Genomic DNA, 57,004 nt, shown 5'->3' on the forward strand with positions numbered 1-57,004 from the left:
CCATGAAGGGTTCAAGGTCGCCGGTAGCGCTGAGTCGGTAGGCGACCACACGACGTCTAGTGTCGTGCAATCAATCTTCATGGTGATCCTGATAGACGCCATCGCTGCACTGTTCTTCATGGAGATGGGCTGGTGAGCGCGGTGAAGCAAGACACCGACAACGGTGTGCGACACGCTATTGAAGTGCGCGGCCTGGACAACAGGTTTGGAACCCAGCAGGTCCATCAGGACCTAGACCTGGACGTGCGGCGCGGGGAAATCCTTGGCGTGGTGGGAGGGTCAGGCACCGGGAAATCCGTGCTCTTGCGTAGCGTCGTCGGGCTGCAGAAGCCGCATTCGGGCGTGGTCCGTATCGGGGGGCGCGACCTACTGCGAGCCCAATGGCTTGCGCGCGCGCGTATGGAGCGAAGGTTCGGCATTCTGTTCCAGAAGGGCGCGTTGTATTCATCGCTGACCGTCTTGGAGAACGTCGCTCTTCCTTTGATCGAGCATGTCGGTCTGGCGCGGCCTCTTGCCGAGCGTTTGGCAAGAAGCAAGCTGGGCTTGGTGGGGTTGCCTGCCGGAGCGGGAGACAAGTATCCGGCCTCGTTGTCCGGAGGCATGGTGAAACGAGCAGCACTGGCGAGAGCCTTGGCGCTTGATGCGAACATCCTGTTTCTTGACGAACCCACCGCAGGACTGGATCCAATCGGGGCTGCATCTTTCGACCAATTGATTCTGACCCTGCGCAATGCACTGGGCCTCACGGTGTTTCTGGTAACCCACGACCTCGATACGCTGTACACCATATGCGACCGTGTCGCGGTCCTGGCGAACCAGAAGGTACTCATCAACGACGGCATCGAGGCAGTCGAGCGCTTCAAGCACCCGTGGATACAGGAATACTTTCACGGCCCCCGTGGCCGTGCGGCCGCACAGGCCACTGGTGCTTCCAGCCAAGAGACGCAGCCATGAAACCCCTCCGCATCTGCATCATTCTTCCGTCGCGCACGCATTGGGCTGGGCGCACGCAATATTTAAACTCTGAGAACGAGGTGGTCTGATCATGGAACCACGTGCCCATCATGTATTCATTGGTCTGTTCGTCGTGCTGCTCGGTGCGATTGGTATTGGCTTCGCGCTTTGGCTCAGCGACACACGTTCCGACCACGATTACCAGTATTACCGGATTATGTTCGATGAGCCAGTGACCGGGCTTACGCCCGGCAGCCAGGTTCAGTACAGCGGAATCACGATTGGCGAAGTCGTTGCACTTTCTCTTTCACCGCGAGACCCAAGGCGGGCGATAGCGCGCGTACGCATCAATGCCACCATCCCGGTCCGGCAGGATACCCGCGCTGAATTGGTCATCACGGGAATTACCGGCAACGCGGTGATCGAGTTGAGCGACGGTGGGCCAAACGTGCCATTGCTGGATCGGAGAGAGGACGAGGAACCGTTGATCCTCGCACCACGTTCGGCGATGGCATCCCTGGTCTCCGGTGAGGGGAACAGCATGACGACACTCAACGGCATCTTGCTGCGCACGCAGGAGTTACTGTCGAAGGAGAATTTGGCTCTTGTGCACCGCAGTCTGGTGAATCTTGAACAGACCACGGGCGCGGTCGCTGACCAGAGGGCCGAGATCGCGACGTTAATCAGCAATCTGACCGAAGCAAGCAGAGAATCGACAGCTGCCGTGCGCCAAGCAAATAGCACTCTTCGCGATGCCAACCTGCTACTAAATAACGATGGTAAGCAAATCATGGTGAACACGCGTGATGCAACGGCATCCCTCGAACGCGCCGCTTTCAGGGTTGAGACGCTACTGCAAAACAATCAGGAATCGCTGAACCAGGGCTTGGCCGCCACAGGTCCTGCCATGCACGAACTCCAGCAGGCGCTGGCCAATCTAAACACCGTGCTGCGCCGACTGGATCGCAATCCGGCGCAATACCTGCTCGGTGGAGAGAACATTGAGGAAACCAAGCCGTGAACACTTCCGCCAGGATGATTCCCGTCGCTGCCGTGACTATGACGCTAGTACTCGGCTTGTCCGCGTGCAGTGTGCTTCCCAAAGCAGCTCCAATGGTCACCTACAAATTGCCCGACTATCACATCGCCCAGGCGGAGAGTACGCCGCGCGCCGTTCCGGGACCCGGGGCGCTGCGCGTCTACGCCCCTGAGAGTAGTCGCGTCCTGGATTCGGAGCGGCTGTTCATTGCGCAGCCCGATGGTCGCTTGTCGGCTTGGCAAGGAGTGCGTTGGGCCGACCCCGCACCGGTGCTGCTGCGTGACCGAATCGTCGAAGCCTTCATGCGCGATGGGCGGTCGACTTCCGTGATTACCGATAGCACCCCAATGAGCGCCGATATGGAGTTGCGCAGTACGCTGCGGGCGTTCCAGCTCGAATACCGCGGCACTGAAGCGATCGCCGCGGTTCGGCTCGATGTGCAACTGGTCGATCCGGCCAAACGGACTGCTATTGCCAGTAGACGCTTCGAAGCAATCCAAGCCACAGGCAGCAAGCGAGAGGCCGATGTGGTGAGCGCGTTCGGTGTCGCCACGGATATATTGGCCGGGCAGATCGTTGAATGGGCAGTTCAGGTCGGGGCAGCGCGTTTGCGAGTTGCACCGGAATTGGCAAGCAACCATGCACCCACAGCGTCGTCGATAAGCACAGACTAGTCGTCTTAACGGAGCACAGAAGCTAGGGCCAAAACGCTGCTCGACACCTTAACTCGGTACGACAGCCTACGGCCCCGATCCAATCCCAGGACCTCTTTGCCGTCCAACCTCCCATGACACACCGCCGCCGCGTACAGTCGCGGCGATCTGCTGCCCCAGTCGTGGCTCGATTATCGGCCGCCAAGGCACCAGACTGAATCCCATGCCGTCATCGAGCAGCGCATAGCGACCGCTGGCGAGCATGACCGAGCGCCGGTAGATGCCGGCTACGCGCTGCCCGTCTGTGACGTGCCGATGCTCCAATCCGCTATCGGCGGCAATGTGCTGGGCGGCCTGCGCCAGCTCCCGATTGCGCAGCGTTTCCAGCAGATTCCGGGAGAGAATCAGCCGCTGCCCGCGCCGCTGGGCCAGCCCCTGTTCTTCGAGGAAGTCGGCGCGCTGCTGCAAGGCTTGCCTAGCATCGCCGCCAAAGCCCAGGTCGCCCAGTCCCTTGCCGCCGCCGATCAACTGCTGATCCAGCCAGGTCGCGCCGATGACGCGGGCCTGCCGTTCAATCGGCAGATGCGATTTCAGTTCGACCGCCACGCCGCCCAGCCGCTGCGCGTCGTACTGGCGGCCACGCTCGGCCAAGTCGTCCGGCACCTTCCATAACCCCTCGGCCACGCGCTCCACGATGCCGGCCCGCCGTAGGGCTTCCAGCCGGCGGATATGGGCCGCCACAGCCTCTTGCGGGTCGCGGCCGGGCTTGGCTCGGCCTTGCTCGATCGCCAGGTGGTGATCGGTGCGGTACAGGCCATTGCTCGCCAGCGTGGCGATGTTCTTGTCGGCCGCCCGCACCTCGGCGGAACCGCGTACCTCCACCACCGCGCCGATGGGATAGTTCGCCAGCTCGTCGCGGGCGTCCAACGCGACGTAGTGGGCTTTGCCGTCCAACCCGTCGATGACCAGATAGCCGCGGTCGTGCAGCTCGTCGGCCAGACCCTTAGCAGCCACGCGACCGACGATAGTGCGGCCGTCGTCGCCCGGCTCGAACACCGCCAGCTCGCGAGGCTTGCCGCTCATGGCCCGCTGCATCGTTCGGATGATGTCGCCACGCTCGCCCAGGGCACGCAAGGTCTTCTCCGCGTCCGCATGGACGGCCCAGGTGCCGGGCTGCACCTCGTCGGCCAGGCCCAGGCGCTGCAAGTGTTGCAGGCGGCCGATCAGCAGCAGGCGCTGGCGTTGCAGCCGGGGTTCGTTGAAGCGTTCGATCTGCACCCGGCCATCCTCGCCGGCCTCGCGCTGCAACGTGCGGTCGAGGCTCGTCCACCGCTCTTGCTCCACCTCGCGCTGCAAGGTCTGCTGGATCTCCAGTTCGGTGCGCGGCCCCAGCCATTCCGTCGCCAGCTCGGCGGCGCGATGGCGGAAGCCGTGGGCGATGTAGTCGCCCGCGATGATGAGGTCTTTGCCGGTATCGTCGCGTCCGCGCACGATCAGGTGCGTGTGCGGGTTGTCGGTGTTCCAGTGATCGACCGCCACCCAATCCAGCCGCGTCCCCAGGTCGGCCTCCATCCGGTTCATCAGGTGCCGGGTGTAGGTGCGCAGGTCGTCCAGCTCCGCACTGTCTTCAGGTGAGACGATGAAGCGGAAATGATGTCGGTCGTCCTGGCAGCGTTCCTTGAAGGCATCGAGGTCGGCTTCGTCGGTCTGCGGCCCGTAGGCACGGCCCGGCTCGCCGTTCCGGCCGGCACCGTCGCGCTCGATGTAGCGCAGGTGCTTGGCGAGCGACTGCGGACTGGCGTTGCGCTGGTTGACCAGCAGCGTCTTGATGGTCACGCGCCGTGACATAGGGGTCAGCTTTGCGCCTGCGAAGCGCGCCGCCGTATGGCCGCGTCCAAGCCGTGAGCCGGGCCGCTGGCCGGCGTGCTGGCCGCTCCCGCCAGCGGTAGGACGGCGCACCGCCGACTTGCCGCCGCTGGCCTTGCCAGCCTGCTTGAGCACCTTGGAAACGAAGCTCTGGCCCTGGCCTTTGCCTCGGTTCTTCGGCGCGCCAGGGCGCACCCAGAAATCATGGTCGCCGCGGTCGGTCATGGCTGTGCTCCCTGCAAGCTCCGGCGTGTCCGAGCGTGCGAAGCACGCGGACATGCCTGCATCGGCGCGTGCCTCGCGCCCCACGCGGCACGGCGGCGAAGCCGCGCCGTGCCGCGCCACCCCCACGTGCAGACTGGCTTTGCGGGCGGCAGAGTGCCGAACCCTTTTGTCTTGCCTTCCGCCTTTGCCCCTCGCTCCCGCTCCGGGCATCGGCGGCCCGGCGGCGCTGCTGCACGAGCAGCCAGCCCGCCGGCGAACACGCCAATGGCCGCAGGCCAGGCGCGTTCGAGGCAAGACGCCTGCACGTTGGGCGGCTGCGCCGAAGGCAGCGCGAAGTGCGGTGCGAATGCACCCGCACTGCACGCGCGACGACACGGCGACGAACAGTAGAACGACATGCCCGATGGCACGATGAGAGGCGCGGCAAAGTGCAGCGAATCGGCGGCCATCATGGACGTGTCTCCAGCCAGATCGGATGCGCAACGCCGATCACGGCGAACGCGCTGACCGGCCCGAAATAGCGGCTGTCGAACGACGCCGGGTTGGTCGCGCTCAACAGGAACAGTTCGCCCGGTTGGAGACGGCGGCAAAGCTGCAAGGATGGCAGCGGCCGGCCCAGCCGGTCGGCAGGCAGGGCGGCGGCCACCGGCACGCCGTCGATGCGAACCTGGCCGGCGACGATGCAAACGTGTTGTGGCGCGACTGCGCCCACACGTTTGAGCAGCGGAACGCGGGTCGGCAGGTAGCCGCGCTGCGCAGCCAGCATGGCGGCCCTGTCGGGCAGCGGCATCAGCACGATGCTGTCCACGGACAGCGGACGTGGCCGCGAGGCGGTGCGCGGGTCGAACGGTTCGATGCGATACCAACCGACCGCCACGCTGTCGGACGGGTTGTAGGCCATTCGCGGCAGGGGCTGCACGAACGCCGCCCAGGCCAGCGCAGCGAGGCCGACGGTGGCGAAGCCTGCCAGCACGAGGCGAGCGCGCAGGCGCGAGCGAGGATGCGGCACGGGGCCGGTCGTGGAAATCGTGGTCATGGCAATGCCCTCCCGGCCAGCCAGGCGGCGTGCCGTTCTGCGGTGTATGTGGGTAGCGCCGAGCGCGCTGCGAGCCGGTTCGCGAGCGTGCGCCAGTACGCGGGCGATGTGTCTGCGGCTGCGATGCCCAGCGCCTCGATGCCGTCGATGCGTTCCAGCACGGCGCGCACGTTGGCATCGCCTTCGGCGTGCAGCAGCAGACGCGCGCCCGGCTGCACGCCGGGGATGCGCTGCACGGCGTCCAGCGGCGTGGCGGTCTGCATCACCATGAGCTGCCAGCGGATCGTGCCGTAGTCGTTGGCCTGCCAACGGATGCGGCACAGAACCGCGTTCGGCAGGAACACGGCGCAGCGCCGCCAGCGGTCGAGCTGGAGCGTGCGCGCCGGTTCGCCGAAGCGCAGGTAGAGCTTGAAGCGCGGTTCGATGTAGGCCAGCGCCACGCGCGTCAGCGGCACGTTGCCGGCCTGGCCGGCGAGTGTCGAAGGCGCCGGCGGCGGCGCAGCCGTGGGCGCACTTGCTTTGGGGGTGTGGGCGGTCGAAGCGGATGCGTTCACGGCGTGCCCTCCGGGGGAAACTCCCGCTCCAGCAGGTCGCGCAGCAGTTCGGCTACGGTCACGCCTCGCGTGAAGGCCGACACCTTGATGCGCGCCCGCATGGCGGGCGTGATGTCGAGCGTCAGTCGAGCGGTGTAGAGGTCGCCTTTCTGCACGGCATCTGCGTCGCCCTGGCGAATCCACGCTTCGGCGTGCGGATTCGCTGGGGGACGCGCACCGATGCCGACGCGCTTGCTGCGTGGTGGTGGCTTCCCAGTCATGTCGGCCACCGCAGCAGTTCGTCGGTGAGCGCGGCGATCTCGCGGGCAGCGGCTGTTCGGCCAGCGATTGCCGTGCCTCCCTGCCGATGATGGTGGTGCTGACGCGCCGGTTGATGACGAAGGCCGCGCGCAGCGCTGGCCGGAACACCTGTGCTTCGCGGATCAGTGCGACCATCTCGGCAGAAGCCCATACGTCGTAGGGGCTGGGCTGCACGGGGATCAGCACGCGCTCGGCCGCCAGCAGCGCGGAACGCGCGAGGGCGGCGATGCGCGGCGGGCCGTCGATGATGATGTGATCGGCCCGCCTGGCGAGTTCTGGCGCTTCCTGATGCAGCGTTTCGCGGGCAAGGCCCACGGCGCTGAACAGACGGGGCAGGCCCTGCTGGCTACGCCGCTGCGTCCAGTCGAGCGATGACCCCTGCGGGTCGGCATCCAGCAGGATGACATGCAGGCCGCGCATCGCCAGTTCGCCGGCGATGTGCGTGGCGAGCGTGGTCTTGCCGACGCCGCCTTTCTGGTTGAGAAACGCGAAGATCATGGCGCGGCCCTCCGAGCTGGAAAGCCGGCCTGGCCGTGCCGTTTCGTGGTTGTCCACCGAAACGGCGCGCTTCTACTAAAAGTTATGTATTTCTTGTTAGGTAAGTTAGAGGGAACGCAAACCCGCGCCGTTGTTGGCTTTCCGGCGTTTTCGTACTCCTGATAGCACGAGGGTCGTACTCCTGATAGCACGATACCCGGTACTCCTGATAGCACGAGGCCGTCCACAGGTTCTCCCGCAGTTATCCCCGTGCCGCGTGCGGCACGGGCCGGAAGGTCAGCAGCTCGGTGTTGTCGTCCGGCATCCGCTCGATGCCGAGGACGTAGCCGGGCAACGACTGCCGCGCCACCAGGGCGCGCACGTCGTAGGCGAAGTCCGAGAAGCGGGCCGCGCTGCCGGATTTGCGGTACAGGTGTCGGAAGTCGAATTGCCAGCCGTGCTCCTGCCGCCCGCCATGCTTGCGCACCAGGCGGTACAGCCAGCGTTCGATACCGCCCTTCAAGCGGAAATAGGCCGGGTCGATGGTCAGCACCAGGGCGGCGTCGAGCACGCCGGCATAGAACCAGTCCGGCAAGATCAGCTCGATGCCCAGCGGGGTGCCGCTGGCGTCGGCGAGTTCCTTCCACTCGTTGATCCACGAGAAGCGATGCAAGCGCCTTCCCGTGGTTTCGCGGATGGACGTGGCCACCGTGGTCGATTGCAGCCGGTCGAGGGCGGCCTTCAGGCGCTGGTAGTCGTTGAGGGACGTGCCGCGCCCGATGAAGCGCAAAATCTCGTAAGGCGTGGCGCGTATCCAGCGCGACGGGCGCAGGCCCGCGTCGCGCGCCTCCACGATCTGCGAGGCGGCCCATATCAGCACGTCGGCATCCCATATCGTTGCGATGCCGTGCTCCTGCGTGCCTTCCACGCGAATGGTGACGTTCCCGCTGCGGAAGTCGATCGGCGCCGTGCGCCGCGACTTGGCAAGCGAGAAGAACGGAAAGGCCATCAAGTCCTGGGAATCGCGTGGCGCCATGTCGCCCGGCAGCGCGCGGAACAGATCGAGCTGTTCGCGCTGCGGCAAGGCTTGCCCTGGCGGGCTGGACATGGCGAAGGCCACCCACGCGCCGACGATCAGCGGCCATCACGGTAGTCGCCCGCGTGGCGCTCGGCGTATTCGGGATCGGACGTGGCCTCGTAGCTGCGCTGGTCGGCCCAGGCATCGAGGTCGGACACCGCGTACATGACGCGGCGGCCGAACTTGCGGAACTTGGGGCCGCCGCCGATCACCCGCTGCTTCTCCAGCGTGCGCGGCGACAGCCGCAGGTAGTCGGCGGCTTCGTCGTTTGTCAGGTAGCGTTGAGGCTGCGAGGTCGCAGTGACGGCAGCGGCGGCAGGCCGCGAGGGAGCAGGTCGCATGGGATGTACCTCCATCAAGCCCGGCCACACCACGCGGCCGGATAGAGGCACTCTCAAGAAAGCAAGGCTTCTTGCTAAGGGACGATTCGCACGGGTCGAGAAACGTCCCCCCTAATGCGACGGGAACATTGGAAGCTGCGCTAGTCGGCGGTAGCCGCCGTGCATCAGCTCATCGCCGCGGCGTACCAGCCGCCGTACGCGGGCACGCAATGCACTGTCTTTGTGCCAGTCGGCCGCGACGGCATCCGCGCCGAACAGACCTTCGCCCACCTCGCGCAAGGAGGCTCCCGCGAGGGTCGCGTCGAGCGCTTGCAAGGTATGCAGTTCCAGCAGCGCGGCGGGCGTGGGGCGGGAGCGGGCTGTTGCCACAGGCGTGGCCACGGTTGCGGCAGATAGCGCATCCAGCTTCGCAGCGAGCGTGCGGTAGCGCGCACAGGGCGTGGCGCAGGCGCGTGTGGCGTAGAGATAGGCCGAACCATCTTCCAGGTCGGGTGCGAGTGCCAGCCGAACGCAGCAGCCTGGCCAATGCGATACGAGCACCAGGCGCTTGCCGTCGTGGGTCAGTTGCTTGCGCCCAGGAATGCGCCAGAACTCGAAGGTATGCGCATCGGGTGGTGGGTCGGCGTCGGGGTATAGCTGCACCACGGCATCGTGATCGGGGAACCAAGCAGGATGTGCGTCGCGCGCATCCAGGCCGGGATCTTCCAGCAGGCGCAGGCCCCAGGCCTGCGCCGCATCAGGCTTGCGACGCCGGCGTAGCCAGTCGCGCCGGTAGCTTGGATTCCTGCGCAAATACTCCCAAGCCAGCGCTGGGCCATCGAGGTGCAGCGTGTAGAGATACGCGGCCGTGGGATACCAGTGTTGGCTGCTGCGGTCAGTCATGGCGAAACCTCCCTGTTTCTGGGAACGTCGCCACAATTCCGCTGTGCGGGAGCTATCGAATCGCCATCAAGTGGTCATCAAACTCGGGTTACGCTTTAACTGCTGGTGTCAAGACAGATTCGCTCCAGTGCATTGCCGAAATCGTCTAAATGCGACGACTGCACCGCCCGGAAATGGGGTGCAGCATTGAACACCGTGCCGAATCTCGCGCCTGGCATCATGACTGTTTTGGTCAGGAGCGCACCACCCTGGTGCAAGCATGCGGATCAAGACTTGCCAGGTCTTGGCTAAGACCGAAATAGTCACAATGCGATACTTTTTGCCTGGTCGCGCTGGAATGCGTCAATCGGTGATCGAACCGTTTTCCTGAGCCAGTCGAACGTATTCCGACAGCGGCCGCGTCGGCTGGAAATACCGATCTCGTATCACGGGCTGCTTGAGCGGCCCGACGATGGACGCCAGATCGGACAGCTTCACCGTCGCCAGGGCAGGCATCCCGATCCCGAGGTCGATCAGGCCGTAGGCCGTATCGCCATCGGTCGGATCGAGCGCGGCCAATAGCCAGGTCGCATGTGCGTCCGGTGTGAACAGGCGCACCACGGGCAGCGGGTCACATTCCTGGCCTGCGGCGCGGGTGAGGCCGTGGGCCAGTAGGTGCACCCGGTCTTCCTCGGTGACAAGCGTGGTCAAGGCCGCGCCCCTTCCACGAACACACGCAATCGCCGAGGCGCATCTGTGCCTGCGGACGGATGCACGTATGCGCAAGCGCACGAAGCCGCAAAAGCGGAGAGGCACGAAGGCGTATTGGTGGAAGTCAGGAAAGACACGGATGCGGTTCCCTGGGTCTGAGGAAATCCGCAGATGCGGATCTCCGTAAAAGCACGGAAAAGGAAAACATCACCACCAAATGAACACTATAGATTGTAGTCCTATAGGGCGCAATGGGCTGTCATCTTGGTTTTTTGGGGAAACCATAGGTGGCAGCGAAGAACTCATTGGCAGCGGCGATTCGGACGGTAAGGAAGGCGCGTGGTTTGAGCCAGGAAGCGTTCTCCAACGTGTCCAGTCGCACCTACATGAGCACGCTGGAGCGCGACCTGAAAAGCCCAACCATCCAGAAGCTGGCCGATCTGTGCGAGGTCATGGAAGTGCATCCGCTCACGCTGCTCACATTGGCTTATGCCGGTGACAGCACCCGCGAAGCTGATGAATTGCTGGCACAGGTGCGCCAGGAACTCAGGGCGATATTGGAAGAGCCCGACACGCCTTAGCGCGTTGGCGTGTGGTACTGAATTGCAGCAAGCGGAGCGCGCAGCGCCGCAGGCGCGAAGGCGTGAGGGATTGAAGCCGGATGGCCGTGACGGCTTGCCGGCACGGGGCGAAGCCCGAAAGCCCGGCGGCGCTTACAGCGCCGACACGCCACACACCGCTCGTTGACACGGATTGCGAGCCACAAGGCACGCATGCAGGCCCGCCGTGACGGGCGTATCCAGCACGCGGCAGCAGCAGAAATCCTGCGCGTGCGGTGCTGCGATCAGCAGCATCGCGCCCCGCCGCAGTGGGCGGGACGCGGTAAGCGGCTGTCAGGCCGCCTTCGGCTTGTTGCGCGACCAGATCAGGTCGTGCGTGCCGTCCTCGTTCTCGATCAGGCGGGCATAGACCGTCGCCGGGAACGAAGGGTCGTCGATGGATACGGACAGGTATTCCCGCCCGGCCTCGCTGGTCTTCTTCCACGCTGCGCCGACTTCGTGGCCAGCCGCTTGCAGGTGGAAGTCGGGGGCGTTCTCGGTGTCGCCCTTGTCGTTGGGAACCAGCTTGACCTTGACGTTGAGCGTCAGGGTGCGAAGCGTGCCGGTGAAGCCGTCTTTCTCTGCGGTGAAGGTGCCGATGTTAGCCATGATGTTTCTCCTTTCGGGTTGAACAAGGTCGCGCCAGTGCGTCCTTGTTGTGATCCGGCCGGCGGGGGATGGGCTGGTCGCACCGCACAGCGGTCGCAACAACGTGGAGAACCTGGAAGCGAAAAGAATTTGTCCCGCGAGGAATGCGCGCAGCGCAGGGGAAATTGTTTTCGCTGCAAGGTTGCGGCCATCAAGCACAAGGCGCAGCCGCGCCACCGCCAGGATTCACAACAAGACAAGGACGCACAGGCCGCCCGCTCCCGAATGGAGACGTGGCCAACTCGGCATCCCCGCGTGACGGCTGCACCGGCTTGCGCCCTGACGCGGGCCAGGTCAATGCCCCGACGACAAGGCCAGAGCGCCCCTGCCGCAGCTCACGGCCACATACTGAGGCGTGGTGTGGAAGCTCCATAGAAGCGAGGCTGGGCGGCGTGTCGGTGAACCGTCTTTCGTGACGTACAGACAACGAACCGCCAGCGTCGGGGACGGCACGCTTTCGTGCAACCTGCCGCAGCAAGCCGGGGCGTAGCCACACCAGCCCCGCCCATTGCGGCGGGGCTCGGTCGAATCGTTGGCGGCGCGATGCGCCGCCACACTTGCTGGCTTCGTGGATTTCGCGCACGAGCGCCCTTGTGCGTGGCCCCATCGCCGCCTGTCCGAAGGCGGCGATGGGGCGTTTTGGCTTTGAGCAGTGAAACCGGGCGCGGCCACCGCCGCGCCCGGAGTTTTCGACCACCGGCCCCAAGGCGGCACGGCTTGGGGCCGGTGCGGCTCGTTATTCCTTGGTTTCGATGATCCACCACACGGCGCGCGGCAAGGCGCGGCCCGTGAGGGGATGCAGATCGGTCAGGTCGGCGCGGGCCGTCCAGCCACGCGGCGGACGGTAGCCGCGCACGTCGCCGTCGCCGTGCCAGCGGCGGGCGCGCACCGTGCCGGAGGCATAGGTCGCAGCTATGCGGGGGCGGTTTGCGGGTTGGTGGGTCATGGCAGGCATCCTCAACATGAAGCGCCCCGGCCGGAACCGGGGCGCTATCTACGGTGCGAAGTCACGCGGCCAAAGCCTCGGCCTGCGGCTGGTCATCCGCCACGGCGGCCACTTCTTCCTGTGCTTCGGCTTCGCCATCCGCCGGCGCGTCCTGCCCGGTCTGCTGCGGGCCTTCGGAGCGGAAGATGGCGGGCATCCAGCCGGTGCCAGCGGCCAGCCGTTCGGCTTCGCTGGCAATGTCGCCCTTCTTCAACTTCGCCAGTCGGGTGACGTGCGAGGGCGCGAACCCGCCAACGGCTTCCAGAATCGCGGCCTTCGGCACATGCCGGAAGTAACCCTCATTGGTGGGCTGCCACCACGCGGCCATATCCAGCCCCACGGCCTGCGCCAGTTCCGCGCCGGGCTGGTGCGGCGTGGCGCGAGGCGTCACCACGTCCACCGTGGAAGCTAAGCACACGGCCAACAGCCGCACCAGTTCATCCTGTGATTTCGCCAGCAGCGCGGCGAACAGTTCGGCGCTGTCCTCCGGCAAGGTTTCGCCTGCCACCTGTTGCAGTTCGCGCAGCGCCACGGCGGCGGGTGATTCCGGCCAGTCCGGGGCCATGCCTTCCAGCCGGTCTTGCACCGTGAGGCGCACACCCAGCGGCAGGTCGTGCCCGTAGTGCCTTTCCTGCAAGACGGTCTGCACCATGCCATGCACCACGGCGGCCAGCGCTGCTTGCGGATGCCGTGCAACTTCGATTTGCAGCGCAGCGGTACGGTGCGCGCTCAACCGCTGCGCCAGTCGGTCAGACATGGCGGCGGTCTTGGGCTGCTCGTCGTCCTCGCCTGCGTCCTCGTTCGCGGCTTCGCCTTCGCTGCCGAAACCCTGCCGCAGCCGCTCCAGCGTGCGCAGTGCCTTGGCCTCCGCTTCGCGCAGCAGCCCGCGATGAATCGCGGCCTGCCCGTCGCGGTCGATGGTGACAATGGCACCGGCTGCGGCCTTCACGTTGGCCGCATAGTCCAGCAAGCCATCTTCCAGCGCCTGCAACTGCTCGCCCAGGCGTTCGCCTTCTTCCTGCAAGGCATCGGCCTTTTCCTCGTCCTCGTCGTCCAGCGCGGCATCCACCGCCTCGGCCAGTTCGTGCAGCTTGGTTTGCAGCTTCTCGATGCGCTGCGCGTCGCGCTTGTTCGGACTGCGGCGTTCCCTTGGCGCACGCTGGAAGGCTTGCAGATCGGCATGGGTCATGCCCGGCGTGGCATCCACCCACGCCCAGCCCTCGGCCTGCACCTTGGCGGCGATACCTGCCAGCTTGTCCTGCGCCAGCCGTTCCAGCAGTGCGGCATCGGTCAGATACACGCCTTTGTCGCCCTCCGCGAACAGGTCGCGGCGGATGCCACCGCCTTCCTGCTCGTAGCCGTCCAGCCCGACAAAGCGCACCAGCGGATGCCGGTAGGCGTCGATTTCGCGTTCGGTCAGGCGGTCGCGCAGGTTGTGCGGGCCGCGCTGCCATGTGGGCGCATCGTAGAACGCGGCTTCCTGCGCAGCATGGTCGTCGGTGATGGCGAGGGCCATCAACTGGTCAAGGCTCACGGCCTCGGCCCGGTAGTCGGCCAGCAGGCGCGGCGACACGTTGGCGAGTTTCAGACGGCGCTGCACCACCAGCGGCGTGACGCTGAAATCCGCTGCAATGTCCTCGATGCTGCGGCCTTCGGCCACGAGCGCGGCGAACGCCTCGAACTGGTCGGCGGGGTGCATGGCTTCGCGCTGCACGTTCTCGGTGAGGCTGGCCGTGCGGGCGGTGCCATCGGCCACCAGCAGGCAAGGCACCTCCCATTCCTTGCTAATGCGGTGCTTTTTCGCCAGCAGCTTCAACGCTGCGAGGCGACGGTCACCGGCCACGACCTCGTAATGCTCGCCATCGGCGGCGGCAATCACGATGAGGTTTTGCAGCAGGCCGACACGCTGGATGCTGGCGGCGAGTTCGGGAATGGACATGCGCGGGGTCTTGCGCACGTTGCGGCCAGTGGGACGCGACACCAGCCGCGACAGCGGAACCAGAATCAGGTTCTTGGTCGGATCAGCGGCTTCCAGCGGGATAGCGGCGGCGGTGTTGATGGCGCGGGCTTCGGTTTGGGTAACGGCGTTCATGGTGATAACTCCTATCGGTTCAGGGATGCAGCAGCGAAGAAAGCGACAAGGGCTGCTGCCTGCCCCTGCCGCGTGGGGATTCAGGCTTTCAACTGGCGCATGCCATCGGCCAGCAGCCAGAGGGCGCGATTTAGTCGGATGTTTTGGTCGATGCCCTGCACCGGGCGGGTTTGCTGTCGGCGCCCGTTGGCGCTGCGGCCACGCAGCCCGCCTTGGGTCAGGTTTTCTTGGGTGCGGTTGAACACGCTCCACAGGTCGGGGCGGCGGTCGTCGAAGCGGCGCGGCATCAGGATTTGCGATTCCGTGATGGGCGCGGGCTTGTCGGGGTCGTCGTACTTGAGGGCGAGCGCGGCGCGGGCGAACACTTCGGATTCGCCATCGTCCAAGGTGATGCCGCGCATGGCATCGCGCGATTCCTTCACCCGATCGAAACCGCTCAAGACTTCGTAAGCCCCCTCAATGACCAGACCGGCCACGTCGCCTTTATGGGGCACTCGCACATCGGCCACGGTGTTGCCGCAGACAAGGCCATTGCTGCACACGAACCGGAACATTCCGGCCAGCATCTGATAGCTGCTGGTGCCGTCGTGCGAGTTCAGCAGCACGATTTCGTTGGCCTCCGCGCCGTTGATCTGGCTGGCATGGCGCAAGCGAATCATGTGTTTGGTGTGCTCGCGCTTGCCTTCGTCGCGCACGCGGGTTTGCGTCACCATGAAAGGCTGGAAGCCTTCTTTGCGAAGCTCGGTCAGCACGGCGGCGGTGGGGATATAGGCGTACCGCTGCGAACGGCTCTCGTGCGGGGCATCCGCGAAGATGGACGGGGCCACGCGGTGAATCTGGTCGTCGGACAGCGGGTAATCGCTGCGCAGCGAGGGGGAGCGGAAAGCGAAACGGGATGCGAGTTGCATGGTCTTTCTCCTGACAAAAGAGGTTTGCTGTTCACACCGCACACCGGATTTCTAGATTCGGAGCCCAGCCTTTCGGCTGTTTGGTGCGGTCGGCACGAGGAACCCGGTTGGCCCTGTTGCCACCGTCTTTCCTGAGTTCATCGCCCGCGCCCAAAGGAGCGCGCGGACGGGGGCCGTCAAGGAGCCAAGCGCAGGGTTGGTGCGGCCCGCAGGCGCAGCCGAGGACACGGCCCTGCGCGCCTTGACGGCACACGGTCGCGGGCTACGGTCGCGGGTAAGGTGATGAAGTCAGGGGAGACGGCTGGACAAGGCAACGGCCATCCCTTTGTGCTGACCGCACGCAAGCGAAGCGCGCAGGCCCGAAGCTGGAAGCCGGGCCGTAGGCGTCAGCGATGCGGAAGGCTGGCGAAGCCAGTCCCGCCAGGGATGAGCGACTAGCGAACCTGGAGCAGCGCGATCCGCGAAGCGGAGACGCAAGAGGACTCTTCGTTTACCATTTGTTTCGCAAGCAAATGATGGGAAAGCAAGAACACGGAGATATAGAGATGATTGTCTGCATCAACCGCCTCAAACAGTTCGGAATCTTCAGCGACTTCAATGGAACGAAGATCCAAAAGTTCGGCCGGTACAACCTGGTCTATGGTTGGAATGGAACAGGCAAGTCAACGTTATCGAATCTATTCTCTTGCTTTGAGCTTCGCTCGATGGTTCCCCGCTTCAGCACGGGCCAATTTTCAGTAGTTCTGGAGGATGGCTCAACGATCACGGAATCCACACTCCACTCATCCCAATTGAATATTCATGTTTTCAATCAACGCTTCGTGCATGAGAACATTGATTGGGACAAATCCGTAAAGAGCATCCTTCTTATTGCGAAAGAGAAGATTGATGACTTGCAGAAGCTGGAGAAGCTGAAGAGCGAGCTTCAGTCGAAAAAGAAGGCTCACGACGACAAGCAAAGCGATATCAAGAAGCAGCGTGAGGCATTAGAGAAGTTCCTGACCAATGCTGCCAAGAAAATGAAGCTTGGACTTCAGGCGATTGATACGAGCGACAGTTATTACTTGAATTACGACCGCCGCAAGCTCTTCAACTTCATACAGAATAACGGCGAGACAATTATCAAGGCGGAGTCGGTTCTTCCAGATGAGAGGGTTATCGACCTTACGAATGCCGCCAAGCCAGATCAGCTTCCAAGCATTGCTTTCGCCTCAACGGCCATTGAGCCGGACTACTTTAAGAAAGCGGCGGGCCGCATCAGAGATTTGATTGGGACTACGGCGGTCAATCAAGCAATCCAGCGGCTGACCGATAACCCGGAAATCCGCGAATGGGTTCAAGCAGGCTTGGAAATCCATAAAAACCACGACTCGCAATCCTGCGAGTTCTGCGGCTCTCCGTTCGCCCAGCTTCGTGCCGAGGCGCTTGCTGCCCACTTCAGCAAGGAGTTCACGGAGTTTCAGAGCCGACTTCAGAACGCGGCGACATGGATTGAATCTCAAGGCGCTCCAGCTAATCAGTTTCCCGCATCGACCGAGTTTTATAAAGAACTATCGGCCGAGGCAGAGAAGCTTCAAAAGGACTACGCAACTGCTGCTGAAAAGATCGACCAGCAAATCGACGCCTGGCGGGAAGCCCTGAAGGCCAAGATCACAGACCCTGGGAAGACAGACATTCAGATCTCGGATGTGGTTGAAGACGATGTCACCAATTTCAATGACATCCTGAAATCGATTGTTGCTCTCGTTGGAAAGCACAACAATAAGACTTCAAATTTCAAATCTGAGACCTCAAAAAGCAAGGTGGCACTGGAGCTTCACTTTGCTGCGGCTGAGGTGCAAGAGTTTGACTATGCTGGAAGTGAGAAGAAGTGCAATGACCTTGAGTCAGAAGCAAAGAACGACCATAAGGAAATTGAAAAAATTAGTCTAGAGGTCGGAGCCATAGAAGCGGCGCTCTCGAATGAAACGGTCGGGGCAAAGGAGTTCAATGACATCCTGCATCGCTTCATTGGCCGCTCTGAGCTTTGCCTGAACTTCAATCAGAAGAAGAAAGGCTATGAGATCATCAGAAACGGGGTTGGTGAGCACGATGGGAATTTGAGCGAAGGTGAGAAAACTGCGATTGCATTTGTCTATTTCATCACGAAGCTCAAAGAAAATGGAAATAACATCAAGGATACGATCGTCGTCGTTGACGATCCGGTCTCAAGCTTTGATTCTAATCACTTGTTTCACGCCTACTCGTTTTTGAGAACGCAATGCACTGAAGCCAAGCAACTTTTTGTGCTGACTCACAACTTCACTTACTTTAAGCTAGTGAGAGACTGGTTCACTGGCACCAATAGGAATCGAGTCAAAAAAGGCAACGCCGAGAATTGCTTCTTTTATCGCCTGGATGCGCCACCTGGCTCCCCTCGTCACTCCCTACTTGTGGATGCCGACGACTCACTCAAGAACTACGGTTCCGAGTACCACTATATCTTCAAGAAGCTCTACGAATATAGGGCGCACACAACACTCAATCGAGATGAGGCGTTCTTGACCGCCAACCTCGCCCGAAAGCTTGTTGAATCGTTTTTCACCTTCAAATATCCAAGGCGTCGAAGCGACATTAGTCAATTGATGGAGGCTGGCCTAAAAGATTGCACCATCACGACACCAGAGCTTAAAGAAAAAATCTACCGCTTTATCAATAAGTATTCACATAGCGACGTTATTGAGATAACAGAGGAATCCGCAGAAAACTTGGCAGGCGAAAGCCACAGCGTCATCGGGAACATCTTCCAGTGGCTGGAAGAGGTGGACAAGAAACATTACGACGAGATGATTCAGGTTGCGACGGCCTGAGCATCAGGCCGCGAGGGCCATAGCTATGCCACCAGGCGCAGCAAAAAGGGGCCGAAGCCCCTTGGGCTAGATCAGCCCATGCTCGGCGAACGATGCCGTTTCGTTGCCCGCAACGATGATGTGATCGAGCACGCGCACGTCCACCAGACCCAACGCTTCCTTGAGCCGCTGGGTCAGCGCCCGGTCAGCCGCGCTCGGCTCGGGGTTTCCGCTCGGATGGTTGTGCGAAACGACGACCGCCGCCGCATTGAGCCGCAGCGCCTCCTTGACCACTTCGCGCGGATACACCGACGCACCGTCAATAGTGCCGTGGAACATCTCCCTGTATTCGATCAGACGATGGCGCGTATCCATGAACAGCACTACGAACACCTCATGCTCGAAGCTGGCCAACTTTGTACGCAAGTATTCCTTGACCGCCGCCGGCGAAGTGAACTCTGCTCCGCGCCGCATTTTCCGGTCAATGACCTGGCGCGCAGCTTCCAGAATGTCGTCGGCCGATGCCGGTAGATAGCGCCCGTGCGCGTCGCGCACCAGCAGACAGGAATCGAACGAGGGAAAGGACAGTTGCGACATGATCGTGCTCCGGTTGCTCGGGCGGAATTGCCCGGAACCGGCGGCAGCACGGCGCAGCGCAAGCAGTCAGGGGTCGCAGACGGCCGCCAGGACGCAAGCGCGCATGGCGCGCGCCGCCCTTGACGGCGAGAACGCCGTGATACGGTGAAGGGAACAGCAAGACCGCCCACACCCGCCCACTGCACAGAGTCGATTTTTGGCAAGCGGAGCGCGCAGGCCCGGATCAACGAGCCGGGACGGAGGCGTCAGTGATGGAAGCCCGACAGGGGCGAGACTCGCGCAGCGAAGCTCGATGCGCAGCACGACAGCGCGACGGCGGCACGCCGGGACGCCCGACTGCTTGGGACAGGACTACTCGTTGTCCGTCTTGCGCTGCTCGATTTGCAACTGCGCCCGTTGCGTTGCCTGTTGCAGCCGCTCCACCAGCACGCCCCTCGGCGGCAAGGCGGTCAGATACTCGGCAACGTGGATGCCGGACTTGTCCAGCTCCAGCAATTCGATCTGCTCGCGCTTCTTGCCGGTGCAAAGGATGATCCCGAGCGGCGAGGCTTCCTCCGGCTCCCGTTCGTGCTTGTCTAGCCACCGAAGGTAAAGCTCCATCTGCCCTTTGTAGGCCGCCTTGAAGTCACCTACCTTCAACTCCACCGCAACCAGCCGCCGCAGCTTGCGGTTGTAGAACAGAAGGTCAAGGTGGAAATCCTCGTCGTCGATCGGAATGCGCTTCTGCCGGGCGACGAATGAGAAGCCCGCGCCCAGCTCCAGCAGGAAGGACTCCATTTCACGGATGATCGCCGCTTCCAAGTCGCCTTCCTGCCAAGTGTCCCGCAGGCCCAGGAAGTCGAGGATGTACGGGTCGCGCATGACCAGGGCCGGCGACATGCGCTGCGCATCGCGCAGGGTCGCCAACTCCTGCGCTATGGTTTCTTCCGGCTTTTGGGAAAGCGCCGTGCGCTCGTACAGCATCGAGTCGATACGCTCGCGCAGCGTCCGCACGCTCCAGCGTTGGGTGCTGGCCATCTGTGCGTAGTAGTCCCGCTGGAGCGGGTCTTTCAGCGGCATCAGGGCGATGAAGTGCGTCCAGCTCAATTCTCGTATCAGTGATACGAGAATTCGCTCGTCGGGGAAGGTGGCGGCGAACTGCACCATGCGGCGCAAGTTCTGCTCTGCAAAGCTGCTGCCGTACTCCTCCACCAACTGCGCAGCCAAGGTGGGCAGAACTTCCTTGCCGTAGGCGCCCCGGCGCCTGTCCAAGACCTGCGTGTGGATGCGTTGGCCGATGCGCCAGTAGAGCATCGTAAGCTCGCTATTCACCGTCGAGGCGGCGCGCAAGCGCGCCGCCTCGATCAGTGCCCGAATGTCGCCCAGCAGCGCCGCGGGCGCTGCGAGCGATGCTGCTGATGGCCGGCGCCCGTTCATGCCACCGCCTCCGCAAGCTGCCGCGCGCCCGTGATGGCTTGGCGGCGGCTGGCCACCAGCTCGGCCGCCTCGCGCACCGGCTTGTCCTCGGTGTGGACGTAGTGCATGAACATCGCCACGGTCTTGTGGCCCGTCAGCTTCATTCCCACTTTGGTCGGCACACCGGAATTGGCAATGTCGGTGGTCGAGCGATGACGGATGCCGTGCGTGCCTACGTGCGGCACGCTGGCGGCCTTGAGCGTCCGGCACCAGCCGCCATAGTGCTCGCCAAAGGTCAGGTGCTTGGCCGGGTCGTTCGGCGACGGCAGGACGTAAGGGCAGCCTTCCAGACGCGGCGCCGTCGAAAGCAGCCGATAGGCTTCCTCGCTCATGGGCTTGGAAATGCCGCCAACCTTGCTGTCGGGCCACACCACGCGCCGGTTCTCGAAGTCCAGCCAGCTCCATTCGAGCGGGCAGATTTCGGAGCGCCGCGCCGCAAACTCGAATTGCAGCCGGATCGCCAACGGGATGACGTAGTTCTCCAGCCCCTCCGCCTCCAGTTTCTCCAACTGGCGGAAGATCCGCACCATTTCCTCGTCCACGATGAGCCGGGTTTCCTTGCCCGGCGGGTACATCGGGACGTGGCGGCACGGATTCGTGCCGTCCGGGCGGAAGCCCCAGACTTCGGCCAAGTTGAACATCTTGCGCAGCACGCCGAAGGTCTTGTTGGCCTCGGTCGGCTTGTAGGCCAGCTTTTCCATGAGCCCCGCAATGTCGGGCCGCTTCACGTCATGCACCTTCTTGCGGCCCAGCAGCGGGATGATGTTGCGGTCGATGACGCCCTGGTAGCCGTCCTGCGTGCTGACCTTGTTGCGCTTCTTGGAGTAGTCCTCCATGAACTTTTTGCACAACTCGGCCATCGTGGGCGCCTTGCGCGCCTCGGCCTTGGCACCGCCGGGATCACCACCCCGGCGAACCTCGGCCAGCCAGTCCTGCGCTTTGACCCGCGCCTGTTCGACGGTTAGCTCCCCGTAGAGTCCCAGCGAGGGCTTGCGGGGCTGGCCAGAGTTCGTGCGGTACTGGAGCATGAACACCCGGCGTCCCGTCGAGGTAATCTTGCAAAGGAAGCCGGGCACGACGGTATCCCGTAGTTCGATGTCCTTCGCCTGGGGTTGCGCCGACTCTACGGCGGTCTTGGTGAGCTTGATCTTTGCCATGATGACTCCTTGGAACGACCCGGATTCCAGGAGCCAGATAGGAGCGGCGCGAGGGAGAACCGGGTCAAGTTTCAGAAAGCACCGGCATATGATGGAAGCGCGTAAGCTATTGATAAACCTGCTGTATCGGGCTACGTCGCAGTCCAGCGAACTACCGGGCTGGAGTCATCGTGAAACAAAAAACCCGGCCTAGGAACCGGGAATATTTGTACGAAATGCACTGTTAGCCCAAGCAGGCTAATAACATTTCGCGGCTTACACGCCAATTGTGCAGAGAAAATGAACGCGGCGTCCGTTCAGTCGCGTCGCTGCCCTCTCTGCACGGGAGACCTTACGCCAGTTTGGCGGCAAAACCCGCTACGCGCTGGCCATAGAGCTTGGCGGTCGCCAGATCGCCCGACAGCATTTCATCCACGCCGGCATCCGCCGGGGTCTGCACCAGCAGCCCCACCGAACCGCCCAGGTTATTGACGTCGGTGCGCTGCGCCGATTTGGTGTTGGCCGGCAGCAGCCCCAGGCTGACCCACAGGCCGCCATGTTGCGAAGCCAGCGTCTGCAGCGCGATCAACGTGACCTGCTTGTCGCCGTTCAGGCTGGCGCTGTTGGTAAAGCCGCCGAACACTTTGTCCTGCCACTTGCGGCCGAACCAGGCCTTGGAGCTGGCGTCCGCGAATTTCTTGAACTGCCAGGATGGGCCGCCCATATAGGTTGGCGAACCAAAGATGATGGCGTCCGCCTCATCCAGCGCCTGCCAGGCTTCGTCGCTGATATCACCGTTCTGGTCGATGGCGATCAGTGCCGCCCCGGCGCCTTCCGCCACCACTTTCGCCAAACGCTCGGTATGGCCGTAGCCTGAATGAAACACCACTACTGTCTTCGCCATAGAAATTCTCCACTCATTGCACAAAGGCGCCGACGGCGCCCCTCTCGCGTTCAATCTAATCAAGCGCGCAGCGGCTGAATACCGAATAAAACTGACGGTGTTATTCAAAAAAATCGCGTTATGCGCCCTGCTCTGCCTGTTGACGGGCGAAGTCGATAAAAGCACGCAGCGGGCGCGGCATTTGGCGGTTTGCCGGATAGTACAGATAGAAACCGGGGAACGGCGGCGTCCAGGCATCGAGCAGCGGCAACAACCGGCCATCGGCCAAACCGGCGGCAACCTGTTGCTCAAACAGGTAGGCAATGCCAGCCCCATCCATCGCAGCCCGCACCAAGACTTCCGGCTCATCGACTATCACCGGCCCTTCCACGGCGATCTCCTGCTTTTCACCGTCGCACTCAAACTCCCAACGATACAAACTGCCGTTGGTCGGCCAGCGGTAATTCAAGCAGCGATGTCGATGCAGATCGCCCGGTGTTGACGGCCGGCCGTGACGCGCCAAATACGCCGGTGAAGCAACGACACGCATCCGCACCTCCCCGCCCAGCTTGACCGCCACCATATCTTTCGCCAGTTTCTCGTGCAGCCGCACGCCGGCGTCAAAACCGCCGGCAACGATATCCACCAACCGCTCCTCAACATTGAGATCGAGCGTAATATCAGGATATTGATGATGAAACGGCGCGATCAAAGGCGCCAGAAAATGTAACGCCGCCACGCGGGTTACATTAAGCCGCAAAAGACCTGAGGGGTTCTGGCGTTGCTCGACCGCCTGTGCCACCGCCGCGTCAATCTCGGCCATCGCGGGCGTCAGGCGCGCCAACATCTGTCTTCCGGCTTCAGTCAGCGCCACGCTGCGAGTGGTACGATTCAGTAAACGCACACCCAGACGTTCCTCCAGGTTGCGCAGCGTTTGGCTGAGCGCCGAAGCGGACATCCCCAAATGTGCAGCGGCGCGAGCGAAACCGCCATGCTCAACAATCGCGGCAAAGGCGCGCAACTCGGCGAAATCACTGCCCCTCATTCTGCTCTCCCTCCTTAATAATTCATGAAGATTATAGTGCATTCCTTAAACAACCTGCGGGCGCTACCGTAGACGCTACCTACACGGGAGAATGCCTATGAACACGTCACTATCGCTGGATCACTATCGTTTATTGGGCCGTTCCGGCCTGCGCGTTTCACCGCTGGCGCTGGGCACCATGACCTTCGGCGCCGACTGGGGCTGGGGCGCCGAACTGGCCGAGGCTCGCCGTCTGTTTGACGTTTATGTCGAACGCGGCGGCAACTTTATCGATACCGCCAACCGCTATACCGAGGGCAGCGCCGAACGTTTCGTGGGGGAATTCGCCGCCGGGCGCCGCGATCGGTTGGTGATCGCCACCAAATACACCCTGCCGATGCAGCCGGACGATCCCAATTCCGGCGGCAATCATCGCAAAAGCATGCTGCGAACGGTGGAGGGAAGCCTGCAACGGCTCAATACCGATTACATCGACCTGCTCTATCTGCACGCCTGGGATTTCACCACGTCGGTGGAAGAGATCATGCGCGCCATGGACGATTTGGTACGCGCCGGAAAAGTGCTGTATGTAGCAGTATCGGACCTTCCCGCCTGGCAGGCGTCGAGAATGCAAATGCTGGCGGACCTGCGTGGTTGGTCGCCGCTGATCGCTCTGCAAATCGAGTACAGTCTGCTGGAGCGCACCGTCGAACGCGAGCTGATGCCGATGGCGCAAGAATTGGGGATGGGCGTGATCCCTTGGTCGCCGCTGGCCGGCGGCGTATTAAGCGGCAAATACCGGCGGCAGGATCTGCAACCGTCGCCCGATGAAGCGGGCTCTCGGCGTGAAGCCGTGCGAGCCAAGGGGACATTGAACGCACATAATCTTGATATCGCCGACGCCGTCAACCAGATAGCTGATGAGACTGGATATTCCCCATCACAAATCGCGCTGGCCTGGACACTGCGTCACCCGACGGTCACCGCGCCGATCGTCGGCGCCCGAACCCTGGCGCAATTGGAAGATAACCTCGGCGCCTTGAAGGTGGCGCTGGCGGAAGATCATTGGCGACGATTGGACGATCTCAGCGCCATCGAGCTGGGATTCCCACACGATTTTCTCGCCCTGCCAGCCACACGCAACATCATGACCGGCAGCGTGCATCTCGCCCGGCGCAGATAAAAAAAATCCCGCGCAAGGCGGGATAAACTTAACAGGGATGGGGTAATACACTACAGGGAATGGATAACACACAACATCATCGGGTAGAGCTACAGTACCAATCCCAATGTATAGAACTGTCATCCCCGCGTAAGTTTGCTCGGCCAGATGTAACGCCGAATGGGAAATATGACATTTCGCTCAACGCACCACAAACAGGCGCGATTCGAAACCGCCGCTCTTGAAGGTGGCGGTATTGACCCATCCCGGCGGCGAACGGCCGAAGTCCTGATTGAAATCCCCGCCGCTGACCAGCCAGACCCGGCGATGGCCTTTCGATAAATCGCTGAGCTTATCGACATAGGTCTGCGCCGCCCGATCGTGGAAAAAGGTGCCGAAGCCATAGGCATTGGGCTTGCCCGAAATGCCGTTGGGCCTGGCCGGGGTATACAGCAAGGCGCGATAGCCCTTCTTGTTGTAATACACGTAGCTCAGGTAGTTAAACATGTTGCTGACCACTACCGCATCGTTAGGCTGATAGTGGCTGTTGATATAGTGCACCATCACCTTGAACTCATCTTTCTCGACTGGGTAGTCGTTACGCACGCCGCAGCCGAACAGCAGGCTGAAGAACAACAGCAAAGAGATCCCGCGCACCCGGCTTTTCATTCCGGCGATCAACACACCCAACACCAGCGGAATGCCGAGCGCGGCGGAATAGAGGTAGCGATCGACAAACAGCGGCGTGCGCCAGGAAATGGCGAATACCAGCGTCACCGGGATCAGAATGCCGCCAAGCAGCAGTAGCGAGAATGTCCTTGGCATCGCGCGCCGTTTCAGCAGCAGCGCGCACAACGCGATAAACATCGCCGGCAGCAGCCAGAGAATCGCCGTGGGATAGTTGCTGCCGTCATGGCTGGTGAGAAAACGCCAATACATTGCCGGCAGATCGCCCCAGGAGACCTGAGGGATCCAACCGACGTCGCCGCCGACCCGCAGTTCGGCGATATGCGCCAGCAGATTGAACAGCACCAGCAGCCAGGGAATGTAGGCCACCCCGATCGCCACATTGGCCAGCCACCACGCCGGCTGCTTGATGTAACGTACGCCTTCACGGCGGCACGACAGCGCCAACACCACCAGCCAGTGGGCGATCAGCGTGAAAATGGTGAAGTAATGGGTATAAAAGCTCAGCGTCATCAACAGCGCATACAGCGCCAGATAGCGGCGGTTATCCGGCGTTTTCAGCCACTTCGCCAGCACCATGGCGGCGGCAATCGCCAGCATCCCCATCAGCGCGTACATGCGCGCCTCCTGGCTGTAACGCACCGCCATCGGCATGATTGCCATCAGCCATCCCGCTATCAGCGCCGCCCGCTCGTTGGCCAACCAACGGGTAAAGCGCATTGCCAGCGCCACCGTCACCACGCCGAACACCAGGCTCAGCGAACGGGCGGCCATGATGCCGTCGCCAAACAGAACCATCCAGCCATGCAGCAACAGATAATAAAGCGGCGGGTGAACGTCGAAGGAGGCGTGGTACAGCAAAGCGCCCACATCATAGCGGCTGGTCAGCACGCTGGAGGCTTCATCGCACCAAAAGTACCGATCCGTTAAGGAAATAAACCGCACGATCGCCGAAAACGCCACGATCGCCAACGCGTAATGTTTGTAACTGATACCCTTTAAGCCGTTGTTGCTCAAAGAGACATTCGAAACCTGTTGCAGTGACATAACCGCATTCCGCCCAAGAGAACCACACAGTGTGGAGACGCAGCGTCATCATTGCCGACGGCGGGTAAATGGCGGGTAAATCAGTGCGAAAAAGTCGGCGCAATCACCGCAGCGCCGCACGACTCTCAGCGGATTTCAACGCTGATATCCGGGTAGGCCTTCTCGCCGTCGCTGAGGTAATGCCCCAGCGCCCGGTAAGCCATCACGTACAGCACGGCGGCGGCGCACAGGCACAGCAAGGTCACGAGCAGGAATCTGGATTTGCGCACGATAGGCTCCATGGGGAAATTTTCGCCTATTGTAGCGCGGCAAAATAAACGAAGGTTCAATTGCCGGCGGGTCATGCGCCTCGCACCCACTCGGCGAGGCGGCTTCAGATCATTTCTTCAACATGTAGATAAACGAATCGACGGTTTCGCCGCCGGCGGTGGTGACGCTGACCGCTACCCGTTCATCCCCCTCGCCTGCGAACGCATCGAGAGTCGGCCAGTGGTTGACGAGATTAGCTGAACGGAACAGAAAACCATTCACCCGATTGCCGCTGTTATCCAACACGATGCCTGGGTAGCCCATCTCGGCGCCCCAGCCTTCGTTAAGCAGCGATCCGCCAACGCTGCCTTCTTCCCAGCTGCCGCCGATGGCTTCCATAATGTGCGCGTTGGGTCTGCCCGTCCCCAGGGTGCCGTATACGAATAAACTTTGCATTTTTCACTCTGCCACTGACTGAAAAAAAGTCTTTACTCAGAGTGCTGTACAGCCCCTGCCAGAAAGCAATGGCCTTTTACACGGCTCATTCCAGATCTAATTGATTCAACAAACCGGTACGCGTCAACGAGAATGAACCATAGTGTGCGTAGAGGTTTTCATTGAGCGCTGAAGTGCGCAATAAGCATAGAATAACTGCGCCATCATGTAAGACCAAGTAAGGAAGGCACAGGTCATAAAGACCATCTTCGTGCCATCTCCCAGGATCGGGAAGAAGTCATACTTCAGCGCAATCGTCCCCCCTGCGCCCCCCCCCAGCAGAGTCGCCAGCGCATGCAGGAATTCGCCGGCACGCACCAGACACCAAATGAAATACAGCAGATACAATGTGTACAGCGCCCACATCAGCACATAAAAATAGGGCAGCCACGGTTTGAATGCCGTCGACAGGAAGTAAATAGCCGTGACACTGAAAGCGGCCAAGAACAAGATGAAATCCTTCGCCGGCGACGGCTTGTAGCCATGCGTCACGGCCATCAAGCCAAGCGTTCCAACAATCGGCACACCGACACCTCGGGAAAAGGCATCAAGAAAAATGGCAACATCGTAGTTGGTTTGCCAGCCGGTAGCGATGAAGGTCGTAAAGTTTGTCGCGGAAATACCAACTATCAAAAATTCCACGCCAAGCAGGTAGTTTTTGCGCCTGACAAATGCCGCACCATAATACAAACCGCACACCACCAGGAGTACACACGAGAACAACGCGAATATATCTATTAATTCCACGATAACAGCCTCTGTCACTAGAGTTACGTCGTTGCTCCGCCGTCACGAACCAAGGGCAACGACATCAAATGCAATCAGCCTTTTATGGCAATATCTTTACGTACTTTCCTATCGATCCAGTCATCCATCAACTTAGCCGCCGCAAACGCGGACTGTATGGCGCACCACTGCAAGGGCTCAGGCAGCATGGATGGCGTCTTGTGGTGCAACGCAGCCAACAGCTCTGGCGTCCTGCCGTTGATTTGCTTGGCCAAAAGCAAGCCGATAAACGATTGGGTGCCGAGTCCATGGCCCGAGCAACCGGCGGTATAGAAAATATTTTGCTTTTCGCCCATTGCGCCGAGTACCGGCAGGAAGTCATAGGCGCCGCTGACATAACCACTCCAACAATGCTTGATACCTAGGTCGTGCAAGGCCGGATAGCGTGCGCGTAGTACCTGTTCCAATGCCACATAGGCACCTTGATCGGGGATGTTGGGCGTCTTTGAACCATAGGCATAGCCCAACTTCTTGACAGTCAATACCATGGTGCCGTGCGCCGTCAGGCGGTGACTCTCCATGGTATAGTGCGGCGTGATGATCCCCTCTCTTCCCTGCCATCCCAGAGCAGCAAGTTGTTGCGGCGAGAGCGGTTGCGTTTCTATCGCCGACACCCGAATCGCTGCAACCTTGTTGCGCAGCACGCCTAGCTGGGGGAGGTAAGCATTGGCCGCCAATACCATTACCGGAGCGGTCGCACTACCGTGCGCAGTCTTGCAGACAATGCTCGAACCCTCGCTGAAGGAGAGCAATGGCGTGCGCTCGTAAAATTTCACCCCCGCCTCGATAGCCGCACGGCGCAGACCGCCGACATACTTCCCAGGATTCAACGTGCCACCACACTGCTCGGCGGCGAAAAGAAAGGCCGGCGGAATTCCCCGCGCCCGCATTTCGGAACTGTCCACGAAGCGGGTCTTTGCCCCTAACTTTTGACCCAATGCCATGTTTTGCCGCAGGCGTTTTTCCTGGCTGAGATGAATACCTGCTCGCAACACACCGGACGGGTTGTAATCACAGTCAATACCTAACGTTTTCATTCGACCTTCCACGTAGGGCACTGCCTCGTCGTAGAACCTGACGAACTGCGTCGCCTGTGCCACACCTAACCGTTTGACGAACATCTCGTACTCGATTCCCATGCTGCCCAGCAGGTAGCCGGCATTGCGGCCACTGGCGCCGAAGCCGGCGAACTCCTGCTCCAGCAGGATGACCTGCGCCCCCAGCGCCCTCAACTCCAGCGCAGTCGATAGCCCGGCAAATCCGGCACCGACCACGATGACATCAGCCTTCACATCCCCTTCAAGCGAGGGCTGTAGGTCGGCAGGCGGCTCCACCCAGCCCCCCAGGCTGCGAAACTTCAATGGTGCAACGCCACCAAAAGATGCTTTGTTCCCTGCATTCATTATATAACCCCCAGCATATCGCTTATTGTTTCCATCCTGCGTCGCCTCAAGACAGCCCTGAGTGAGCCGCAAGAACGTGCCCTGCTCATCTCATCATCTGCTTTCCTCGTCATTCAGCGGGATATTCCAAATCAACAGTTCAAGGGCTGCTGCAACTTGAATACGGTGGTCGGCAAACTGGAGAGGCAGTAGATGCTGAGCGCGATCCAGGCGGCGCAGCAATGTATTGCGATGCGTACGCAGTGCTTCAGCGGTCTGGGTGACATTACAACCGTTGGCCAGGAAAGCATGCAGCGATCGTTGAAGTACCACAGAATCTGTCGCTAGGCGTCCGAGCGTTCTCAAGACAAACTGCCTAGCCGCACGGGCGTCGTGGGTCATCAGGGACACCATCCTCACCTGGTCTATCGTAGCAACGGCCGGCGCACCAGTTAATCGCCCTAATAATCTCTGGGTGGTCAAGGCTTCCAGATGAGATCGGCGGAAGCCGCCTATTCCTGCGATCGGTGAGCCGATGGCCGCTCGTAGTGTTGGGAAACGCCGAGCAATATCTTGCAGTTCGTTTAAATCCAATACTTTTGTCGTATGGCACCAAACCCATAAGGTCGCAGGGCCAGCGAAGACGATGAGGGGAGCTGTCGAACCCATGAGATGTGCCACCGCATACGCCATTGTCTCCAGTCGGCGAATATCCATATCCTCGATCTCGCTCCAGATTAGACAGGCACGGTGCCGCTGAAAAAGACTGTAACCCAGTTGCCTGCCTAATTGCTCAACATCCACGTTTCCACCATCAAGCAACCGGCTGACCAGGCTGCGTTTGTCGATAGAACCCTCATGGAACTGAGCTCTCTTTTCCTCCAGGAGAATTTGAGTCAATGTACACATGTTGCTGTCGATGAATGTCGAGATCGAGCGCAACGAAACTTCGAGGAATTCCTTTAGCTCTATGGGATCTTGCGTAAGGTTAAACGCAAGCGCCATCCAAAGCTCCCAAGCTGCGTTTTGCGTCGATCGGGCGATCTTCATCAGCAGCTCCCCTTCGCCCCTATGAACCAGCTCTCGGGCCGTGTCCAGAATGTCAGCAGACACGTAGGGTTGCACGGGTTCTCCGGGGCGCTGCAGATTCGCATTTGCCCAGTGCAACAATTCTGCCCGATTGGCGCGCCGGAACGCTGCCAGCATGACCGGGTCCTCCAGTATTCTCATACCTTCTTGAGAAGCGGCAAGCGACTGGTTCAAACGCTCGATCCACTCAGTTGGAAGTGTCTGAGCGAGTTCGGCGCCTTTGCGCATGAGTTCACAAACTGCTTCTGACGGACGTAGTGAAACAGACAACGTAATGGTCATGGACGATACCAATCACTCAAAAGGTACACGAATATAGCGGTGGTCTGATGGCAACAGAGCCCCCTCCGGCATGCACAGCAGAACAGTTTTCATTCTGAATGGGGCGTGCCACACACGGCCCGAAAACAACACAGCAGTCCCGTCGATCTTGAATAACGCAGCCTCTGCAAAACATCGTCCGTGAACTGCTTTACTGCAAACGTCATTTACCATCAGCCCGTCCGGTTCGACGACCAGCACTCACGGCCACGCTACCGCTATCGTGGTGACCGGGCCTTTACTTTAGTTGGAAGCCATTGCTCTCCCCATGGGTTACCCCATGGGGTTGTCTATGTCAGAACCCTTTTCCAGGTTCGGAGAAGTTCGACATGGTCAGAAGTTCCTGGGGATCGCGCATTTGGCCATCGATTTCCACCCACCCCTGCAGTGTCGAACTGGCACTCCAGCCCAGTAGACGCTGCATTTCAGCAGGAAGTTGACGAACGCGTTCAACGGGAATGGAAAGGAAGTGATTTTCTTCAAGACGCAGAAACGCCAAATCGTAGGCCATCGTCAGTCCAGTGCGAGGAGACGTGGAATTATTGGAGCCACCACAATGATACACAGAGCCCATCCATAACAGCGCGGAACCTGCTTTCATTTCTGCAGCGACAGTTTCTTCTTGAGTAGGCATACGCTCGTCATCCCATAGATGGCTCCCTGGAATGACACGCGTTGCCCCATTCTCTTCGGTGAATTCTGAAATGGCCAACATCATTTGCAGCCTTGCTTCACGGCCATACTGTGGATGGCGCCAGAGCGACGTGGCATCGTCACGATGCAGAGGCTGGCGGCCTTGGCCCGGGGCGATCTGAATAGCCTGAGTAATGCTGAGTTGAATATCAGGCTCGATCTCTGCACGGTCATTGCCGACCCAAACGTGGGTGGGTGTTTGTAGGATCTTTCTGGCGGCACCGATGAACAGCGGATTGAGTGCCACCTCCACGGCGGTATCACTTCGCCCGATTATGCGGGCGATACGGCGAGTCTGAGTACCCGCGAAGTAGGGATCCACGCCAAAAGGTGTGGCATTCAGGTAAGTGTCCAGCTCGTTGGCAAGAGACTTCAGCACTGTTGGTGAGACAAAGTCGGAAATTATGACCCCGCCGTCGCGCTTGATGACTTCTACCACCTGATCGATCGATGCATCACTACTGAGCGTCGAGAGTTTTCGTGTATTCATATGCTGTCTACCTTTATGGTTATTCAGTTAGCAACCTGTGCAACCAGACCCAGCGCATACATGGCCGGCCCAGGACGCCTTTTGTCCCCGCCCTATCACCCCCATTCGGCGATGACCAGCTGGAGAATTCAGCATTGTCGAACATGGTCAATTGATCAAGTTGAGTGATCTGATAATTTTCGCCTGTTTTTTCTCGCAGGTTTACAAAGGCACGCAGCATGCCTGTCAGCAAAGGGGTTTCATCGATTTATGGATTGGGGCTTGACCCTGCGATAGTATTCCTTATCCACGGAGCCAGAGCTTCGCTGGCGACAACATCAAAAAAGGAGAACATTTAATGGCTCGGATAAGTGCTAGAGAGCGGAGACAGGACTTTATTGAAGCCACCATCAAGGTGATTACGGAACATGGCGTGGCTAATGCCACTACGCGGCGTATTGCGGAGGCAGCAGGTTCTCCGTTAGCCTCCTTGCACTATGTCTTTCACACGAAGGACGAATTGTTCTGTGCAGTATACGAGTCTCTTATTAACATGCCTCAGAAGTCGTTGCAGAACATGCCGGAAAATTCGACAACAGCGGAAGCAGTGGGAGAGATACTACGCAGTCTGGTCAGGTGGTTCACTACCAACCCTGACTTGGCAACTACGCAATTCGAATTGTTCTTCTGGAATCTTCGTAACAACCCGGACGTAGCAAACAAAATTTACACCGCCTCTATCGAAGCGACCAAGCAAGCGATCGTGAGTATTACTGCTACAGAACTAAAACCGGCCACGTTAACCGCCATTAGCAATCTACTGATCAATCTGTTCGACGGCTTGTTGCTGAGTTGGTCAGCCCATGGCAACCTTGAACGTCTGGAAAAAGAGACCGAAACAGCTTGCCGAGCCGTCAAGCTGCTGATAGCCAGCTACCAGAACGCTCCTTGAATCAACCGTACTGCGCTGCCGCATGACTATTCGCGCCTCCCCCTTTCTATTCAAACCTTCGACGAGCATACTTCACTGCAACGCTCTGCACGCTCTCCCCATCAAGATACCGATCTGTTCTTCTCTCCATCATCCAACACTCGGTTGAAGGCAGTGCTTCAATCAGACCAATATCGGTTGTAGTGCAAATCCCCCTAAAATGGCAGCGAAGCGGTGCATTTTGCACCTTGCTCCCCCCAATTGTCAGCACTAACATGTTCACTTGATCAAGTCAAAAAATCATTTTCTACAGCACTCTATCAGGAGCTCGACATGCCCTCTCATACTGATCTTCCTCTTGAGCCACTTGACGTATTGATCATGGGAGCTGGCGTGTCTGGCATAGGTGCGGCAGCCTATCTGCGACGCGATCAGCCGCACAAAGTCATTGCGATTCTCGAATCCCGTGAACAAATGGGCGGTACCTGGGATCTGTTCCGTTATCCGGGTATTCGTTCGGACTCGGATCTGTATACCTTTGGTTTTGACTTTAAACCCTGGACGAAAGCCAAATCTCTGGCCGATGCGTCGGACATTCTCGAGTATCTGCACGAAACCATTGATGAATATGCGCTAGCTCCCTTCATTCATTATAAGCAGCAGGTGATCTCCGCGAACTGGCAAACGGACAAAGGTTTATGGGCTGTACAAGTCGAGGACGGTTATACGGCTAAGATCCGTGTGATCGAATGCCGCTGGTTGTTCAGTGCAGGCGGTTACTATCGTTACGATCAGGGGTTCAGTCCTCGTTTTGAAGGCAGTGAGCATTTCAAAGGGCAAATCATTCACCCACAACACTGGCCAGAACAGTTGGATTACACCGGCAAGCGAGTCGTCGTCATTGGCAGTGGTGCAACGGCGGTGACCTTGATTCCCGCCATGGCGGACAAAGCTGCCAGTGTAACCATGCTACAGCGCACTCCCTCCTACATCATCAATCAGCCTGCGAATGATTCCGTTGCAGCTTTTCTACGCAAGATTCTACCGGAACAAACAGCTTACTCACTGACACGCTATAAAAATGCCAAGATTACTTTGGCTTTCTGGGGATTTTGCCAACGCTTCCCTAAGCTCTCGCGAAAACTGCTTCTTTGGTTGACCCGTAAGGAATTGCCGAAAGACTACCCGGTCGATGTGCATTTTAATCCGCCCTACAACCCATGGGATCAACGTCTTTGTTCAGTTCCCGAAGGCGATTTGTTCAAAACTATCAGCGCAGGGAAAGCCGACGTCGTGACCGATCATGTCGAACGGTTCACCGAACACGGTGTATTGCTCAAATCGGGCAAGATGCTTAAGGCTGACATTATCATTACTGCCACGGGGCTTAACGTACAACTGTTTGGCGGCATCACCCTATACAAGGACGGCAAACCGGTCGTGCTGAGTGAAACCATCGCCTACAAAGGCATGATGCTCTCCGGCGTACCCAATTTTGCGTTTGCGGTGGGTTACACCAATTCATCCTGGACCTTGAAAGTTTGCCTGCTGTGCGACCATTTTTGCCGCTTGCTGGGTTTCATGGAACGCAAAGATTATAACGTTTGCGAGCCTAAAGCACCGGATGGTATCAAGACTCGCCCCTTGTTGGACTTCGGAGCCGGCTACGTGCAGCGCGTACTGGACAGCATGCCACGACAGGGACCACGCGAACCTTGGGTGATGTCGATGGATTATTTTCGCGATATCAAGTTATTGCGCCGTGGAAAAGTGGATGATAAGCATCTCTCGTTCATGACAGTAAGCCATTCCCCCTTACATGCCGACATCGAACTGCAGCAGCAAGGTAGCCACCCATGAGCACCGACCACTTCTGTGAGTTAGCGATGCAACGCAAGCTCTGCTATCGTAGCCACGGCTCAGAAGACGCTCCTGCGGTTCTTCTTATCGTCGGTTTAGGACTACAGTTGACCTATTGGCCACAAACGCTGATTGCCGGGCTGGTTGAGCGAGGTTTTCGCGTCATAACATTAGACAACCGCGATTCGGGCAAATCGTTCTTTACTGACGTGGCGCCTCCCACGATCTTGCAGCAGTTGTTCCGTAAACGGACTTCCGGTTATAACCTGGCTGATATGGCCGAAGACGTGATCGGTCTCATGAATGGCTTGAAACTAGAAATGGCGCATGTAATGGGTATGTCGATGGGGGGAATGATCGCCCAGACACTCGCTGCCCGCTATCCTGAGCGCATCAGGACACTAACCTCCATTTTCTCGACAACCGGCTCTCTACGCGTAGGCCAGCCAGCATACAAGACTATCTTGCATCTCGTGCGCCGTCCCCCCCGGAATCAGCTGGAAAGTGTTCGGAATTATCTGGACATAATGAGGCTTATTGGTTCAACGCTCGAGTGGAACGAGAAAGCGCTGCGTGACTATGCCCTGGAAGCCTGGGACCGAGGTGGCCGTGAGGCGAGCAACGTAGGAACCGCCAGACAAGTTGGCGCCATCATTAATTCCGGTGACCGCACCGCGGAGATACGGCGAATTCGTTGCAGGTCGCTGATTATTCATGGGGAGAAAGATCTGATGGTCGCAACTAATGGTGGGTTCGCCACGGCTGCGGCGATTCGTGGCTCCAACCTGGTTCTCTTACCTGGTATGGGGCATGACTTTCCGACCTGCCTGTCGGGCACGCTGCTATCCCTGTTGGCTGGGCACATGCGCTAACACGTATTCGCTTTTTAAAAGATACTAGGATGCTTTTCTATTGCCACACCAGGGACTTCCCAAAGCAGGCTTAAAACAAAAACAAAAAAAACAAAAAAAACAAAAAAACAAAAAAACAAAAAAACAAAAAAAAGACAAAACCTTCGCTTGCACGAAACCACAAAGCCACCTATCACAGTTTTGATTTTTAAGACATTACTCCCCACCAAAATCGTGATTGAACCAGGCCCGTCCGGATGCATCATGGAACATCTATGAGCACGGCAGCGAACGTACCTTTACACCATGCTATATATATTCCTTTCATCAAAGCCAGTTCTGACAGTAGCGGCTCAGGTTCTGGACAATGCCTCCAGCGCCTGCGAGCCGATTTATTACAAGAAGAAGGCCAGATAATTGTTGATGGCGTTGTAGTCCATATCTCTTTCGCACCCTATGCACGTATCCCGTTGTGGATTGTATAACTTACGACGTAGAGTGGCATATGTACCTTTATACGAGTATAATTCGAGAATTTGAACGATTAAAGAGGTTAGTATGTTAAATGTCAGTGACAACAGTAAAAATGAAAGTATATTGCTAGAGTATAAGAAAATGGAATCGGTTTACCATAAATTTTCAGCAAAGGTTGAGGATATTTTATTACACGCAATTAAAGGCATAAAGATTATAAATGTAAACAAAAGAGTTAAGACATTAGAAAGCCTTTCGGATAAGCTCATTAAGAAACAGTCTAAATACAATGATATAAACGAAATCACAGATATCGTAGGCGTCCGAGTAATTACATTATTCTCCGATGACGTTGATGGCGTGGCGAGAATAGTTGAAAGTGAGTTTGACGTTGATATTGAAAACTCTATAGACAAACGTAAAAGTGAGTCTCCTGATAAATTTGGCTATATGTCTCTTCATTATGTAATTCAGATGAAAAAAAACAGAACCAATTTACCAGAATATAAAGAATTCGCTGGATTAAAAGCAGAAATACAAATCAGGACATCATTACAACACTCCTGGGCTGAGATGGAACATGGCCTTCAGTACAAAAATAGTGACGCGCTACCGTATAAAATTAGAAGACAACTATCAAGCTTATCCAGTTTATTAGAAACTGCTGACTCTCAGCTGGTTCTTCTCAAAGATTTTGAAAATGAACTGATCGATGAATCAACGCTATCGTTAAACAAAGAAAAACCTGAAAACGTCGCACTAAACAAAATAACGCTTCCTTTATTCTTTAAAGACAAAAACTCAATTATCTATAAAATCAGGGACGAGTTTTTGAACAATAAATCCGACAAAGAACTCAACGTCCCAGGAGTGGAAAAATTAGCAGATTTTGATCGCGAAGGAATTAGAACACTAGACTCTAACCTGTCATTTTTTGCATCATGCCTTCATGACTTTGAAATATTCAATTTCCAACAACTCTATGATTTTTGCAAAAACAGATCAGATGTCCTACTTAACCACTCGGATAAAATAAATGAGGAGATTCTACGTAAACCTAGCGCGATAAACATTAATAATTTCTTCTTTATGTTTTTGCTGGCTTGCATATATGACGAACTAATCAATGGGAATAAGATTGATGATAAATCAAACTGATCGCTAGTAGCATCTATTTACTGGCAAAGGTGAATGAAAAAATTATCATCTATTTATACGCATTTATATACATAAAATAATTGTTATAGGAATATTTAATTTTTTATAGTTGCAGGCAATATGAAGAGAAATTCATAGCCATATGCTATACAGCATCAATGTCTACTACCTGCCATCAATGACCGTGACTTGAATGGCAGGAAAAGGGTAGGATATGGAAAAAAGAGAGTGCTAATCATTAAAGCTGGTATACATACGACGGAAGCCCTAGAAAAGCATCTAGAAAAAGACGACTTCGCCTTGGCCAAAGCAGGTGATGGTCCTAAAGGACTAGAGATGTTTTTTCCTGGCAATCTGACTTAATCTTACTTGATGCCCAACTGTCAGGAATCAATGGCTATGAAATACTAGCACGTATACGTAGAAAGAGTGTCGTACCTATAATAATGTTGACAGTAACAGGAGAAATACAGAATAAGAACACTTCACTAAGGCACGGTATTGATGACTATATTGCGAGGTCATATAATCTGGAAGAGGTTGTCGCACGGGTACATGCGGTACTAAGAAGAACAACTGCACCGAACATAAAATCTGTCCTCATTACTTGCGGCCAAGTACAACTTGATGAAAATGCAATTTTAGCTCAAATTTATTACGCCGATGATATTAAAACCCCTTTAAGCCTTACGCCAACAGAATTCTTGTAGCTATCAATATTAATGCGTTCACCAAGAAAATTCTACTCACAGCAGACATTGTTGAGTAAGTGCTTGCCAGAGAGTGATACTTGTGAACGTGTTGTTGACGCTCATATTTATAATTTACGGAAAAAGCCGAATTCGGCTGGGGTGCACGATGCTTTTAATTACCGTAAGAACGACATGATATAGATATTGGAATCAATAAAACAGAGCAACCCCGCCCCTCCACCGAAAAAATCAGCTGGTTGCCTGAACGCCAGAGATATACCACGACGCTATCCGTATGGGTTGAGTCACTGGTCCGTTTACTGCCGATTAAGCACGTTGCACAACTCACCGGACTGAACTGGCATACGGTCAAGAATATCGACTACCGGCGTCTGCTGCGGGAACGGACAGAGCCGCAGCGCCATACCCTCCGCCGTCTGGTGATGGATGAGTTCGCCCTGTTCAAAGGACATCGTTATGCCACCGTGGTGATGGATGCGGATACGCAACAGGTGTTGTGGGTGGGCGAAGGCCGCAGCAGAGCGGCCTTCCGCCCCTTCTTCGTCTGGCTGGGCGCTGAAGGCTGTGCCGCTATCCAGTCTGTCGCCATGGATATGAATACGGCGTTAGACCTGGAGGTCAGGCATCACTGCCCGCAGGCGGAAGTGGTCTATGACTTGTTCCATGTGGTGGCAAAGTATGGCCGGGAGGTTATCGACCGGGTCCGCGTCGACCAGGCCCAAAAATTTCCCTAAAATCACGGCAACTCACTTGTTATTCAGAGTAATGTCATATTTTATTCTTTTTTGATTTGAACGCTAAGATCACAACTTTATATAAATATTATTACTTGTTAGATTTTTGCGATAAAACCACGCCATTCTGCCATTCATATGTATATCCCCCCTACCGAAACAACATAAATAAATCTGTTACCATCACACTAATAGTATGAAATCTACCATATAATTATATGATTCCGCCATCAACACTGTCGATTTTTCAACTGGTGCAATCGTTACAAAGAGAGCATCCCGCCACGGCTTATCTCCGCTAAGCCCGACCAGTCTCTTGGAAAATTTAGCTAGCTGAATATCAATACTTCTCAGATAAGACAGTACAGTACGAATAAGAGAAGGACGGGCATTCCGACAGGATAAATTTGGAATGTTGGCTAAATGCTTGCACCGCTCGGGGAGCAAGCATAACGCAAAAAACCCTTTAAGATAAATTTATTATTGCATTATCTCTGCACCTGTTTCAATTACTCAGTCCTGAGAAGCCACCTTAAGAATATTATAAATGTAGTGCCTATAGCTGTTAAAAAGTGATTGATCTTCGCAATCGTTCAAAGCCCCTTTGCACAAGTGTCGCATGTCGATATTAGCCTGATAGAAGGGCGACACCTTTAGTCTGGCTTGTTCAAGCAGAATCCCTCCTAAAAAGGCGATATCAGTTATCGACCCCAAGTCTGCAACAGGCTGCATATTGGCATTGTCTCGCAAACTGAACTGCGTCAAATGTGCGGCATCTGGTAGTGATGTCGAATACCCATTCTCCCAATCAATATTCGGCTGATGATCACCAAAATACATAAACATTGTGGGCTTTTGACGCTGATCGATAAACTGGAAAAATTCTGACATCGCTGCGTCGGAGGTTTGTATTTTTTCCATATAGTGGCTGAACTTAGCTGCGGAAGTTTTGTTTGTTACCACTGGCCTCAGTTGATAGTTATCTTTGTGGCTAGCGTCATAAGGCCCATGCTCATACATGGTCAACGCATAAACAAACACTGGCTTGTCAGTATGGGTATCCAGTATTTTTTTGATGTAATGCAGTATGTCGGCGGTGCTGATATGCCACAGGTTATCCTGCAAGCTACCAGGATAACCTAATTCCTGGGGTTGGATAATTTTATCGACTCCCATCATGGTATAGGCGTGGCCGGCGTTATAAGCTGACTTATTAAAGGGAGTGAGAACCACGGTATAATAACCATTAGCTTTCATCTGCTTGAAAAGACTGTCATTCACATGGTCGATAACCGAGTAAAAAACCGCATTTTTCTTGGTACCAAAATCATCGCTGCGCAACCCCGTGAGGACTGAAAACTCCGATAACCAAGTCCCCCCTCCGAAAGTTTGTACTCGCATCAGCGTATGCGCTTTCACCGCCGTCCCTTGTTCAAACATGGAAAAATGCGGCAGCAATGCCGGATCGGGAAGCTGATACAATCGAGGATCAGTGGTGGACTCCTGCAGCAGCAGTACAATATCTGGGTGCATATTATCAGATGCCTGGGATACTTTATTTAGCACAGATGTGCGGGTAGTAAAGTTCTCAGAACTGTCATCGGGAAAGGAGGGAGAGTCATAGTTCATCTGGCTGCTCGACATCACCAGATTAGACACCACGCCTGTTCCGCCCGGTAAAGTGCCGGCCCAGTCTTGTTGATAAAAGAGCACACATTGGCTCAGCACCCCACCGCTAACGGACATCATACAAAGAGCAACGACTCTCGGCGTAACCCCACGTCGACGGGGTACTGCACGCCAGCCAACGATGAGCGTAATAGCAACAATCCCTCCCAATCCGACCAAGGCCAACCCAGCTTCCGGATAATGAAACAACGTGCCGACATTTGAGAGGTCGGTCAGCATAAAGAGATCGGAGAACATCAATTTGTCTTTATAATAATGCACTTTAAGCTGATTAATAAACTGCAGCACGATAACTAGCACACTACCGGTCGATATGGCAAACAGTACCTTCGCGGAGAGTAAGTATCCTATCCCCACAACGAAAACAAATGCACTAATAGCAGTAACGAGAGGATAAATGTCATCAGGAGAATTGCCAACCAAAATAATTATGGCTGCAATAATTAGCAGAAATAGATAAGAATAAGTCTTTGGCCTAGAGATATACTGCGTTCTTATCGATGGGTGGGAGTGATGCTTCATTATGCTACTTTTCACCTATGAGAGAGGGAAATTAATTCGTTGTTAAAGAGTATTAATTAATGTGTTCTTCACGCTCAAATAGTGATAACCAGAAGCACAAATTTAGTCGACGACACTCTAACCAACATCCACCGTATAGATTTATCTGGCAAGTTTACAGTATCCACACGGGCAACATCTAGCAACCCATGCGATATAATCGCTCTGCTAAAATTCACCGCGACTAACTTGCTCCCGAACCGTACACCGTAACTCACCCGCACAATCCCAACAAGTTTTATCTCTAACTCACTCATTCCCCGGGCCTCCATTTCTGAGAGAGTAGCCAGCACGGCATCACCATTTTAGCTCTTTTTTTGAGCAACCATTATCCCATCAGACCTATTGACTCACCTACGTCATAACGCCATTATCACATACGTTCTGTTGACAGTCGCATATGAACTCCCCTTTTGGCTCGTAGAGCTGAAAATCCAAGTTTTCTAAGCGGCCATGTCGAAATATTCAGAAGACTGGATGCTTGAGCTTAGTATAAAATTCTTATAACAAGATTGTGTGGAGATAGTGTGGAGGTTTCATGTGGAAAGTAGCATTCATGCTTGGGAGATTGAATGAAAACCATTAAAATTCTTCTTGCGGAAGATGAATATGAAATTACCGAGATCCTTACTGCTTATCTTAGAAACGAAGGTTTCGAGGTCGTGCCTGCGCACAACGGACGGCAAGCCATCGCACTGTTTCAGGCCACGCTACCACAGTTCGTGATTCTGGATATCAAAATGCCGTTAATGAACGGCTGGCAGGTGCTGAATGAAATTCGCAAGACGCACGATACACCAGTCATGATGCTAACCGCATTAGATACGGATGTTGACAAAATCCATGCTCTGCGTAATGGTGCTGACGATTATATTGTCAAGCCATTTAATCCAGCAGAGGTGATTGCCAGAGTGAACATTATTTTGCGCAGGGTTTCGTTTCACCGTAACAACAAAGATCTTTCAGTTTATTCCACAAAAAACATTGAAATAAACATTGAACATCACCAAGTTACAATAAAAAACACCGGCGAAGACATCGGTGATAAGCTAACATCAACCGAGTTCAGATTATTAACACACCTTATTCGTTATCCCAAACGGGTTTTTACGCGACAAGAGTTACTAGAGAACTGCCTGCCGGAGAATGATGCTAATGAGCGCACAGTAGACAGTCATGTCAGCAAACTCAGAAAGAAATTTAGCCAAGCTGGATTATCTAATATTCCTGAAAGCATCCGTGGTTTTGGTTACCGGCTGGGGGATTGATATGGTACATCGCAGCATCAATAGTCAGCTTTTCCTCCTAACGCTAAAAGTGGTGATTTCCACATTAGTGCTCATTTCTGCCGTCTATAGCACCTACTTCATGATTTTCTACGATTGGCATTCTCCTCCGGCGTTTTCCTGGATACATGACAGCCTAATGACGATATTATCCGTTCTACTCTCTTCGGTGCTCGCCAGTTATCTATCGTTGAGTTTTGCCAAAAGACTTATTAAACCATTACAGTCAGTGGCTCACAGCGCCAGAAAAATCTCTGAAGGCCAGCTTAGCGAACGAGTGAACCACCATCACTGCCATACCATCGAAATAGTCCGGCTTATCAATGATTTTAACTCTATGGCAGGCAAGCTCGAAGCAATGTCTGATGATATGAAAAAATGGAATGCAGCTATCGCCCATGAATTACGTACCCCGGTTACAGTTATTCAGGGCCGTCTGCAAGGTCTACGGTACGGCCTATTTGCGAACGACAGTAGGCAGTTCGACATGCTGATTCGGCAAACTGAAGGACTGTCCCGTTTGATCGACGATTTACGCGTACTCAGCCTATCGGACAGCGGTCAATTATACATTTACCGTGAAACGGTACATCTGAAAGCACTGTTACACAATTGCGTAGAAACGTTTAATAGCCACCTCACCGCCAGTGGTCTTAAGCCCGTCATCGAAGCCGCGGATGTGGTGTGTTATGTCGATGAGGTACGCCTCCGCCAAATCTTTATAGCCCTGCTCAGCAACGCCTGCAAATATGCCGACCCCGGTCTGCTGCGGATGCGTTGCTCAGCAAGGCGCAGCGATATTATCATAACAGTGGAAGATGAAGGGCCCGGTATCGCAGATGAGGAATGTACTGCCATTTTCGAAGCATTTTTCCGTTCCCACACTAGCGGTAAGAAAGAAATCAACGGCAGCGGACTCGGCCTGGCGGTAGTCAACGCCATTGCTCTAGCGCACGGCGGGCAAGCCACATATCGTCACAGCGAGCTTGGTGGTACCTGTATTGAAATCTCGCTCCCTAACTGCGTCAATGCGACATTGTAGGAACGCCCTTCCTCATCTATCTTTCCACACGTCCTGCAGCAACGCCTTGTCGAGGCTCAGATCTGCCTGCTTCAGGACAAAGACAAGCTGCTCTACGGTGAATCGTGATTTTTTCATCGGCACCACCTCTGCTCAGGGAGTGTCGATCATGCCGGGATTCGGTTTCTGAATGGCGCAGGATTTTGTGTCAGGGTCAGTGCTCTTTATCAAATTTATTATCTTACATCTTTAACTCCACATAAACTCCACAGAACCCATCTATACTGTTAGCCACTAACGTTTTTTGGACCATTCGGAGTATCATTTTCATGTCCCTAGATATACAAGCGCTTCTTGCCGATGAGGAAAAATACTGTTCGCACGGTGACACCGTTCACTATGTAAACCCGCCGAAAATCTTCAAGCATTGCAACGGTAGTTATATGTTTGATGAGAATGACACTGCATATCTGGATTTGCAGATGTGGTACTCGGCAGTTAACTTTGGTTATAAAAACCCTAGATTGGAAGAAACGCTTAAAAATCAGATTGATACCTTGCCGCAAATCGCCAGCCAATACTTACACCCAACTAAAATAGAGCTGGCCAAATTCATTGCCCAAGACGCAGAACAGAAATGGGGCCATAGTGGTCGCGTGCACTTCAACGTCGGTGGCGCGCAGGCGATTGAAGATTCACTCAAAGTAGTACGTAATGCAAGCAATGGCAAAAGTTTGATGTTCGCCTTTGAAGGGGGCTATCATGGACGCACATTAGGCGCTTCTTCAATTACGTCCAGCTATCGTTATCGTCGTCGTTTCGGTCATTTCGGCGATCGAGCACAGTTTGTTCCGTTCCCTTATCCATTCCGCCGTCCTAAAGGCATGACATCAGAAGAGTATGCGGATCACATCGTGAGTGAGTTCGCCCGCAAGTTCGAAAACGAATATCACGCCATCTGGGATCCGAAAACCAATCAGTGCGAATATGCAGCATTCTATATTGAACCTATTCAGGGGACTGGTGGTTATGTCATCCCACCTGCAAACTTCTTCACAGGCCTAAAAAAAGTACTGGACACTCACGGCATCTTATTAGTGGTTGATGAAATCCAGATGGGGTTCTGGCGGACAGGTAAACTTTGGTCAGTAGAAAATTTCGGCATCAAGCCAGATGTGCTGGTTTTCGCTAAAGCATTGACTAATGGTCTGAATCCATTGTCCGGTCTGTGGGCGCGTGAAGAACTGATTAACCCAGGCGTTTTCCCACCAGGCTCAACACACTCAACCTTCGCATCTAACCCACTGGGAACTGCACTGGGTCTGGAAGTTATGAAAATGACGCATGAAGTTGATTTCGGTAAACAAGTGCGTGACAGCGGCGCTTACTTCCTTGATGGACTGCAAGAGCTGCAAAAACGGCATAAAGAAATCGGCGATGTGGATGGAATGGGTCTAGCACTGCGTGCAGAGATCTGTACCGAAGACGGCTTTACTCCAAACCGCGAACTTTTAGATAAAATGGTCGATATGGGCTTGGAAGGAAATCTGGAGTATCAAGGCCAGAAACGTGGCTTGGTCCTGGATGTTGGCGGATATTACAAGAACGTCATTACCTTTGCCCCATCATTGATGATTACCAAAGCAGAAATCGATGAAGCTCTAACCCTGTTGGATCAACTGATCAGCAGAGCTAAGAACGCTTAATGACTTGGTTGAACCAACTTGAACCCAAAGGTCTGTTACAGGCCTTTGGGGAAATGCCCCCAGACAGTTTTCGTCTTCTGGGGCATGAACAAATTTTAGCTTTTTTCATGCGCTTTCACTTGCTTACCACCATGGAAGACAAGGCAAGAGCCCGTATTCAACGTCTACCATTATATGCACGATGGGCTAAATGGTTATCGATTAACACGGCGTTTGTAGGTACAACCGTCAGCGAATATGTACCGTTTAGCGCTGATCTCCTTCCTGAGTATTTTATTGAACTCTTGCAGCAACAGATTTCCCCTTTATGTAAAATCACTATTATTAAGGATATTCCGCAAAGCTCACCATTATTATCAGAAATGGAAAATGACTATGCTGATGCAGTAATAAAAAGCGCCGTCAAGCAAGGTTATATTGTCGTAGAAGGCCAAGCTCTCGCCTATGTACCAGTGGATTTTGACTCTATTGAATCCTATCTTGCACAACTTTCCTATAGCCGACGTAAAAATCTACGTCGTAAACTAAAAAGTCGGAATGATGTTATCGTAACTGTCATTCCAACAGGAAGGTTCTATAATGAAATTGACGAGCGAGTTACCCGTGAATATTATGATCTGTACGAAGAAGTATATTCTCAGAGTGAAATACATTTTGATCACCTGACTTACGATTTCATATGTCAACTGTTGCGAGATAATAACAGCAACGGTATTGTTTTCGAATATCGTCGGCGCAGCGATAACCTCCTGATTGGCTGGAATTTGTGTTACGCGTTTAGGGGGAATCTGATCGATAAATATATTGGCTTGCGTTACCCTCATGCTCGAGAACTGAATCTCTATTTCTTAAGTTGGATAGTGAACCTAGAGTACGCGCTGCAGCATGGCTTGAAGCACTATATCGCTGGTTGGACAGATCCCGAGGTTAAAGCTAGCTTGGGAGCTAAATTTACCTTTACCCGTCATGCGGTTTATATTCGCAGTCCGCTTTTGCGCACCTTGATACGCAGGTTTTCTAATTCATTTGAAGGTGACCGCTCTAAGTTGGATGAGAGGACATGAAATGAAACTGCCGACCCTCGTACTTGATTTAGATGATTCTATCCGGCGCTTGCCCAATGAAAACCGCTTACGCCCAGCAACTCACTGGCGTGAGCAAGTCCGCTTTGGGTGTAGCATTAAGCATTTTCGCCAGTTTTGGGCTGAGACAGAAAAGACGCTTCCCCCCACAGAGCAATATGGCACTGTGTTAATAGGCAGCGGAGACTTTCATCACTTGACCCTCCCCTTGGTACAACACTGCCTTAAAAACAAAACTGGATCTATGCGCCTTATCGTATTAGATAATCATCCAGATAATATGCGATTTCCCTGGGGTATTCACTGTGGGTCTTGGGTACGCCATGCTGCCTTACTCCCACAGATCAGCCATATTCACGTGGTGGGGGTCACCTCTCAGGATATTAGCGTAAAACACGCCTGGGAAAATTATCTGGCGCCGCTTTTTCGTGGTAGGGTGACTTATTGGAGTACAGGAGTAAATGTAGGCTGGGGAAAGAACATCGGAATTGGCAAGGCATTCCAGCATTTTAACAGCAGCGAGACGCTATGTGAGGCTTTCTGTTCGATGCTGGCACAACAACCTGAGCCGACTTACCTTAGTATTGATAAAGACGTGTTTTCCCCATCCGTCGTTCGTACTAATTGGGATCAAGGGCAGATGACGATCCCCGAAGCGTTACGCATCATTAAAGCACTCAGCGGTAGTTTGGTGGGTAGCGACATTACGGGGGAAGTCTCTGAATGGCAGTACCAAACGGCTTGGAAGCGCTGGCTTAGCGCCGCCGATGGTCAGCAGCTGATATTTGGTGAAACGCTAAATGAGCTCCATAATGAGCATGCTACGCTGAACCTGCAATTGCTTGAAGCCCTTGCATTCAGCCGAAAAGTGTAATGATAAACTCATATACATGCTGGCTCACTGATAGCCACAAAGGAGGAAACAACCGTTTTCCTCCTTTATCAGTAACATGGACGAATGCTCATAAAGCAGATGTGTTTAACAAGACGTCGCTTGCTTACCCAATAAATGGGCTACATTCCTTCCGCCTTGGTTGTATAACCGTTGTTCTTGTCTTTCTTTTTTTCCGACTCAGAGGTTTCACTGATCGCGAGTAAAAGAATTCCCAGCAAGATAAGACCACAACCGACTATTTTAGCCCAACCAATATTTTCGTTAAACAGAAGGGAAGAAAGCACCAACACAGAAATGATTTCCAAGTGTGAAGCAGCAAAGGCTGGTCCTATCGGCGCACGTTTAAGCAACGTGATCCAAGTAAAGAAAGCACCAATATACCCAACTACTGCACCATAAATCCAGGGTTGACCAAAGAGTCGCCCCAACCAATTAGTTGATAATTCAAATGGCAATGCTTGGTCGCCAGCGTACTTGATACTGATTTGTGTTATAGTATCAAAAACCATTAAGACCATAAAGCCAATGAAATAGAAACGTTTCATAATTAACCCTGTAATCCAACAACGGCGACACCGAGAGACACACAAGCAATACCGAGCACTCGCATTGGAGACATAGTCTCACGGAAGATAATCCTGCCAAGCACCATAACGGCTACAATATTAATCGAGCCGAGCAGAACCCCTTCAGACAGCGGAACCAGCGACAGAAAGGCGATCCACAGCAAGAATTCGGCGACATAGCAGATTATCCCACACCAAACATAAGGCCTAAGACTCATTCGTATCCAACTCGAACGACTTTTATCTTTAAGCGAATCCACTGCAGCTGCTTTAAACGCTAACTGCCCAACACTATCAAGGATAGCATTGAGGCCCCACAAGATTAAAACAGTCATACTCATAAACACCCTCCAGAAGGTTCACTTAGCGTTCCAGGGGTAGATATTAGTTCCGCAACATTCTCGTCTGCTAAAGATCGTTCTATAGCAAAATTAATACAGAGTTCATTCACTTTACGCCGTTCACGATCGATGGTAATCATGTGATAACTGTCTTCAAGCAGTACCAATTGCACTGGTGCATGGCGGACGCCTTTGACAATATCCATCGCATTTTTTACTGAAGCAATATCATCGTGACTAGAATGCAGCACTAAACTGGGCGCTTGCACACGCGCAAGACGCTTCAACACGTAGGAGGACAGTTTCTGCATTTCCACTACAGACCAGAATGGATTGCCGGGCAATCCCGCCTCAGCACTATTACCCGCATGCATCTGCGAGACCATACGCTTGCGAAGTGCCTTATCTTTAATACCGTAAGGTGGCTTCTCGTAAAACATTTTTTGACGGCCAATACCGAGCATCCGAAGATACGGTAGAATAAATGCCAGGCGGGTATATTTTGGCATGCTCCAACCATCATGGCGAAACGTACTGGAAAGTGCCATAACCCCAGCGATCTGCTGCGGCCTCTCAGTTGCCAATGCCAATGCCAACACCGCTCCCATCGAAAGGCCACCCACGATCAGTTTCTTTACCTTTACCATGAGTTTGTCAGCCCCGGCACGCACGCTGGCCAACCATTCTTGCCAAGTCGACTCCAACAGATCGTTTAGAGTACCGCAATGTCCGGCAAGCTGAACAGCGTAGACGGTGAAGCCCGCGTTGTTCAACCCTCGGGCCAGAATGCGCATCTCATTAGGCGTTCCTGTCAGCCCATGAATCAATAGAACTCCGGTTTCAGCTCGCTCCCCTCGCCCTTCGAGCCAGTAGTCATTCATGCTCATACAGCTTTATCCCTCAAGTTCCGTGCTACGAATGAATACAGCAAATTGGTAGCATCTTTAAAGTTGTTCATTCTTAAATGAGGGATATCGTGCTGCTGGCAATAAGCGAGCAAACGTGACTTAGCCATCACTATATCCGCTTTGCCTGAGACACAAAAATCAGAACTGCCGTCACCCACGTATAGTACCTGTTGCCTGCGCTGCTTCTGTAGATTCAGCAAGTGACATTTACAATTTGCACTCCCTTTTAAGCAACTGCCACGGAACCAAGGCGTTTCCAGCCGCCATTTTCGCTCCCCCTCTTGCACTAAATGATTGGCAAAAACGGTCAAATGCCCTAAGCCATGGCGGGCCAGGATTGAGCTAATTGCATAGTCCAAACCATCACTGACGATATGAACTGCCCATCCCAAACGACTGGCTGCAGCGACAAACGCTGGAAATTGGGGATCAATTTCAATGGTATCCAGATGCGAATCAAGCTGCTCTCGAGTCATGTCCAAAAGCGCAACCTGACCACGCATACAGTCGCTGGAACCAATAATGCCGTTTTCCCACTCTTGTTCGAGGTGCTCCCAACCCGGCAAACCAAAACGCTCTAACAAAGTATCGGCGACATCATTTAAGCTGATAGTGCCATCAAAATCACACTGTACAACCCAGTCCAATTGCTGACTGGGGGGAATCACTATATTCATGAAACTCTTCTCTAAATTTTATTAAAATACATTACGGATTGTCATAAAAACTCACAACTACATTTTGCCCGACCAAAGTGGATGGCTCACTATCAAATGCCAGAATGCATTCTACGACGCGCCGAGGACTCTGCTGGGCGTTTTCTTGCAATTGGCTCAGCACGAAAGTGGAACTAATGCGAATAACGTGGGCTGTGGGCAAATCCTTTCTTTCACTGTCATTATCAATTTGCACTTTGGCTTTCATACCCACTTTTACGCCTGCTAGATAGCTTTCATTCAGCTCGGCTCGGATGATGAACGGTTTGTTAGGCAAAAAGAGTATGACGGGCTGGCCGCTCGAAATAAACGCGCCTTCCTGAGCATTTAATTTCACAATAGAACCAGCAAAAGGAGCTCGCAGGTCAAGTTGCGCGCCATGTTCAACTAGTTTAGCTAAGCGTCTTTCAGCCAGATTTGCTTGAGCCTGAGCAACAGTAACGGCTGTTTTTGCCTGTTGCACAGCCTCATAAGCCTCATCGCTGAGCTGCATTTGAGCAGCTCCAGCTTGGGCAGCCATCTTCAAGCGAGTCGCTTTTTGTTTTAGCCCCGGTAGTTGTTCACCTATCCCTTGTAACTGCGCAACTGCCACAGCGATTTCACTTTCTGCTACACGTTTATCTGCGTAATATAGGCGATGATCCTGTTGCATCAGTATTTGCCCTTTCTGAACTGCCTGACCTTCAGTGACCAAGACTTTGTCGACCACACCTTCTGATGGAAATGATAAGGTTACGATCCCCCCATCCACATCGACTTTTCCGCGAGCAATCGCCACTGGCACTACCGCTTGGGTTGGGGCAGTCGCAACAGGTTTTACCGGTTTATCATCACAACCAGACAGCATCCATAAGCTAACGATGACAGATATCCCCCCCCACTTTAATTCTTTCAAATTCATCGTTCTTGCCTCAATTCTTATGATTCGATGTCTGTGCATCTTGCTGAATAGCGCCATCTTCCATATGCAAAAGGCGATCTGCATGACTCATCAAACGCGGATCGTGACTTACACACAGCGTCGTAACGCCATATGTTCGGGCAATCCGGTGTAGAATGTTGATCACTCGCTGCCCGCTTTCCGCATCTAATGCGCTGGTTGGCTCATCTGCAAATAACAGCTTCGGTGCTTTTGCTACTGCGCGCGCAATTGCTACCCGTTGCTTCTCCCCACCGGAAAGCTGTGCCGGATACATGTGCGCCCGGTGGCTTAGCCCAACGTCCTCAAGTGCCGCCATAGCACGCTCTTCACTTGTTCGCTTGCTTACCCCTAGGTACCCCATAGGGAGTTGCACTTGCTCGATCGCTGTTAAAGAGGGGAATAGATTAAATCCTTGAAATATAAAACCAGTATGTTCAAGGCGAAACCTTTCCATTGCTGCCCTGCTAAATGTGCTGAGATCGATTCCTAGCGCAATAGCCTTACCACTATCTGGTTGTTGCAGACCAGAGAGCAAAGACAAGAGCGTGCTTTTTCCACACCCAGAAGGACCGGAAATGAGAGTTAACTCCCCAGGGTTTACCGTTAATGAAAGGTGCCTTAACACCGGTACGGTCAAACTTCCGGTCAGGAACGATTTACTGATGTCCTGAGCCTGCAAAACAGGCTGTGATGAGTGGCTGTAAAAATTAACCATGTTTCTTAACCTTTTAGTCAGCGTAACAGTAGTGAAGGATCGATATTTAACTGTTCCCTTACAGCTGACAAACTTGAAAGTAGCACCATACAAGCCACCAAGAATATACAACTCAGCATGGCAAAGGGTGTGATCTCTACCGGTACCTGATAGTGTTTGGCAATACTGAGTAACAGTGCACTTACTATAGCCGAGAAGAGAAGCCCAATGCTGCCAATCCAGCAGGATTGCTCCACCACAACCTTTGCAAGAGCGAAGCGACTTGCACCCAATGCGTTGAGCGTGGCATATTCGCGGCTGTAGCTAGTAATGACTGTTTTAAGTGACTGACTGGTAATCATGGCCCCAACCAAGCAGACCAATCCCGCCATAAATAACACGGCTACACCCGCACCTGTATCCAGCAACCAGTACAGCTGCGAACGTGAGGCAAAGTCATTGGACGACCACATTTCATATAGGCCGAAGCGTTTGTCCGGTTGTGAGAAGCGCGCTAATACGCTAGAGAGCTGCCCTGGTTGCTTTAACCGCGCAAGATAATAGGTGCTACCTTCTCCTTCCTGCAGCCCAGCGATCGTTAAAGCACTTTCATGAGAGGAGAGCACATTAATACCGCCCAATCCGCGTAAACCTTTCAGTATGCCAACGATATATACAGGCTGTTTATTAATCCAAGCATGCCCCCCGACATGTGAACCCAGCGTAGCCAAATCAGCGGGATCAACGATAACAGCACCAGGCTCACGCAGCTTTTCTCGCAGTTCAACAGGAAGAAGCCGCGAAAACATCATCGCTTCAGGGCGAGTTGAAATACCAGAAAGATAAACAGACACACTACCACCGTCCGCATTCGGGGTGTACCAGTCGCCATCCACCCAGAGATAAGACTCAACCTCTGCGATCTCAGGATCCATACGCAAGTGGGTTTTAACATCCGGCCCAATCAGTCGACCATAATTAACACTTTGGGTACCGGGATATCCAATCCAAACATCAGCAGAGGAAGCGTTTATGTATATTGCCGCACTGCCAAAAATCCCAAGCACCAACGCCACCTGAACAATCAATAAAATACCGGAAAAACCAACAGAGAGTCCCACAGGGACAAAACGTCGCCATTCGTGAATCAGTGATTTCCGCGCGAGTGAAATCATTACCGGCCCTCTGCGTGTGTAGTAAATGACTCGGAGACTGCTGACAACGGCGCACCGCCCAACGCTTTGAATAAGGTGACGAAAGCAGAAGCATGCTTAAACTCTGCCTCAACTAATTCAGACTCTACTTGCAACATCGTGCTCTTCCCACTTAAACCATCATATTCACTGGATAACCCCAGTTGGTTTAGTTTCTGTTGCATAATGCGTAAATGATTTTGTTGCTCAAAAGCAGTATGCAGAGCTTGAAGGCATTGATTTTGGTAGTTCAGCGAAGATAGCGCATCCTCAGTCTCACCAACACCATCTTGCACCGCTTTGCGATATCCCAGCAGTGCTGCCTGAAGCTCGTGTTCTTTGGCATGTTTATTCGCTAAACGCATCCCCCAATCCCACAATGGAATATCAATGATAGGACCAAGGGCAGGGATACTATTACTGCCACTGCGGCGATAATTTTCTGTCTGGTTATATGCATATAATAATGAACCGCTTAACGTCAGACGAGGATAAAGCGCAGCTTGAGCCAGCCCCACATCAGCGGCAGATTGCAATACATCAGCTTCTGCTTGTCTAATATCAGGGCGCGTACGCAGCAAATCGGCGGGTATCTCTTTAATACGAATATCCGGAGTTAAATTTATTTTATCATGTAATAGTTGCACCGTCTGTGTCAGTGTCTTGTTCGTCAGTAGCGCCAGCGCCCGGGATGATTGCTCTCTAACTTGCTGTAATTCAATGATGTTGGCCTGTAAACGTGCCATACGCAAAGAAGAACTGATCTGTTCTTCCGCATCACCAATGTGAGCGGTTTTACGGATCGCCGCTAATGTATGTAAACGTTTCTCAACAGCCTCCTGAGAGGACAGTAGAGACAACTGTCGGCCAGCATATATAAAACGTAAATAATTTTGCACTACGTTTGCAACGACAGAAATACGCACCCCTTGCTCCCGGGCTTGAGCCGATAGAACAACGGCTTCCCCAGCCTGTTGCCGGTTGGCTGACTCGCCATAGAGGCTGAGCTCCCATACCATATCAATACTGCCGTGGAGGTAATTATCCCGGGCAGCGGCATCTTGCACAGGTTGAACTCCCGCTCGGAGATGAGGTAAATAGCTACTGGCGGTAGCACCATTCAGAGCTTGTGCTGTTTTCAACCACTGTTCGGCTTGGGCAATATTCAGGTTATTAGCAAGCGCATTTTCTACAAGTTCGTCTAACACCGGGTCATTAAAAGTTTGCCACCAGGAGCGTAAATCTACGAGATGCCCCCATGCAGGCATAGCCACGTCCCACTTATCAGGCACTTTTTGTGTTAAATCAGGTCTATTGGAGCCAACACAGCCACTCAATAATATCAATGCCGGAATTGCTATCGCTCCCTTTCTAAAATAGCCACCAAAAAAAATCATATAGTGTTTTCCACGATAACATTTATCCTTACTCTATCTTAGCTAAGATAGGTTGCTTTTATGTTGAGATTATGTGGAGGTTGGATGGAGTCAAGTGTCCCCACACAAATTTACGCTCCAGCCTAGTAGCGAAAACCGTATGATGTGTGCTCGTGAGAAGTCTGTCTTTCCTGCCCCCACGCTTGTCATCCCACTATTTTCGGTATCCTTCTAGGTGCAATCGTCTTTGAGCCATCTACACCAATGCTCCAGAATGTGTGAAGCGGGAGATAAGAGTTATCAGGCATATTGGTGTACAGCCTGCGAAACGCCTTAGCGTAATGCGCACCTTCTAACGGTTGTTGGAAAGCTTCTGCCGGGTATGATCAGATACTCATGTTTTATGTCATCACCAAGGGGATTCTCTTTGGCGAGCTACCTGGTTTTCTGGCGTTTATTGCGGGTGACGCCTTGCTTAGCTTCCAACCCTTTGAAATAGCCTGCCAGGCGCTCTGGAAACTATCTAGCGGGTCGATTGCGTCTGTGGGTTCTTAGCAGACTGCGGTAAATACCCGCCCGACAACGATAGCGAGCAAGCGATGATGATAAAGCAGATCCTGTCTATCGCTCTACACAGGAGATTACTCTTCACCATATCATTGATTAACTTCAATTACTGATAATTTTTGCTCATATTTCTCACTCCGCATCACATAACTCACAATCAGAGTTAACGAGCCAAACAGCATGATTACCCAGTATGCAGCGGCCACCATAGTTACCATAGCTTAATCTGCAATCTCCCCGTACCCAACACGGTCAGAAAGGCTAATGAGATAATCGAGACAATTACGCCGTTACGGCATTTATTCATCGCTTTCTCTCTTCTTCGAGTCGGTGTATCGCCAGTAGTTGGTTATTCTCCTTGCGAACATAAACAGCACGTTTAATTTGCTTGCTATTGGTTTTGTGGATTGATGCTCTGTTTTTTTCATGAATGACAGCACGATAATCCACAATAAAAATACGCGACAATTGTTAGATTTATCTCGCTGCACTAAAAAAGTAATCATCATCTTTCGCCCCTACCCCGGGGCTTTTTTTTATTTTCCCACCGATGCGCTCCACTGGTTCAACGTAGCAACCTGGCCAGCGCAGATTGATAAAGCTGTTTGGAGCGCCAACGCATGGCTTCCGATAGCGGATTTTTTTACGCCTAAACGTCGAGGTAGCATGAGCTTTAGAGGAAAGGTTTGGTTTTGGATGTTGGTTTCATGCGCCATCTTCTGGTATGGCGTAGTTATTGGATTGATGGAGGTTATGTGATATGTGGATTTAAAGGAACGCCGTGGCCGTGGGAGCATTATGGCCCGCATGGATGTCAGCACTCAATCGGCGGTTATATTGAGTCCGGTGATGGGGAGATATATGACGTTTCAGGGTTTGATGTTGGCAGTGAAATGGCTTTTAAAAATGCAAAAATATGGCCAGTAGGTCCATCCGTCACCGACTGATGAAGCTAGAAAAAGCCGTTGAGAAAGTCCGCCGCTCTGGCATTCACTCCGCATGCTGGGCGCCAATCACCAAATAATCCACCGAAAATATGAAACCACGAATTCCGCAACGAATCAGCGTCAAAGCTGAGGGGGTTCATGCGCCTACAGGGAGGGCAAAACGAAACCCAACCGGACTACCAACACAAGCATTTAACGTTGCCAGTGGCCCGCTGCTGGCGATTGCTGTCAAAAGACAACGGCAACTCATGGGAGATTATGTCCCACGAGCGCTACAATAACCCAATCAGGATTTAAACATGACCAGTCATCATGCATACCGCAATATCGCCAGAATTGCGGCTGAATGTGAACAACGTGGATGGTATGAAAGGCCGCTGAAGTTTGGGAAAAATCCCTCAAACTCGCGCGAGCAGTCGACACTCCGTGGATTAAAACCCGTATAGAGTTTTGCGTCAACGCAGCCGCGCGCTGCTGGTGAGGTGAGAATTGAGTACTGTTTTTGCCAGCAACACGCCACCAGAACACAAAGACCGACGGCAAATTTTCAACGCACTGGACGTTGAGTTTGGCTTCTTCCTGGATGCAACAGCAGACGATGGTAACGCGCTATGCGCTCACTACCAGACAGAGCAGGATAACGCGCTGTCTATCGACTTGGTGAGCTACGGCTCTATCTGGTGCAATCCGCCATACAGCACATCACCCCGTGGATGCTTAAGGCTGCGGAGCAATGCCGCGTGCAGAATCAGTTGATCGTGATGTTGTTGCCGGCGGACACGTCAACGGGTTGGTTTTCATTGGCGCTGCAGTCAGTCGATGAAGTCCGCCCTATCACCGATGGCCGCCTGGCGTTTATTAATTCCACGACGGGAAAGCCGGGGAAGAACGGCAACAGTAAAAGTAGCCTGCTATTCATCTGGCGACAATTTATCAAGCCGCGGTGCCAGTTCTCAACCATATCCAGGGACGAGCTCCTGAGCATAGGAAAGAGCATAATCATGGAGGAAAGCATTGCATGATATGGACTCAGCAAAGAAAAACCTTCTCCGCAGTACATCCAGAGAGCTTTTAAGAGATTTCGACTCCCCTTCCAACGATTTAACCCTCCGTCAGTTACTCGATAAACACGCAGTAAAATGCGGGTTGATGATAACTCAGCTTGGAACACCGGGAAACGGAGGACGGAAATAACTGATTTCCGCTTTCACGATCTGCGGCATACGTGGGCGAGTTGGTTGGTTCAGGCAGATGTGCCGCTTTCGTCACTCCAGGAAATGGGCGGCAGGGAGAGCATCGAAATGGTACAGCGATACGCTCACCTTGCACCTAACCATCTAACTGAGCATGCGAGGCAAATTGACGCGATTTTCGGAGGTTTAGTCCCAAATCTGTCCCATGATGCAATTGGAAAGACGGGATGAAAGGTGTAACTCATTGATACTTAGCCCTATAGGATTCGAACCTATGACCTACGGCTTAGAAGGCCGTTGCTCTATCCAACTGAGCTAAGGGCGCATTGAGATGCGGCAACCTGCGGCTGCGGGTTGGGATTATACGGCCAGAGGTTAGCGAGTCAATGCCTTTTCATGACGTTACGGCGGCGGCCGTGCTTTATGGCGTTTTTTCCGCCAGCGCCCGCGCGGCGAGGGTTCCCGTCAACCGGGCGCTGCCATGCTGAACCAGGCCGACGCCTACGTAAATCGGCGCGCGCTCAGACCACTGCCGCCCGTCGCCCCGCCACCGGCAAAGGCGAGCGGACTGTACGACTGCGGCGATGTCGCCCCAATCGGCGTGCTCAACCACCCGCGCGTTGCAGGTCGCCGCCACCCTTTCCCCCAGTGTGGCGTCGGGGCGAGCGCTGTTTAAAGAAGCCTGGCTCCCCGATGCCCAAACCAGCAACAGCGTGCAGCCTGCCCAGGCGCAGCCCTTCATACGCATAACTTCCGCCACAGCGCATTCAGGCGTGCCCGCCACGACGGCGCCGCCTCATGCTTGCCGAGCTGATGCAGCGCGGTGAGTTGCGCACTGTCCGCCGGATGCAGCGAAGAATCGAACACCGTTTCCCCCACGTGTTTAGGCTCTGCCGGTTGCTCGTCAGGCTGATGATGCAACGGGTAAAGCCGGGTTATCGCTCTCATGATCCTGCCCTCTTTCGCCCTGTGAACGGCCCCAGCGTATCC

At 54.8% G+C, this 57,004-nt stretch carries 56 protein-coding genes, 1 tRNA gene and 4 pseudogenes (1 of these 61 running past the window's edge); 23 read left to right on the top strand and 38 right to left on the bottom strand.

Translation table 11 applies throughout. The features are described 5' to 3' along the window. The 4 genes from GF111_RS06995 to GF111_RS07010 all read left to right on the top strand — a co-directional run. Positions 1–136: the end of an ABC transporter permease gene (locus GF111_RS06995; protein ID WP_000063629.1), read on the top strand. The gene continues 1,022 nt to the left of window position 1, outside the view; the window shows 136 of its 1,158 coding nt (coding positions 1,023–1,158); its start codon lies beyond the left edge, outside the window; it ends in the stop codon at positions 134–136. After that, on the top strand, positions 133–954 hold the full coding sequence (locus GF111_RS07000; protein WP_023093371.1) for an ABC transporter ATP-binding protein: 822 nt from the start codon (positions 133–135) through the stop codon (positions 952–954). The genes GF111_RS06995 and GF111_RS07000 overlap by 4 nt, the downstream gene beginning before the upstream one ends. 91 nt (positions 955–1,045) lie before the next feature. After that, entirely contained in the window at positions 1,046–1,975 is a 930-nt protein-coding gene (locus GF111_RS07005; protein ID WP_000433686.1) for an MlaD family protein, read from the top strand. A gap of 92 nt (positions 1,976–2,067) precedes the next feature. Further along, a complete protein-coding gene (locus GF111_RS07010) occupies positions 2,068–2,667 on the top strand; it encodes an ABC-type transport auxiliary lipoprotein family protein (RefSeq protein WP_003124411.1) in 600 nt (199 codons plus the stop codon). 66 nt (positions 2,668–2,733) lie between these two features. Here GF111_RS07010 and GF111_RS07015 read toward each other — a convergent pair whose 3' ends face one another. From GF111_RS07015 to GF111_RS07055, 9 genes and pseudogenes are all read right to left on the bottom strand, one after another. After that, entirely contained in the window at positions 2,734–4,737 is a 2,004-nt protein-coding gene (locus GF111_RS07015; protein ID WP_000132148.1) for a relaxase/mobilization nuclease and DUF3363 domain-containing protein, read from the bottom strand. Positions 4,738–5,185: 448 nt separating this feature from the next. Then, positions 5,186–5,773, bottom strand: coding sequence for a S26 family signal peptidase (locus GF111_RS07020; protein WP_003092304.1), 588 nt, complete (start codon positions 5,771–5,773; stop codon positions 5,186–5,188). Continuing rightward, a complete protein-coding gene (locus GF111_RS07025) occupies positions 5,770–6,327 on the bottom strand; it encodes a DUF2840 domain-containing protein (protein WP_023093372.1) in 558 nt (185 codons plus the stop codon). Before GF111_RS07025 ends, GF111_RS07020 begins: the two co-directional genes overlap by 4 nt. Further along, positions 6,324–6,587, bottom strand: coding sequence for a hypothetical protein (locus GF111_RS07030; protein WP_000147048.1), 264 nt, complete (start codon positions 6,585–6,587; stop codon positions 6,324–6,326). The genes GF111_RS07025 and GF111_RS07030 overlap by 4 nt, the downstream gene beginning before the upstream one ends. A gap of 40 nt (positions 6,588–6,627) precedes the next feature. Then, positions 6,628–7,125: pseudogene (parA, locus tag GF111_RS07035) on the bottom strand (ParA family partition ATPase); the annotation flags it as partial. 241 nt (positions 7,126–7,366) lie between these two features. After that, positions 7,367–8,212 (bottom strand): replication initiator protein A, encoded by an 846-nt coding sequence (locus GF111_RS07040; protein ID WP_022652188.1) that lies wholly within the window; start codon positions 8,210–8,212, stop codon positions 7,367–7,369. 26 nt (positions 8,213–8,238) lie between these two features. Beyond that, on the bottom strand, positions 8,239–8,523 hold the full coding sequence (locus tag GF111_RS07045; RefSeq protein WP_001247107.1) for an AlpA family transcriptional regulator: 285 nt from the start codon (positions 8,521–8,523) through the stop codon (positions 8,239–8,241). Positions 8,524–8,634: 111 nt separating this feature from the next. After that, positions 8,635–9,405 carry a DUF2285 domain-containing protein gene (locus tag GF111_RS07050; RefSeq protein ID WP_003092318.1) on the bottom strand — a complete coding sequence of 257 codons (771 nt, stop codon included), beginning with the start codon at positions 9,403–9,405 and terminating at the stop codon, positions 8,635–8,637. Positions 9,406–9,747: 342 nt separating this feature from the next. Next, positions 9,748–10,095, bottom strand: coding sequence for a DUF2958 domain-containing protein (locus GF111_RS07055; protein WP_016487838.1), 348 nt, complete (start codon positions 10,093–10,095; stop codon positions 9,748–9,750). A 287-nt stretch (positions 10,096–10,382) separates the two neighbouring features. On the opposite strand from GF111_RS07055, the gene GF111_RS07060 reads away from it, so the two are divergent. Beyond that, complete coding sequence (locus tag GF111_RS07060; protein WP_006379425.1) at positions 10,383–10,676, top strand: helix-turn-helix domain-containing protein; 294 nt, start codon at positions 10,383–10,385, stop codon at positions 10,674–10,676. A 132-nt stretch (positions 10,677–10,808) separates the two neighbouring features. Here GF111_RS07060 and GF111_RS07065 read toward each other — a convergent pair whose 3' ends face one another. The 5 genes from GF111_RS07065 to GF111_RS07085 all read right to left on the bottom strand — a co-directional run bounded on the left by GF111_RS07065 (position 10,809) and on the right by GF111_RS07085 (position 15,327). After that, positions 10,809–10,949, bottom strand: a complete 141-nt coding sequence (locus GF111_RS07065; RefSeq protein ID WP_001641504.1) for a hypothetical protein — start codon at positions 10,947–10,949, stop codon at positions 10,809–10,811. Between the two features lie 39 nt (positions 10,950–10,988). Beyond that, positions 10,989–11,303 (bottom strand): DUF736 domain-containing protein, encoded by a 315-nt coding sequence (locus GF111_RS07070; RefSeq protein ID WP_001273857.1) that lies wholly within the window; start codon positions 11,301–11,303, stop codon positions 10,989–10,991. A gap of 775 nt (positions 11,304–12,078) precedes the next feature. Then, positions 12,079–12,288, bottom strand: coding sequence for a hypothetical protein (locus GF111_RS07075; protein WP_022580212.1), 210 nt, complete (start codon positions 12,286–12,288; stop codon positions 12,079–12,081). Positions 12,289–12,349: 61 nt separating this feature from the next. Further along, positions 12,350–14,419, bottom strand: a complete 2,070-nt coding sequence (locus GF111_RS07080; RefSeq protein WP_000994919.1) for a ParB/RepB/Spo0J family partition protein — start codon at positions 14,417–14,419, stop codon at positions 12,350–12,352. 80 nt (positions 14,420–14,499) lie between these two features. Further along, on the bottom strand, positions 14,500–15,327 hold the full coding sequence (locus GF111_RS07085; protein WP_003092327.1) for a DUF932 domain-containing protein: 828 nt from the start codon (positions 15,325–15,327) through the stop codon (positions 14,500–14,502). A 392-nt stretch (positions 15,328–15,719) separates the two neighbouring features. On the opposite strand from GF111_RS07085, the gene GF111_RS07090 reads away from it, so the two are divergent. Further along, positions 15,720–18,176 carry an AAA family ATPase gene (locus tag GF111_RS07090; RefSeq protein WP_001223964.1) on the top strand — a complete coding sequence of 819 codons (2,457 nt, stop codon included), beginning with the start codon at positions 15,720–15,722 and terminating at the stop codon, positions 18,174–18,176. Between the two features lie 66 nt (positions 18,177–18,242). Here GF111_RS07090 and radC read toward each other — a convergent pair whose 3' ends face one another. The 5 genes from radC to GF111_RS07115 all read right to left on the bottom strand — a co-directional run bounded on the left by radC (position 18,243) and on the right by GF111_RS07115 (position 23,271). After that, complete coding sequence (radC, locus tag GF111_RS07095) at positions 18,243–18,752, bottom strand: DNA repair protein RadC (protein ID WP_003092330.1); 510 nt, start codon at positions 18,750–18,752, stop codon at positions 18,243–18,245. A gap of 351 nt (positions 18,753–19,103) precedes the next feature. After that, a complete protein-coding gene (locus GF111_RS07100) occupies positions 19,104–20,168 on the bottom strand; it encodes a YhcG family protein (protein WP_003092331.1) in 1,065 nt (354 codons plus the stop codon). Beyond that, complete coding sequence (locus GF111_RS07105) at positions 20,165–21,364, bottom strand: site-specific integrase (RefSeq protein WP_001062689.1); 1,200 nt, start codon at positions 21,362–21,364, stop codon at positions 20,165–20,167. Before GF111_RS07105 ends, GF111_RS07100 begins: the two co-directional genes overlap by 4 nt. Before the next feature lie 331 nt (positions 21,365–21,695). After that, on the bottom strand, positions 21,696–22,247 hold the full coding sequence (locus GF111_RS07110) for a flavodoxin family protein (RefSeq protein WP_047728581.1): 552 nt from the start codon (positions 22,245–22,247) through the stop codon (positions 21,696–21,698). 118 nt (positions 22,248–22,365) lie between these two features. Further along, on the bottom strand, positions 22,366–23,271 hold the full coding sequence (locus tag GF111_RS07115) for a LysR family transcriptional regulator (RefSeq protein WP_038877404.1): 906 nt from the start codon (positions 23,269–23,271) through the stop codon (positions 22,366–22,368). A 97-nt stretch (positions 23,272–23,368) separates the two neighbouring features. On the opposite strand from GF111_RS07115, the gene GF111_RS07120 reads away from it, so the two are divergent. Further along, positions 23,369–24,433 carry an aldo/keto reductase gene (locus tag GF111_RS07120; RefSeq protein WP_038877401.1) on the top strand — a complete coding sequence of 355 codons (1,065 nt, stop codon included), beginning with the start codon at positions 23,369–23,371 and terminating at the stop codon, positions 24,431–24,433. A 180-nt stretch (positions 24,434–24,613) separates the two neighbouring features. Here the strand turns inward: GF111_RS07120 and GF111_RS07125 are convergent, their stop codons facing one another. The 7 genes from GF111_RS07125 to GF111_RS07155 form a co-directional block, all read right to left on the bottom strand. Continuing rightward, positions 24,614–26,146, bottom strand: coding sequence for a glycosyltransferase family 39 protein (locus GF111_RS07125; RefSeq protein ID WP_038877399.1), 1,533 nt, complete (start codon positions 26,144–26,146; stop codon positions 24,614–24,616). A gap of 125 nt (positions 26,147–26,271) precedes the next feature. Further along, positions 26,272–26,415 (bottom strand): hypothetical protein, encoded by a 144-nt coding sequence (locus tag GF111_RS07130; RefSeq protein ID WP_016928795.1) that lies wholly within the window; start codon positions 26,413–26,415, stop codon positions 26,272–26,274. Positions 26,416–26,524: 109 nt separating this feature from the next. Then, positions 26,525–26,851, bottom strand: coding sequence for a gamma-glutamylcyclotransferase family protein (locus GF111_RS07135; RefSeq protein ID WP_038877396.1), 327 nt, complete (start codon positions 26,849–26,851; stop codon positions 26,525–26,527). A 123-nt stretch (positions 26,852–26,974) separates the two neighbouring features. Continuing rightward, complete coding sequence (locus GF111_RS07140; RefSeq protein WP_197698861.1) at positions 26,975–27,637, bottom strand: hypothetical protein; 663 nt, start codon at positions 27,635–27,637, stop codon at positions 26,975–26,977. Positions 27,638–27,711: 74 nt separating this feature from the next. Continuing rightward, entirely contained in the window at positions 27,712–29,079 is a 1,368-nt protein-coding gene (locus GF111_RS07145; protein WP_038877394.1) for an FAD-binding oxidoreductase, read from the bottom strand. A 93-nt stretch (positions 29,080–29,172) separates the two neighbouring features. After that, complete coding sequence (locus GF111_RS07150) at positions 29,173–30,429, bottom strand: CdaR family transcriptional regulator (RefSeq protein ID WP_181419870.1); 1,257 nt, start codon at positions 30,427–30,429, stop codon at positions 29,173–29,175. A 334-nt stretch (positions 30,430–30,763) separates the two neighbouring features. After that, complete coding sequence (locus tag GF111_RS07155; protein WP_038877390.1) at positions 30,764–31,651, bottom strand: phytanoyl-CoA dioxygenase family protein; 888 nt, start codon at positions 31,649–31,651, stop codon at positions 30,764–30,766. Positions 31,652–31,988: 337 nt separating this feature from the next. On the opposite strand from GF111_RS07155, the gene GF111_RS07160 reads away from it, so the two are divergent. The 8 genes and pseudogenes from GF111_RS07160 to GF111_RS07195 all read left to right on the top strand — a co-directional run. Continuing rightward, positions 31,989–32,582, top strand: a complete 594-nt coding sequence (locus GF111_RS07160; RefSeq protein ID WP_038877387.1) for a TetR/AcrR family transcriptional regulator — start codon at positions 31,989–31,991, stop codon at positions 32,580–32,582. A gap of 312 nt (positions 32,583–32,894) precedes the next feature. Then, complete coding sequence (locus GF111_RS07165) at positions 32,895–34,421, top strand: NAD(P)/FAD-dependent oxidoreductase (RefSeq protein WP_038875127.1); 1,527 nt, start codon at positions 32,895–32,897, stop codon at positions 34,419–34,421. Then, complete coding sequence (locus GF111_RS07170; protein ID WP_038875124.1) at positions 34,418–35,293, top strand: alpha/beta fold hydrolase; 876 nt, start codon at positions 34,418–34,420, stop codon at positions 35,291–35,293. The genes GF111_RS07165 and GF111_RS07170 overlap by 4 nt, the downstream gene beginning before the upstream one ends. A 254-nt stretch (positions 35,294–35,547) precedes the next feature. Continuing rightward, entirely contained in the window at positions 35,548–35,757 is a 210-nt protein-coding gene (locus GF111_RS07175) for a hypothetical protein (protein ID WP_134267094.1), read from the top strand. Positions 35,758–35,830: 73 nt separating this feature from the next. Next, entirely contained in the window at positions 35,831–36,904 is a 1,074-nt protein-coding gene (locus GF111_RS07180) for a GTP pyrophosphokinase family protein (RefSeq protein ID WP_050572060.1), read from the top strand. 404 nt (positions 36,905–37,308) lie between these two features. Next, positions 37,309–37,614, top strand: coding sequence for a hypothetical protein (locus tag GF111_RS26735; RefSeq protein WP_354632483.1), 306 nt, complete (start codon positions 37,309–37,311; stop codon positions 37,612–37,614). A gap of 12 nt (positions 37,615–37,626) precedes the next feature. Beyond that, positions 37,627–37,797, top strand: coding sequence for a winged helix-turn-helix domain-containing protein (locus GF111_RS26740; protein ID WP_186766936.1), 171 nt, complete (start codon positions 37,627–37,629; stop codon positions 37,795–37,797). A 38-nt stretch (positions 37,798–37,835) separates the two neighbouring features. After that, a pseudogene (locus GF111_RS07195) lies at positions 37,836–38,336 on the top strand (transposase); the annotation flags it as partial. Between the two features lie 528 nt (positions 38,337–38,864). Here the strand turns inward: GF111_RS07195 and GF111_RS07200 are convergent. Beyond that, the gene (locus tag GF111_RS07200; RefSeq protein ID WP_047728592.1) at positions 38,865–40,562 is read right to left on the bottom strand and encodes an LTA synthase family protein; all 1,698 of its coding nucleotides are present in this window, start codon (positions 40,560–40,562) and stop codon (positions 38,865–38,867) included. Between the two features lie 611 nt (positions 40,563–41,173). On the opposite strand from GF111_RS07200, the gene GF111_RS07205 reads away from it, so the two are divergent. The 5 genes from GF111_RS07205 to GF111_RS07225 all read left to right on the top strand — a co-directional run bounded on the left by GF111_RS07205 (position 41,174) and on the right by GF111_RS07225 (position 46,570). After that, positions 41,174–41,869 (top strand): response regulator, encoded by a 696-nt coding sequence (locus GF111_RS07205; protein ID WP_071605337.1) that lies wholly within the window; start codon positions 41,174–41,176, stop codon positions 41,867–41,869. Further along, positions 41,778–42,929 (top strand): ATP-binding protein, encoded by a 1,152-nt coding sequence (locus GF111_RS07210; protein WP_224217824.1) that lies wholly within the window; start codon positions 41,778–41,780, stop codon positions 42,927–42,929. The genes GF111_RS07205 and GF111_RS07210 overlap by 92 nt, the downstream gene beginning before the upstream one ends. Before the next feature lie 308 nt (positions 42,930–43,237). Beyond that, positions 43,238–44,614, top strand: coding sequence for an aspartate aminotransferase family protein (locus GF111_RS07215; protein WP_038875116.1), 1,377 nt, complete (start codon positions 43,238–43,240; stop codon positions 44,612–44,614). Continuing rightward, positions 44,614–45,678 carry a peptidogalycan biosysnthesis protein gene (locus GF111_RS07220; RefSeq protein WP_147191512.1) on the top strand — a complete coding sequence of 355 codons (1,065 nt, stop codon included), beginning with the start codon at positions 44,614–44,616 and terminating at the stop codon, positions 45,676–45,678. Before GF111_RS07215 ends, GF111_RS07220 begins: the two co-directional genes overlap by 1 nt. A gap of 1 nt (position 45,679) precedes the next feature. Then, complete coding sequence (locus GF111_RS07225) at positions 45,680–46,570, top strand: hypothetical protein (RefSeq protein WP_050572059.1); 891 nt, start codon at positions 45,680–45,682, stop codon at positions 46,568–46,570. A gap of 140 nt (positions 46,571–46,710) precedes the next feature. Here the strand turns inward: GF111_RS07225 and GF111_RS07230 are convergent, their stop codons facing one another. The 8 genes from GF111_RS07230 to GF111_RS07265 are packed head-to-tail and all read right to left on the bottom strand — an operon-like array spanning position 46,711 to position 53,328. Then, positions 46,711–47,136 (bottom strand): EamA family transporter, encoded by a 426-nt coding sequence (locus tag GF111_RS07230; protein WP_047728598.1) that lies wholly within the window; start codon positions 47,134–47,136, stop codon positions 46,711–46,713. 2 nt (positions 47,137–47,138) lie between these two features. Further along, the gene (locus GF111_RS07235; RefSeq protein WP_038875109.1) at positions 47,139–47,498 is read right to left on the bottom strand and encodes an EamA family transporter; all 360 of its coding nucleotides are present in this window, start codon (positions 47,496–47,498) and stop codon (positions 47,139–47,141) included. Further along, on the bottom strand, positions 47,495–48,385 hold the full coding sequence (locus GF111_RS07240; RefSeq protein ID WP_065768495.1) for a carboxylesterase: 891 nt from the start codon (positions 48,383–48,385) through the stop codon (positions 47,495–47,497). The genes GF111_RS07235 and GF111_RS07240 overlap by 4 nt, the downstream gene beginning before the upstream one ends. Further along, entirely contained in the window at positions 48,382–49,083 is a 702-nt protein-coding gene (locus tag GF111_RS07245; RefSeq protein ID WP_047728600.1) for an MtnX-like HAD-IB family phosphatase, read from the bottom strand. The genes GF111_RS07240 and GF111_RS07245 overlap by 4 nt, the downstream gene beginning before the upstream one ends. Before the next feature lie 31 nt (positions 49,084–49,114). Then, positions 49,115–50,023, bottom strand: coding sequence for an HlyD family secretion protein (locus GF111_RS07250; RefSeq protein ID WP_055312581.1), 909 nt, complete (start codon positions 50,021–50,023; stop codon positions 49,115–49,117). A gap of 10 nt (positions 50,024–50,033) precedes the next feature. Further along, positions 50,034–50,759, bottom strand: a complete 726-nt coding sequence (locus GF111_RS07255; RefSeq protein ID WP_055312582.1) for an ABC transporter ATP-binding protein — start codon at positions 50,757–50,759, stop codon at positions 50,034–50,036. A 17-nt stretch (positions 50,760–50,776) separates the two neighbouring features. Further along, positions 50,777–51,913 (bottom strand): ABC transporter permease, encoded by a 1,137-nt coding sequence (locus tag GF111_RS07260; RefSeq protein ID WP_038875107.1) that lies wholly within the window; start codon positions 51,911–51,913, stop codon positions 50,777–50,779. Continuing rightward, entirely contained in the window at positions 51,913–53,328 is a 1,416-nt protein-coding gene (locus GF111_RS07265) for a TolC family protein (protein ID WP_038875105.1), read from the bottom strand. Before GF111_RS07265 ends, GF111_RS07260 begins: the two co-directional genes overlap by 1 nt. A gap of 972 nt (positions 53,329–54,300) precedes the next feature. Here GF111_RS07265 and GF111_RS07270 point away from each other — a divergent pair. From GF111_RS07270 to GF111_RS07280, 3 genes and pseudogenes are all read left to right on the top strand, one after another. Further along, complete coding sequence (locus tag GF111_RS07270; RefSeq protein WP_162420223.1) at positions 54,301–54,633, top strand: hypothetical protein; 333 nt, start codon at positions 54,301–54,303, stop codon at positions 54,631–54,633. Positions 54,634–55,310: 677 nt separating this feature from the next. Then, positions 55,311–55,843 (top strand): annotated as a pseudogene (locus tag GF111_RS07275) (phage N-6-adenine-methyltransferase). Positions 55,844–55,957: 114 nt separating this feature from the next. Continuing rightward, a pseudogene (locus tag GF111_RS07280) lies at positions 55,958–56,245 on the top strand (tyrosine-type recombinase/integrase); the annotation flags it as partial. A 20-nt stretch (positions 56,246–56,265) separates the two neighbouring features. Here the strand turns inward: GF111_RS07280 and GF111_RS07285 are convergent. The 3 genes from GF111_RS07285 to GF111_RS07295 all read right to left on the bottom strand — a co-directional run bounded on the left by GF111_RS07285 (position 56,266) and on the right by GF111_RS07295 (position 56,962). Continuing rightward, a tRNA-Arg gene (locus GF111_RS07285) sits at positions 56,266–56,340 on the bottom strand. Positions 56,341–56,435: 95 nt separating this feature from the next. Continuing rightward, a complete protein-coding gene (locus GF111_RS07290) occupies positions 56,436–56,762 on the bottom strand; it encodes a hypothetical protein (RefSeq protein WP_065425913.1) in 327 nt (108 codons plus the stop codon). After that, a complete protein-coding gene (locus GF111_RS07295; protein ID WP_038875103.1) occupies positions 56,753–56,962 on the bottom strand; it encodes a hypothetical protein in 210 nt (69 codons plus the stop codon). Before GF111_RS07295 ends, GF111_RS07290 begins: the two co-directional genes overlap by 10 nt. Positions 56,963–57,004: the final 42 nt, after the last annotated feature.

Origin of the sequence: Serratia sp. HRI, assembly GCF_010119335.3 — a bacterium.
GTDB classification, from domain to species: domain Bacteria; phylum Pseudomonadota; class Gammaproteobacteria; order Enterobacterales; family Enterobacteriaceae; genus Serratia; species Serratia nevei.

Coding starts and splice junctions, on each gene's coding strand:
- GF111_RS07005 (WP_000433686.1), top strand. CDS start 1,046: ATGGAACCACGTGCCCATCATGTATTCATTGGTCTGTTCGTCGTGCTG.
- GF111_RS07010 (WP_003124411.1), top strand. CDS start 2,068: ATGGTCACCTACAAATTGCCCGACTATCACATCGCCCAGGCGGAGAGT.
- GF111_RS07015 (WP_000132148.1), bottom strand. CDS start 4,737: ATGACCGACCGCGGCGACCATGATTTCTGGGTGCGCCCTGGCGCGCCG.
- GF111_RS07020 (WP_003092304.1), bottom strand. CDS start 5,773: ATGACCACGATTTCCACGACCGGCCCCGTGCCGCATCCTCGCTCGCGC.
- GF111_RS07030 (WP_000147048.1), bottom strand. CDS start 6,587: ATGACTGGGAAGCCACCACCACGCAGCAAGCGCGTCGGCATCGGTGCG.
- GF111_RS07040 (WP_022652188.1), bottom strand. CDS start 8,212: ATGTCCAGCCCGCCAGGGCAAGCCTTGCCGCAGCGCGAACAGCTCGAT.
- GF111_RS07045 (WP_001247107.1), bottom strand. CDS start 8,523: ATGCGACCTGCTCCCTCGCGGCCTGCCGCCGCTGCCGTCACTGCGACC.
- GF111_RS07050 (WP_003092318.1), bottom strand. CDS start 9,405: ATGACTGACCGCAGCAGCCAACACTGGTATCCCACGGCCGCGTATCTC.
- GF111_RS07065 (WP_001641504.1), bottom strand. CDS start 10,949: ATGCTGCTGATCGCAGCACCGCACGCGCAGGATTTCTGCTGCTGCCGC.
- GF111_RS07070 (WP_001273857.1), bottom strand. CDS start 11,303: ATGGCTAACATCGGCACCTTCACCGCAGAGAAAGACGGCTTCACCGGC.
- GF111_RS07075 (WP_022580212.1), bottom strand. CDS start 12,288: ATGACCCACCAACCCGCAAACCGCCCCCGCATAGCTGCGACCTATGCC.
- GF111_RS07080 (WP_000994919.1), bottom strand. CDS start 14,419: ATGAACGCCGTTACCCAAACCGAAGCCCGCGCCATCAACACCGCCGCC.
- GF111_RS07085 (WP_003092327.1), bottom strand. CDS start 15,327: ATGCAACTCGCATCCCGTTTCGCTTTCCGCTCCCCCTCGCTGCGCAGC.
- GF111_RS07090 (WP_001223964.1), top strand. CDS start 15,720: ATGCGGAAGGCTGGCGAAGCCAGTCCCGCCAGGGATGAGCGACTAGCG.
- radC (WP_003092330.1), bottom strand. CDS start 18,752: ATGTCGCAACTGTCCTTTCCCTCGTTCGATTCCTGTCTGCTGGTGCGC.
- GF111_RS07100 (WP_003092331.1), bottom strand. CDS start 20,168: ATGAACGGGCGCCGGCCATCAGCAGCATCGCTCGCAGCGCCCGCGGCG.
- GF111_RS07105 (WP_001062689.1), bottom strand. CDS start 21,364: ATGGCAAAGATCAAGCTCACCAAGACCGCCGTAGAGTCGGCGCAACCC.
- GF111_RS07110 (WP_047728581.1), bottom strand. CDS start 22,247: ATGGCGAAGACAGTAGTGGTGTTTCATTCAGGCTACGGCCATACCGAG.
- GF111_RS07115 (WP_038877404.1), bottom strand. CDS start 23,271: ATGAGGGGCAGTGATTTCGCCGAGTTGCGCGCCTTTGCCGCGATTGTT.
- GF111_RS07120 (WP_038877401.1), top strand. CDS start 23,369: ATGAACACGTCACTATCGCTGGATCACTATCGTTTATTGGGCCGTTCC.
- GF111_RS07125 (WP_038877399.1), bottom strand. CDS start 26,146: ATGTCACTGCAACAGGTTTCGAATGTCTCTTTGAGCAACAACGGCTTA.
- GF111_RS07135 (WP_038877396.1), bottom strand. CDS start 26,851: ATGCAAAGTTTATTCGTATACGGCACCCTGGGGACGGGCAGACCCAAC.
- GF111_RS07145 (WP_038877394.1), bottom strand. CDS start 29,079: ATGAATGCAGGGAACAAAGCATCTTTTGGTGGCGTTGCACCATTGAAG.
- GF111_RS07150 (WP_181419870.1), bottom strand. CDS start 30,429: ATGACCATTACGTTGTCTGTTTCACTACGTCCGTCAGAAGCAGTTTGT.
- GF111_RS07155 (WP_038877390.1), bottom strand. CDS start 31,651: ATGAATACACGAAAACTCTCGACGCTCAGTAGTGATGCATCGATCGAT.
- GF111_RS07160 (WP_038877387.1), top strand. CDS start 31,989: ATGGCTCGGATAAGTGCTAGAGAGCGGAGACAGGACTTTATTGAAGCC.
- GF111_RS07165 (WP_038875127.1), top strand. CDS start 32,895: ATGCCCTCTCATACTGATCTTCCTCTTGAGCCACTTGACGTATTGATC.
- GF111_RS07170 (WP_038875124.1), top strand. CDS start 34,418: ATGAGCACCGACCACTTCTGTGAGTTAGCGATGCAACGCAAGCTCTGC.
- GF111_RS07175 (WP_134267094.1), top strand. CDS start 35,548: ATGAGCACGGCAGCGAACGTACCTTTACACCATGCTATATATATTCCT.
- GF111_RS07180 (WP_050572060.1), top strand. CDS start 35,831: ATGTTAAATGTCAGTGACAACAGTAAAAATGAAAGTATATTGCTAGAG.
- GF111_RS26740 (WP_186766936.1), top strand. CDS start 37,627: ATGCGTTCACCAAGAAAATTCTACTCACAGCAGACATTGTTGAGTAAG.
- GF111_RS07200 (WP_047728592.1), bottom strand. CDS start 40,562: ATGAAGCATCACTCCCACCCATCGATAAGAACGCAGTATATCTCTAGG.
- GF111_RS07205 (WP_071605337.1), top strand. CDS start 41,174: ATGAAAACCATTAAAATTCTTCTTGCGGAAGATGAATATGAAATTACC.
- GF111_RS07210 (WP_224217824.1), top strand. CDS start 41,778: ATGTCAGCAAACTCAGAAAGAAATTTAGCCAAGCTGGATTATCTAATA.
- GF111_RS07215 (WP_038875116.1), top strand. CDS start 43,238: ATGTCCCTAGATATACAAGCGCTTCTTGCCGATGAGGAAAAATACTGT.
- GF111_RS07220 (WP_147191512.1), top strand. CDS start 44,614: ATGACTTGGTTGAACCAACTTGAACCCAAAGGTCTGTTACAGGCCTTT.
- GF111_RS07225 (WP_050572059.1), top strand. CDS start 45,680: ATGAAACTGCCGACCCTCGTACTTGATTTAGATGATTCTATCCGGCGC.
- GF111_RS07230 (WP_047728598.1), bottom strand. CDS start 47,136: ATGAAACGTTTCTATTTCATTGGCTTTATGGTCTTAATGGTTTTTGAT.
- GF111_RS07235 (WP_038875109.1), bottom strand. CDS start 47,498: ATGAGTATGACTGTTTTAATCTTGTGGGGCCTCAATGCTATCCTTGAT.
- GF111_RS07240 (WP_065768495.1), bottom strand. CDS start 48,385: ATGAGCATGAATGACTACTGGCTCGAAGGGCGAGGGGAGCGAGCTGAA.
- GF111_RS07245 (WP_047728600.1), bottom strand. CDS start 49,083: ATGAATATAGTGATTCCCCCCAGTCAGCAATTGGACTGGGTTGTACAG.
- GF111_RS07250 (WP_055312581.1), bottom strand. CDS start 50,023: ATGAATTTGAAAGAATTAAAGTGGGGGGGGATATCTGTCATCGTTAGC.
- GF111_RS07255 (WP_055312582.1), bottom strand. CDS start 50,759: ATGGTTAATTTTTACAGCCACTCATCACAGCCTGTTTTGCAGGCTCAG.
- GF111_RS07260 (WP_038875107.1), bottom strand. CDS start 51,913: ATGATTTCACTCGCGCGGAAATCACTGATTCACGAATGGCGACGTTTT.
- GF111_RS07265 (WP_038875105.1), bottom strand. CDS start 53,328: ATGATTTTTTTTGGTGGCTATTTTAGAAAGGGAGCGATAGCAATTCCG.
- GF111_RS07270 (WP_162420223.1), top strand. CDS start 54,301: ATGAATGACAGCACGATAATCCACAATAAAAATACGCGACAATTGTTA.
- GF111_RS07290 (WP_065425913.1), bottom strand. CDS start 56,762: ATGCGTATGAAGGGCTGCGCCTGGGCAGGCTGCACGCTGTTGCTGGTT.
- GF111_RS07295 (WP_038875103.1), bottom strand. CDS start 56,962: ATGAGAGCGATAACCCGGCTTTACCCGTTGCATCATCAGCCTGACGAG.